Here is a 57,671-nt window from a genome sequence, read left to right on the forward strand (position 1 = left end):
GGAAGATGAGGATGCCGGGCGGGACCCACAGCCAGGGTTCGAGCAGCAGCACCTTGTACGACAGGGCGCCGGAGAGCATGTTCCCCCACGACGGCACGGGCTGGGGTACGCCGAGGCCGAGGAAGCTGAGGCCGGCCTCCCCCAGGATGGCGCTCGCCACCCCGAGGGTCGCCGCCACCAGGAGGGGTGCGGCGGCCCCCGGCAGCAGGTGGCGGACGATGATCCGGCCGTCGGACGCCCCCATGGCGGCGGCCGCCTGGGCGAACTCGCGGGTTCGGAGGCTCAGGAACTCCCCCCGCACGAGGCGGGCCACCCCCGTCCAGCTGAGCGCCCCGATCACGATCATCGTGTTGTAGATGCTCGGCCCCAGGACGGCGCTCATGGTGAGGGCCAGGGGGAAGAAGGGGAACACCAGCACCATGTCGGTGAGGCGCATGATGACGGTGTCCACCCAGCCGCCGTAGTACCCGGCGAGAGCGCCCAGGACCGTCCCGATGCCGACGGCGATGGTCACGGACACCAGGCCGACGCTCAGGGAGACCCGGCCACCCCACAGCAGCCGGCTCAGCACGTCCCGCCCCAGCTCGTCCGTGCCGAGGAGGTGGGCGGCCGAAGGCGGCTCCTCGATGTGGAGCACGTCCGTGGCGTCCCGGTCGTAGGGCGCCAGCACCGGGGCGAGGGCAGACGCCAGGGCGAGCGCCAGGAGGATCACCAACCCCGCCACCGCGCGGCGGTTCCGCAGGAGGCGGCGCAGGGCGATGGACCAGAGGCTCTCCCCGCGCCCGGCGACGGGTGCGTACGGGGGCGCAGTCAGCGGCTCGGGTGCGGCGCTCACCGGGCGACACCTCCTCTTCGTCGGGTCGGATCAGTCGTAGCGGATGCGGGGATCGACGAGCGCGTAGCCGATGTCCGTCAGGAGCGCCCCGAGCAGAGTGAGCACGGCGAAGATCAGGTTGACGGCCATGAGGACGGGGTAGTCGCGCCGCAGGAGCGCCTCGAAGCTCAGGCGCCCCATGCCGGGCCACGAGAAGATCGACTCCGTGATGATGGCGCCTCCGACCAGGGCCGGCAGTTCCAGGCCGAAGATCGTCACCACCGGGATGAGGGCGTTGCGCAGGGCGTGCCGGTAGACCACCACGCGCTCCCCCAGCCCCTTGGCCCGGGCGACCCGCACGTACTCCTGCCCGAGGACCTCGAGCAGGCTGGACCGCACGTACCGCATGAGGCCGGCCACGGAGACGAGGCCCAGCACCAACGCCGGCAGGACCAGGTGGTGGGCCACGTCCAGGAGGCCCTCCAGGCCCACCGGCTCCCGGCCCGGCGTCACCATCCCGCCCGACGGGAACCAGCCGAGCTGGAGGGCGAACACCCGGATCACCACGAGGCCGAAGAAGAAGCTCGGCACGGCCAGGCCGCCAAAGGCGAAGAGGGTGGCGAGGCGGTCCACGCGGGTGCCCCGCCGGGTTGCCGCCAGCACCCCGGCGGGGATGCCGAACGCGAACACGACGATCTCCGTGGCCAGGCCCAGCAGGAGGCTTGCCGGCAGGCGCTCTCCCACGACCTCCGCCACAGGGCGCTTGTACATGTACGAGTAGCCCAGGTTGCCCCGGAGCAGTTCGCCGAGCCAGCGGACGTACTGGACCGCCAGCGGCTCGCCCAGGCCGAGGCGCTGGCGGGCTGCCTCGAGCTGGGCGGGGTCGATGCGCGGGTCGACCATGGCGCTCATCGGGTCGCCGGGCGCCAGGTGGATCATCAGGAAGACCACCACCGTGATGCCGAGCAGGACCGGCACGGCCTGGAGGAGGCGGCGGATCACGTAGCGTGCCACTCAGGAGGCCCTCCCCTCCCGTCCCGGCGGGCAGCCCGGTCCCCGCCACCCCGCGCGCCCGGCGGTCGGGGCGGAGACCGGGCTGCCGGGCCGCTAGCGGGCCTGCTGGGCCTTCGGGATCCACAGCTCGTGGATGTTCCAGAAGGGCCCCCGGATGTCCGGCTTCAGGCCCTGCACGCGGGCCGAGACGGCGTGGATGTCGTTCGGCGAGTAGAGGAAGACGTACGGCAGCTCGTCGTTCACCAGGCGCGCCCACTGGGCGTAGATGGGCTTGCGGTCCTCGGGCCGCAGCCGGCGGACGCCCTCCCGGATGAGCGGGGCGTTCTGCGGGTGGTCCCAGCCGGTCACCTGGGCCCACTTGTTGTCCGGCGTGACCAGGAAGATCCCGGCCGGGTCCGGGTCCGGCGGCACGGCCCAGGCCATGAGCCAGAGGTCCATGTTGTGCTTGTCGAAGACCTCACTCGCCAGCGTGGAGAACTCGAGCATCTCGAGGTTGACCTTGATGCCGACCTGACGGAGGTTGTCCTGGATCAGAGCGGCGGACTGCTCCCGGACCCGGTCGCCGCTGGGGTAGCGGAGGCTGACCTCGAACCGGCGCCCGTCCTTGCTGACGAAACCCTCCGCGTCCTTGGGGCCAAAGCCGGCCTGGCGCAGGTACTCCTCCGCCCGCCTCGGATCGTAGGGGTACGGGTCGAGGGCGGCCGGGTCGTAGGCCCAGGAGGTCGGGAGGATCGGGCTGTTCACCACCGTGCCGTGGCCGCCGAGCAGCCGGTCCACGATCGCCTGCCGGTTGATGGCGTGGGCCAGCGCCTTGCGAACCCGCTTGTCCGACAGGAAGGGCCGCCGGACGTTGACCCCCATGAACTGGTAGGAGAAGCTGGGGAACTCGTACAGGCGGACGTGCGGCATCTTCTGCAGCACGGGGACGTCCGCCGCCCGGACCGGGGCGTAGTCCAGCTCGCCGGCCTGGAGCTGGCCCACGGCCACGTCCTGGTTCACGATGCGGTAGATGATCCGCTCGATGTGCGGCCGGCCCAGGTAGTAGCCGTCCCACCGCGCCAGCTCGACGAACTGGTCGGGCCGGTACTGCACGAACCGGTAGGGCCCCGTCCCGACGGGCGAGCGGGTGGCCGGATGGTCCGCGAGCCGGGCGATGTCCGCCCCCCGGAAGACGTGCTCGGGCACGATCGGGAAGGAAAGCCGCTCCAGGATCGGCGCGTACGGCTCGACCAGGGTGAAGCGCACCGTGTGGTCGTCCAGGACCTGGATGCCGCTCACGTCCGCGGCCCGGCCCTCCTTGTACTCCCGGGCGCCGGCGATCACCAGGTAGTCGGACGCCCGGACGCCGGGGTAGCGCGGGTCCAGGATCGCCTTGAAGGTGAAGGCCACGTCCCGGGCCGTGAAGGGCTGGCCGTCGTGCCACCGGACGTCCCGGCGCAGGTAGAAGGTCACCGACCGGTTGTCCGGCGACACCTCGAAGCGCTCGGCCAGGTCCGGCTCCAGCCCCAGCTTCTCGTCGAGCTTCAGCAGGCCGTTGAAGACGAACCCGATGACGCTGCCGTCGTAGGCGTCCTCGTAGAGGAGCGGGTTGAACACCCCGCGGGGGGCCGAGAACATGCTGAGGTACAGCGTTCCGCCGTCCTCGGGGACGGCCGGCGCCGTGGGCACGCCGGGAGCAGGCCTCGGGCGCCGGGGGCAACCCGCCAGGGTCAGGCCGAGTGCCAGGACCACAGCCGCGATGAGCCACCTCTGCCGCACGGGAAACCCTCCTGCCACGTACTGGCGATAGGGTTCCCGACCAGAGCCGCCGCCCATCGCACGGCAGGCCCCGCTTTGCCAGGTGGGGAACAGAATTCGACGCGTTATGTCATCTGCCTGCTGGCACCGGCCCGAAAATTTGTGCCGGCAGCGGAAGGCTATGCCACCGGATCCCCACCCGATCCCGCCCCGGCCGCGCGGGCATACTGAGAAAACTGGGGGCGGAGGCGGGCCGGTGACGAAGTGGGCGCTACGGGCATTCGGGCTCACCAAGCAGCATGCCGGACGGCCGGTCCTTCGGGGCGTCAATCTTTCGCTGGCGGCCGGCGAGGTGCTGGCGATCACGGGCGCGCCGGGGGCGGGCAAGTCGCTCCTCCTGAGCGTGCTCGCGACTGCGACCCGGGCAGACGCCGGTTCCTTCTACGTCGACGGATGGCCCGTCCTCGCCTGGCCCGGGCACCGGCCCCGGTTGCGGGAGGTCCGCCGCCGGATCGGCTACCTGCCGGAACGGACCGGGCACCTGCCGGGGCTGACCGGGTGGGAGAGCGGGCTGCTGTTCGCCCGCCTCTTCGGACTCGACCCCGGCGCGGCCCGCCGGCGGCTGGGGGACCTCTTCGAGCGCCTGGACCTCCTGGGCGTCGCCGGGCAGCCCGTGGCCACCTACTCCCTCTCGGAGCGGCGCCGCCTCGCGCTCGCCGAGGCCCTCCTGCACCAGCCCTCGCTCCTGCTTCTGGACCGCCCCGATGACGGCCACGCCGCGTCAGTACGGGCGCACATCGCCGACGTCCTGCAGGCCGAAGCCCGCCGCGGCCGCGCGATCCTGCTGGCGCTGCGGGACGGCGACGCGGCACCCGAACTGGCCCTGCTGGGTCGCCGGGCGGTGCTCGCGGGCGGTCTCCTGTCCTGAGACTTCGTGCGGTTCGTGGGGGGATGCGGATGCACCCGGTCGCACGGTGGCAGTGGCGTGAGCTGGCCTCCGAGTGGCGACCCCTGTCCCTCTTCGCCGGGGCGGCCGCGCTGGTCGCGGCGATCTGGCCGCCGGCGATGTCCCTGCGCGTCCTGCTCCTGCTGGCCATCGCCTGGGCGCTCGGCAGCTCGGCGCGCTACATCTCCGGCGTCCTGGAGAGCGGTACCCTGTCCCGCCTGTCCCTCAGCCCCCGGGGACCTCGCCCCGTCCTGCTGGCGACCCTCCTCGTCCGCGCCGGAGCCCTCGCCGCGCTCCTGCTGCCGGCCGTCGCCGTCCTCTGGGCCCTCGCCCGTTCGGGCGCGGCAGGGCCGGCCGTGCCGGCGGCCCTCGCCGCCCTGCGGACGGGCGAGGACGCACTGGCCCTCTGGGGCGCGGTGCTGACCGGCACGGCGGCCGGCGCGGTGGTGGCGCTCACCCTCCGCCGGCAGGCGCACCGCCGCACGGCGGCCGCGGCCGCCACCGCGCTGTTGTGGCTGCTCCTGGCGCCGCCCGGGCCGCCTCCTCTCGCCTTTCCGGGCGCGCCGGCAGGGCCCCAGACGGCCGTGAGCGCCCTCGTGGCCCACGCCCCGACGCTCTACTCGCGCCACGGCACGTGGGCGGTGGCCACGGCCCTCGGGGGGACCCTGTCCGTCGGACTTGCCGCCGCCCTGGCGCCCCGGCTGCTGGCTGACCGCCGGTAGCCGCCTCAGCCCGCCTCCAGGTCGACCCAGAAGTGCTGGTCCAGCCCCCAATCCCGTTCCAGTTCCTCGAGGGCCGCCGGGATCGACGGGAAGTACCGCTCCCAGGCGTCGGCCGTCCCCTGCTCGGTCACCTGCTGGACCCGCAGCCAGCACCCGAGGGAGTCCGGGTCCTCTTCGAGAAAGAAGAGGACGGAGACCGGATCGCCGGCGATCACCGCGGCCAGGCGCACGGCGCTCCACCCCTCCCCCGGTCGTGCGGGTGCCGCCCTACAGCGCCCCCCGGGCCAGGAGCGGCCAGTAGGCGCAGAGGGTCCGCAGCCCGCCGTCGAAGTTTTCCAGGTGGAAGTGCTCGTTCGGGGCGTGGAAGTTCTCCTCCGGCAGGCCGAAGCCCAGGAGCACCACGGGGAGCCCGAGCACGGTAGCGAACGTCTCCGCCACGGGGATCGATCCGCCCATCCGCACCAGCACCGGCTCCACTCCGTATGCCTCCCGCAGGGCCTGTCGCGCCGCCTGCACGGCCGGGTGGTCGTGCGGGGTGAGGACCGCGCGGGCGCCGCCCGGCTCCCGCCGCACCTCCAGGGTGACCCCGGGGGGCAGATGGGTCCGCAGGTGGGCCTCGAGCCGGTCCAGGATCTCCTCCGGCTCCTGGTCGGGCACCAGCCGGCAGGTGATCTTCGCGTGGGCCTCCGCCGGGAGCACGGTCTTGGTCCCCTCGCCGGTGAAGCCGCCCCACACCCCGTTCAGCTCCAACGTCGGCCGGGCCCACAGGCGCTCCAGCGTGGTGTACCCCGCCTCGCCGAAGAGGGCGGGGACACCGAGTTCGGCCACGAGGCGCGCGTCGTCGTGGGGGAGGGCAGCCCACTGGCGGCGCTCCTCCTCGGGGACCGGGCGCACGCGGTCGTAGAACCCTTCGACCCGGATGCGGCCGTCCGGACCGCGGAGGCCGGCCAGGAGCTCGACGAGCGCGTGGAGGGGGTTCTGCACCGCCCCGCCGTAGAGGCCCGAGTGCAGATCGCCCCGGGCGCCGCGCACGGTGATCTCGAGGGCGGCGAGGCCCCGGAGCCCCGTCGTGATCGCCGGCACCCCGCGGGCGAAGAACGTGGTGTCCGAGATGACCGCCACGTCGGCCCGGAGGCGGTCCCGGTGGGCCTCGACGAACGCCGGCAGGTGGCGGCTGCCGATCTCCTCCTCGCCCTCGACGAGAAACCGGAGGTTGAGGGGCAGCGCCCCGTCGACCCGCAGGAGGGTCTCCACCGCCTTGATATGCAGGAAGACCTGGCCCTTGTCGTCGCTGGCCCCGCGGGCGTAGAGCTTGCCGTCCCGCACGTCAGGCTCGAAGGGCGGCGTCACCCACAGGTGCTCGGGGTCGACGGGCTGCACGTCGTAGTGCCCGTACACCAGCGCCGTGGGCCGTCCCGGGGCGTGGAGCCAGTCGGCGTACACCACCGGGTGGCCGCCCGTGGGCAGGACCTCGACGTGCTCGAGGCCGGCCGCCTGCATGGCGTCCGCCACCCACCGGGCCGCCCGCTCCACGTCCGGGCGGTGCGCGGAGAGCGCGCTCACGCTGGGGATCCGGAGAAAGTCCTTCAGCTCGGCCAGGTGCCGGTCGCGGTGCTCCCTCAGGTACGTCTCGTACCGGGACACGCGGCTCCCCCCTGATCTCGTGTGTCTCCAGCCACGCATCCCTATTCGCCGGAGCCGGGTCGCCGTCCTGGTCCGCCGCGCTGCACCCCGGCGATCCCCCGCTGCAGTACAATAGCGGAAAGCGGCCCCCGGCCCCCGGGCGGTGTCGGGCAGTGCCGGGGGGCAGAACCGGCCCGGCAGGGGGGAGCCACGGTGGAGATCGTCATGCTCGAAGCGGCCGAACGGATCGCGCTGGCCACCGCGCTGGGACTGGTGGTCGGGCTCGAGCGCCTGCGGGCCGGCAAGGAGGCGGGCATCCGCACCTTCTCCCTCACCGCGATGGCCGGGTGCCTGTCGCAGCTCACGGGACAGCCGGTGTACGGGATCCTGGCCCTGGCGCTCACCGGGATCGTGATCGCCGTGACCAACGCTCACGCCCTCTCCCGGGGCCAGGGGCCGGAGCTGACGACGTCGGCGGCCCTCACGGTCACCTCCTTCGCCGGCATTCTCGTGGGGCAGGGGCAACTCTTCGCCGCGGTGATGAGCACCATCGTGGTGCTGCTCCTGCTCGCCTGGAAAGACGAGATGGTGGGGTTCAGCCGGCACCTCACGCGGGAAGAGGTGCACGCCGCCATCACGCTGCTCCTCCTGGGCCTGGTCATCCTGCCCCTCCTGCCCCCGAGGCCGGTCGACCCCTGGGGGATCCTCCACCCGCGCCAGGTCTGGATCATGGTCGTGCTGATCTCCGGCATCGGCTTCGGCAACTACGTGCTCCTGCGGCGGTACGGCACGCGGGGGATCGCGTACGTGGGCTTCCTCGGCGGTCTGGTGAACAGCACGGCCACCGTGGCAGAACTCACCGCCTCGGTCCGCCGGGAGGGCGGCCCCCCGCCGGATTACGCCTTCCCGGGGATCATGCTCGCCAAGACTGCCATGTACCTGCGGAACGGGATCATCCTGGGCCTCTTCGCCCCTGAGGCCCTTCCGGTGGGGCTCCTGCCGGTGGGGCTCATGCTGGCCGTCAGCGTGACCCTCGCCGTGCGCGGACTGCGGCGGACGGCCGCCGAACCCCCGGAGGTGCACCTGCAGTCGCCCTTCTCGCTGCGGGCGGCCCTGGAGTTCGGGCTTTACTTCCTGGCGCTGACGGTCCTCGCCGGCGCCGCGCAGCGCGTGCTGGGCAACACGGGGTTCTACGCGGTGAGCTTCCTGGGGGGGATGGTCAGCTCCTCCACCACCACGGCCACGGCGGCCGCCCTCGCCCGCCAGGGCGCCGTCCCCACGGCCGTCGCGGGGCTCGGGGTCATCCTCTCCAGCATCGGCAGCGCCGTGGCCCTCCTGCCCCCGGTGGCCCGCGCCGCCCGGGGCACGCCGCTCTTCCGGCGCGCGGCCGGGGCGACGGCCCTCACGTCGGCCGCCGCCGTCGCCGGCCTGGCGCTCAATCCCTGGTTCCTGCAGCTCCTGCGGCTGTGGCGCTGAGAGCCGGCCCGGCTACCCCGCCGGCTGGGCCCTCTCGGCCTCCAGTGCCAGGACCACGCCCGCGCAGCGCTCGCAGAGGTCGGGGTGGGCGCTCAGCCCCGCCTTCGGGCGGTAGAACCAGCAGCGCGGGCACTCCTCGCCCTCCGCGCGGGTGACGGCCACCCGAAGGCCGGACGGACCTTCGGCGAAGAACGCGCCGGAGGGCGCCTCCTGCCCGCCGGCATAGAGGCGGAGCTGCGAGACCTTGAGGAGCTCGGGCAGGTCGCCGACATACTTCTGCAGGACCTGCGCCAGCGAATCGCCCTCCACGTACAGGTGCACGGCCGCCTCCTCCGACCGGCCGATCGCCTTGGCCGCCCGGGCCTGCTCGAGGGCCCGGGCCACCGTCTCCCGGACCTCCAGGAGGCGGGCCCACTCGGCGCCGAGGTTCTCGTCCACGAAACCGGGGTCGACCTCCGGCATCTCCAGCAGCTGCACGGAGATCGGCGCACCGGCCGGCCGGGGCATGTGCCGGTAGACCTCCTCGGTGGTGAAGGCGAGGATCGGCACCAGGAGCCGGACAAGAGCGTCCGTGACCCGGTACATCGCGGTCTGGGCCGCCCGCCGCTCGGTTCCGTGGGGCAGGCCGGTGTACAGCCGGTCCTTGACGGCGTCGAGGTACACCGCCGAAAGGTCCACGGTGATGAACCGGTTCAGCTCGTGGTAGACCAGGTGGTACTCGTAGTCCCTGTACGCCTCCCGCGCCCGCCCGACGACCTCCTGCAACCGGTGCAGGATCCAGCGGTCGATCGGGCGCATCCCGTCGCGGGCGACGGCGTCCCGCTCCGGATCGAAGTCGTAGAGGTTGCCCAGGAGGAACCGGAAGGTGTTGCGGATCTTCCGGTACACCTCGGCTGTCTGCCGGAGGATGTTCGGCGAGCAGGCCATGTCGTTCCGGTAGTCGCTGGCGGCCACCCAGAGCCGGAACACGTCGGCCCCGTACTCGGCGACGACCTCCTGGGGGTTCACGACGTTGCCCAGCGACTTCGACATCTTGCGGCCCTCTTCGTCCACCACGAAGCCGTGGGTCAGCACGGTGCGGTACGGAGCCCGGCCCCGGTACACCACGGCCGTGAGGAGGGACGACTGGAACCAGCCCCGGTGCTGGTCGCTCCCCTCCAGGTACATGTCGGACGGCCAGCGCAGCTCCGGCCGCTCCTCGAGCACGGCGGCGTGGCTGGAGCCGGAGTCGAACCACACGTCCATGATGTGCGGCTCCTTCTCGAACTCGCTGCCGCCGCACCGGGGGCAGGTCGTGCCCGCCGGCAGGATCTCCGCCGCCTCCCGGGTCCACCAGGCCCCCGAGCCCTCCCGCCGGAACAGGTCGGCGACGGCGGCGAAGGCCGCGTCGGTCATGAGGGGCTCCCCGCACCCTTTGCAGGTCAGGATGGGGATGGGCACCCCCCAGGCCCGCTGGCGGGAGATGCACCAGTCGCTGCGGTCGGCCACCATGTTGCGGATGCGCTCGCGGCCCCAGGCGGGGACCCACTCCACCTCGTCGATCGCCCGGAGGGCCTCCTCCCGGAACCCCTCGACCGAGGCGAACCACTGCACGGTCGCCCGGTACAGGACCGGGTTCTTGCACCGCCAGCAGTGGGCGTAGGAGTGCTGGATGGTGCCCGCGTGCAGCAGGGCGCCGACCCGCTCCAGTTCGTCGATGATCGCCTGGTTCGCGTCGGCGTAGAACATGCCGGCGAACTTGCCGCCCGCCTCGGTGAAGCGGCCCTGGTCGTCGATCGGGTTCAGCGGCTCGAGCCCGTACTTCTGGCCGACCTCGAAGTCCTCGTGCCCGTGCCCGGGCGCCGTGTGGACGCAGCCCGTGCCGTCCTCCACCGTCACGTGCTCGCCCAGGATGAGGACGGAATCCCGTTCGATGAAGGGGTGCCGGCAAACGGCCCCTTCCAGCTCGGCGCCCTTGAACGTGGCCTTCGCCGGCCCGCCCCGCAGACCGCACGCCTGCAGCACCCGCTCGGCCAGGGCGGTGGCGAGGAGCATGTCGCCCTTGTCCGTGGGGTAGAGGCCGTATTCGTGCTCCGGGTGCAGGGCGATCGCCAGGTTGCCCGGCAGCGTCCACGGTGTCGTCGTCCAGATCGCCACGTAGGAGCCTTCCGGCAGCTTGCCCTTGCCGTCGGTCACCCGGAAGCGCACGTAGATCGACGGGGATACCTTGTCCCGGTATTCCACCTCGGCCTCGGCCAGGGCGGTCTCGCAGTCGGCGCACCAGTAGACGGGCTTCAGCCCCTTGTAGATGTGGCCCTTGCGCGCCATGGCGGCGAAGACCTCGACTTGCTTCGCCTCGTACTCCGGGGCCAGGGTCATGTACGGGTGGTCCCAGTCGCCCCGGACGCCCAGACGGCGGAACTGCTCCCGCTGGATGTCCCGGTACTTGAGCGCGTACTCGTGGCAGCGCCGCCGGAGTTCCACCGGGTCGATCTGCCGCCGGTCCACGCCGAGCTCCTGCAGCGCGCGCAGCTCGATCGGCAGGCCGTGCGTGTCCCAGCCCGGCACGTAGGGCGCGTCGTAGCCGAACGCCGTGGCCACCTTGTTCACCATGTCCTTCAGGACCTTGTTCAGCGCCGTGCCGAGGTGGATCTCGCCGTTGGCGTACGGGGGACCGTCGTGGAGGATGAACTGCGGCCGTCCCCGGCGCGCCTCCCGGACGCGCTCGTAGAGGCCGATCTCGTCCCACCAGCGCAGGATCTCCGGTTCCCGCTGCGGCAGGTTGGCCTTCATCGGGAAGTCCGTCCGCGGCATGTTGAGCGTGTACTTGTAATCCATCCCTGTCGCCTCCGCCACCTGTGAACCGAAGTGGAAAGCCCCCGCCCCCGAAAGGGGCGAGGGCTTTGCCTCGCGGTACCACCCTTCTTGACCCCCGGGGCGCCGCGGGCGGCGCGGAACCGGTGGGGTCACCTCTGCCAGACGCCGGGACCCGCGCGGGGACCGGCGCCCGCTCCCGGATAACGGCGGGATCCGGCTGCGCCTACCGGCTGCGCCCGGCCCGGCACGCGCGGCACCGGACGGCCCTGGGGCAGCGGCTCGAGGGCGATCTTCCCGGAAGCCCAGGCACCGGCTCGCACCCGCCGCCGGCTCTCTGGGGCCCTGCGGCTTCCGGTACTCTTCCTCTCATCGCCGGAGTGTGTAGTTGGTTCTCATTCTAGTCGGTGGGTGCCAGGGAGGTCAAGGAACGCCTCGCCCGCAGGCCCCGACCGGGAGGCACGGCCGGGGCCGAGCTTGGGGGCTGACCCGGGAAGTTCGGATCCCGCCTTGTAGAACGCCGTACCCCGTGGTGAGACGAACCGCAGAACTTGCGCGGCGAACCGGCGGCTCGCCTGTCAACTCTTGCTGTTCACCCCCGTCCACGGGCCCGGTGGACGGTCTCAGGCGCTTTTCCGGCGGATCTGATTCACCATAACGCCGATATTATGTCATCGCCGCGGCGCTTTCGAATCCCGGAGACGCAAAGACTGATAGTCAAGCCAGGCCGCAGCGTGTCAACCTTTGCGTTGCTCTTCCCTGACGTTTACAGAATGCCGACCTACGATCTACTTCGTTGCCGGTGCTGCCGAGAACGCGCGCCAGCCGGAAGGTGGCCCTGTAGCCGGAGCGAATTCCGTCGTCGGTTGTCCCTTGACGCCAATTCGCCGGAGGTTCGGGCGGCAGACCGCTACCCTCAGACGCGACACCGCCCCGTCGACCGCCGGAACGGCCTGCCCGGCGGCGGCCCACCGGCATGGCGGGCGAGATACGGGCAGGCCGCCGGTCGCCGGGTCCGGCGGGTCAGCACCCAGGAAATGCCAAGAGAGTCCACGAGAGCGGGAGGTCCGCGAATGCCCGACGAGAAGCTCGCCGCCATCCGCGCCCAGCTGCCTGCCCTGGCGCGAGGCGTCTACCTCAACAACGGCACCACCGGCCCCCTGCCCGTCCCCGCCGCCGAGGCGATGCAGGCCGCCCTCGCCCGGGAACTGGGGCAGGGCCGCGTCGACCCGATGTACTTCCCCGAGGTCTTCGCGACGGTGCGGGAGCTCCGCGCCGCCCTGGCCGACCTCCTGGGGGCCACGCCGGGAGAGATCGCGCTGACGGCGAACACCACCGAAGGCATGAACCTGGCCCTGCTGTCGCTCCGCTGGCGGCCGGGGGACGAGGTGATCACCGCCACGACCGAACACCCGGGCGGGCTCTTCCCCGTCCACGTGCTGCGCCGCCGCTACGGCGTGACGGTCCGCATGGCGGACCTGACCACGCCCGGGCCGGACCCGGTCGAGGCCGTGCGCCGGCTCATCACCCCGCGCACGCGCCTCATCGCCGTCTCCCACGTGGCCTGGGGGACGGGCGAACTCTATCCCATCGCCGACCTGGCCGAACTGGCGCACCGCCACGGCGCCCTCCTGGCCGTCGACGGTGCGCAGGGGGCCGGCGCGGTCCCCGTGGACCTCCGGTCCGCCGGAGTTGACTTCTATGCCTTCCCCGGGCAGAAGTGGCTCCTGGGACCCGAGGGCACCGGCGGCCTCTACGTCCGCGCAGACGTCCAGGCCGAACTGCTCCCCGTCTTCGCCGGGTACTTCACCGCCCAGGCGCACAACGCCCACGACTTCCTGCCCCACCCCGACGCCCGCCGGTTCGAGTGGGGCGGCCGGCACCCCGTGGCGCTGGCGGGCCTCCTGGCGGCGGTGCGGTGGCTGTCCCGCGAGGTGGGCCCCGGCTGGGCGGCCGCGCGCATCCAGGCGCTGGCGGCCCGGCTCCGGCAGCGGCTCGGCGAGGTGCCGGGGGTGCGGGTCGTCACCCCCGACCGGCACGCCGGACTGGTGACGGTCCAGGTCGAAGGGATGGAGCCGGAGGCGGCCGCACGGGAACTCCTGCGCCGCGGCTTCTGGATCCGCAGCGTCCCGACCCCGCCCGGCGTGCGGATCTCCTGCGGGTTCTACAACACGGAAGAGGAGATCGACCGGATCGCCGGCGCGCTGGCGGACCTGGCACGGAAGACGTGAAACCCGGCGCTCACGGCTCGCCGGCCGCCTTCGGTCGGCCCGCCACCCCGGGCGCGGGACCAGTGCCGGCGCCGGCCGGAGGCGGAGCCGCGTTCGGGGCGGCCGGGCCGGTGGATTCGAAGGCCTTCTCGGGCAGCATGCGGTCCAGCAGCTCCATCTGCCCCCGCAGCAGGTTCCGGAGCTGTGCGCGCAGCTCGGCCGCCTGGCGCTTGAGGTCGGCGTTCTCCTCGAGCAGCCGGCGGGCCTTGGTCTCGCCCGCCTCGATGAGGCGCTCCGCCTGCAGGCGCGCCTCCTGGATGATCAGGTCGGCTTCCTTGCGGGCGTTGGCCTTGACCTCTTCTGCCGCCTCCTGGGCGGTGACCAGGGTCCGGTTGATCGTGCTCTCGAGGCTGCGGTACTCCTGCAGCTGCTGCTCGCAGAGCTGGACCTGGTCCCTGAGCCGGGCGTTCTCCCGGAGCAGCTGCTCGAACTCCCGGATGATCTGGTCGAGGAAGTCGTCGACCTCTCCCCGGTGGTAGCCGAAGAGCGCCCGGGAGAACTGCTTGTTGTGGATGTCCATCGGGGTGAGACCCAAGCCACTCACCTCTTGCCGGGCACCTCACGGGATCGGAAGGCGAGCGACGATCGAGACGGCGAGGCGGACGCCGAGGTCCACGACGAAGATGGCGATGATCGGGGAGAAGTCGAGCCCGATGCCGCCGGTCGGGAGCAGGTTCCGGAACGGGGCGAGGAGCGGTTCGGTGAGCCGCCACACGGCCTCCTCGGCCCGGAAGAACCACTGCGTCTGCCGGTTCCAGCTGCGGGGCCGGAACCAGGACATGAGCACCCGGATGGTGATCAGGGCCACCACGGCCCCGCGGAAGTAGACCAGGGCCTGGATCAGAATGAACTTGAGCCCCACCTGCGCCCTCCTTGCTCTCGCCCGGCCGGCCGCTCCCCGGCCTGGGTGTGCGTGTCCCGGGCGTAGAGCCCGGCCAGGTACGCGGCCACCTCCTGGGCGTCGTACGCACCCCCGCCGAGCCCCTCAGGAGCCTTCCTCATGCTGGCGACGTCAACCCCCGGCGGGGCCAGGAAGAAGATGCCCGAGGCGACCTTCTGCGTCTCGCCGCCCAGGGCGTACACGGCTCCGTTGAGGAAGTTGAGGATCTGGCGGGCTTCCTCCTTGTCCAGCCCCTCCAGGTTGAGGATCACCGGCCGCCGGTTCTTGAGCTGGTCGGCGATGCTCTGGACCTCGTCGAACGAGTGGGGCTCCACGACCAGCACCCGGAAGGGCTGCCGGGCCCCGCCCGGCGGCAGGGCGACGACGTTGCCGCCCGCCTCCCGCTCCCGGCCCGGCGTGCGCCCCGCCGCGGGGTACGGGTCCTCGGCGGTCGCGGCCAGCGCCGCCCGCACGCGCCGGACCCGGGCGTAGCCGCCCGCCGCCTCCTCCAGAGCCGCCGCCTCTTCGGGATCGTATGCCTCCTCGTCCGGGCCGAACCCGAGAAAGCGCATCATCCGGTCCCACACGCCCTGCCCCATTCGCCGGTCCCCCTTGCCCCTTGCTGTGCCGCCTGGCGCGCGGCCCCCTGCCGGCCCTTCACCCCGGCCGGGGGCCGAAGATCGCCGTGCCGATCCGGACCAGGTTGGCCCCCTCCGCGATGGCCAGTTCGAAGTCGCCGGACATCCCCATGGACAGCCACCGCATCTCGACCCGCGGCAATTGCCAGCTCGCGACCTCCTCCGCCAGCCGGCGGAGCCGGGCGAACACGGGACGCACCACATCGGGCCCGGCCAGCGGGGCGATGGTCATGAGCCCCTGCACCTCCAGCGTCTCCAGCGCGCTCGCCTGCTCCACCAGGGCTCGCAGCCCTTCCGGGGCGACCCCGTGCTTGGTCGCCTCCCCCGACACGTTCACCTGGATCAGCACCGGGACGGTGCGGCCGGCGCGGCGCGCCTCCCGGTCGATGGCCAGGGCCAGCTCGGGGCGGTCGAGCGAGTGGATGAGGTCGGCGAACCCGAGCGCGGCCCGGACCTTGTTGGTCTGCAGGGTGCCGATCATGTGCCAGCGACACCCCCGACCGACCGCCTCGACCTTGGCGAGCGCCTCCTGCACCCGGTTCTCCCCGATGTCCGTGATGCCCGCGGCCAGCGCCTCCCGGATCTCCTCCGGCGTCCGGTTCTTCGTCACCGCGACGAGGCAGATCTCCTCGGGGGAGCGGCCGGCCGCCTCCGCGGCCCGGGCAATCCTTTCACGTATGAGCAGTACGTTCGAGGTGATGTTCGACACCAAAATCCAGCATCCCTTCCTAGAGAGGGCCTACAGTTCCATGAATTACTGCTGCCGGCCACCGCCCGGGGGTGACCCGGCGGAGGTGCGTGACACGCGCACCACCTCGCCCTCCCGGAGGCCACCTTCCACCACGACCTGGTCGAGGCCCTGACCCACGACCTTCACGGGCACGAAGTGCCCGGCGCCGCCGTCCTCCACCCAGACACCCAGCCGGCCACCCTCGTGGGTGAGCGCCGTGGCCGGGACCACCAGGCCGCTCCACCGCCGCAGGACCACCCGGATTTCCGTCCGGCGCACATGCAGGAGTCCGTCCGGCACGGGGGCCGCGGACTCGAGGACCAGGAGCCGGCGCTCGCCTGCCCCCGCGGACAGGGTCAGGACGGTGAAGGCCGCCCGCGCTCGGAGGTCGGGGAGTTCGACCGGAAGCGGCTCGCCCGGCGCCAGGGAGCGGACCGCCTCCGCGGGAGCGGCGGCCACCAGCCACACCCGCGACCCGTCCACGATCTTGAAGACCGGTTCGCCCGCCCGCGCGGTCCCCACCGGCGGTTCGAGCCGGCGTGCCGGCAGACCGTCGAGCCACGCCGGGTCCGGCGCACCCCGCCCCCCGGCGCCGAGCCAGGCGAGGGCGTCAGGGTCCAGTTCCTCCTCGAGCCCGTCGACCGCGAAGCTGACCGAACCGGGAACCTCGGCCGTGATCTCCTCGGCCGCGTTCGGGGGGCCGATCCGCACGACCGGCGTCCCCACCCGGACCACGCGGCCGGCGGGGACGAGCCGCTCGACAGGGCCATCCCGCGTGGCGACCTGGACCCGTTCCTCCCGGACGACCAGCGCCTGGGCGGCGAACCCGAGTTCGACCGCGTCCCGCCGGACGGGAACCGTCGCCGGCGCGGCAGCCGGCCGGAGCGGCAGGGCCGAGAGGGCGACGATCCCGAGCACGGCCGCGAGGGCCGCCAGCACCGGCAGCGCGCGCCGCCACGGCGCCGCCGGCCTCCGGGCACCGCCCTGCGGCCCGGCCCGGCCGCGGAGCATCACCAGGCGCGGGCGGGCGCCCGGCGCCTGCGGGGCCTGGGGTGCAGCCCCGCCCGGCGCTTGCGGCCGGATGACCGCGAGGTGGGGCGTGCCCGGCTTGCGCGGGCGCCGGTAACCGCGCGCACCGCCTGCGCGGCGGTCCCCACCGGCCCCGCGGCTGCCCTTTTGCCCCCCACGCGGGCCACGGCCGTTCACGACGCGCGCCCCTCTCCGTCGAGGACGACGATGGCTGCCTGGCGCCCAGCCTGCCCGCGCTGGGCGCGGTGCGAGAAGAAGTCGGCGACGTGGCAGGCGGTGCAGATGCCGGCGACCTGGACCTGCGCCGCCGGCACGCCGCACGCGACGACCTGGTCTCGGTTTGCCGCCCACAGGTCGAGCCGCCAGCGCCCCGGCGCCCTGCCGCGACGCAGCCACGAACCGGGTCCCGCACGCACGGCCCCGTCCTGCCCCTCCTCGAAGGCGGCCACGACGGGCTCGTCCACTTCGTAGCAGCATGGGCCGATCGACGGCCCCACCACGGCCCAGAGATCCCCGGGCCGGCTCCCGTACTCCGCCGCCAGGGCCCGCACCGCGTGGCCCGCGGCTCCCCGGGCGGTTCCTCGCCAGCCGGCGTGGACCAGGGCCGCGGCCCGCCGCCGGGGATCGAAGAGGAAGACCGGGACGCAGTCGGCCGTGGTCACGACGAGCGCGAGCCCCGGGGTCGCGGTCACGAGGGCATCGACCCCGGGCACCAGCCCGCTCCGGTCGCCCGCCCCGGCGCCGGGCCCCGTGTCGGGCAGGGGGCCGTCGACCCGGGCCACCCGCACCCCGTGCACCAGGCCGGCGACCACGGCCCGCTCCGGCGGCAGGCCCAGCAGGGCCAGCGCCCGACGGCGGTTCTCGGCCACCCGGCGGGGATCGTCGCCAACGCCGTAGCTCAGGTTGAGGGAGCCCCGCGGCCCCTCCGTCACCCCACCGTGCCGGGACGTGAAAGCGGTCCGGAGGCCGCCCAACTGCTCCAGGAAGGGGAAGCGCAGCGCCCGGACCGCGCCGGCGTTCAGCCACTGCGGAACGGTGCCCACCCCCGGCACGCTCTTTCTGGTTTCATCATAGCAAGCGTGCCGGGGGGTGCCAACGCGGCCCCGTCAGGCGCCGCCGGCGCCGCCGGTTCCGTCGGGCCCGTCGTCCCAGTCGACGAGGATGCAGTCCGGCCCGATCCGCACGATGCGGTGCCAGGGGATGACGATGTCCCGCTCGCCGCCGAGAAGTCCCCAGAGCCGGCTGTGCCCGGGGACGACCAGGGCCGTGATCCGCCCGGTCTTCTCGTCGATCTCCACGTCCACCAGTTCCCCGAGCCGCCGGCCCGTGCGGATGTTGATGACGTCCTTGCGCAGCTCCGACGCCTTGGCCACGGGCGCTCCCTCCCCGGCCCCCCGGGTCCCGGCCGTGCAGGGGCCCCTACAGCATATGCCCGCCTGAGGCCGGCCTGGACGGGAGGCCACGGAGCGCCCGGCCACGGCGCTAGCGGAAGACCGCCTGCCCCTGTGCGACCCGGGTGGGCGGCCAGCGCCGCTCCGAGAACCGCTCGAGCCAGCGCAGGAGCGCCAGGCGCGGGCGGACGGGCAACTCGTCCAGGGTGCGCTCGTCAAGGAGGACCGGCGGCCCGCCCGCTGCGGCGACCGGTCGCTCGCCCTCCGGGTCGTCCCGGCGGGCCGGGGCGAGCGCGGGGACCGCCGGGCCGGAGCCGTTCGCCGCGGGCGGTGGCCCGGCCGGCGCGCCGGGATGCTCCTCCACCCGCCCGGTCCACTCCGGGTAGCACAGCATCGGGAACATGACGCACCACCAGTTGCGGCCCTCCCCGCGCCCGATCACCAGCCGCACGGCAGGGTAGCGCCCGGCCGGCAGGTCCAGGCCGGGGTAGCGGGTGGAGGGGAAGTCGAAGTGGCCGACCTCGAGCCGTACCCTCTCGGCCGGCCGCCCGGCGGCCGCCAGTTCGCGACGGGCCGCCGCGAGGACCGCGCCCCGGCCCGCCTCGACCGCCTGGGCCGCCTCGGCCGGGGTGGCCGCCCGGGCCACGAGGGCCCGGAGCACCGGCAGGACGGCGTCCCGGACCCGGAGCTTGACGACCTGGTCTGCCGGCGCGTCGCTGTTGGCGACGACGTGGAACCGGAGGAGCGAGTCGGGCGTCAGAGGCCGGATGGCGGCCGCCGGGGCCGGGGCAGCAGCGCCTTCCTGGGGGCCCGGCCGGACGGCGTCCCCCCGCCCTGCCCCGAGGAGTCCGGCTCCCGCCGCCAGGAGCGCGAGCCCTGCTCCGAGCCTGTGCACCGCTTTCGTCCGCACCGCCCCCTCGTGCGCGCTCCTGCGGCGCTGTCAGACGTACTTGCGCATGTGACTGAGCGCCGCCTTCTCGAGGCGGGAGACCTGGGCCTGGGAGATGCCGATCTCCTCGGCGACCTCCATCTGGGTCTTCCCCTCGAAGAACCGCAGAGTGAGGATCAGCCGTTCCCGGTCGCTCAGCCGGCGCAGGGCCTCCCGGATCGCGATGCCCTCGAGCCAGTTGCCGTCGTGGTCCCTGTCGTCGCTCACCTGGTCCATGACGTAGATGGGGTCGCCCCCGTCATGGTACAGGGGCTCGAACAGGGACACGGGCTCCTGGATCGCGTCCAGGGCGAAGACGATCTCCTCCACGGGCATCTTGAGCTCGTCGGCGACCTCCTGGACGGTCGGCTCCCGGCCCAGGCGGGCCACCAGGGCATCCCGCACCTGCAAGGCCTTGTACGCGATGTCTCGCAGCGACCGGCTGACCCGGATCGGGGTGTTGTCCCGGAGGTAGCGGCGGATCTCGCCGATGATCATCGGCACCGCGTACGTGCTGAAGCGGACGTTCTGCGACAGGTCGAAGTTGTCGATCGCCTTCATGAGGCCGATGCAGCCCACCTGGAAGAGGTCGTCCACGTACTCGCCGCGGTTGTTGAACCGCTGGATGACGCTCAGCACCAGGCGGAGGTTCCCCCCGATCAGCTCCTCGCGGGCCGTCGGGTCCCCGGCCTGCATCCGCTGGAACAGTTCCCGCATCTGGGCGTTGGTGAGAACGGGCAGCTTGGACGTGTTGACTCCGCAAAGCTCAACTTTGTTTACCATCATCGGCCCGTTACTCTCCCCGTCAGGGTCGCAGAACTCCGAACGTCGCCGCGCCCGTTTTCCGGAACTCGTTGGGTCGGCTGCCAGGGATTTTTCCTTGTCCGAACTTGAGTATCCCCGCCACCCCGTGACCCTATTCCGGATGAATGGCATCGAATGCCAGACATCCCGACTCCAACCAGCACAGCGCCGACCGTCGCGGCGGCGGCCACCGGCCAACTTGGTAAAGCAACTTATTCCGAATAGGAAATTGGCCTGGCCCCGACTGGGGCTCCGGGTTTCGGGTATGATGAGAGGACAGAGGCCCCGGCGTGGCCGGGGCTGCTTTTCGCTCTTGTGCCGGCGGCGTGCCGGCGTCCCGCGCGCGATTCGCCGCCCGGCCGGTCGGGGAGCCCCCCGGCGGCCGAACCGGGGCGTGCATTTGCAACTGGAGAAAATTAAACAAATCAGGTGGTGGAGCGCCGTGCAGGTAACCCGCAGTCCCGAGCCGGTGCCCCGCAGGGCCGTCGTCCTGGGGGCGGTCGGCGCCCTCGCCGCGCTGGCGGGGTCGGTCTTCGCCGGTGCAGCGCCGGTCACCGTTGCCGCCCTGGGTCTCGCCGCCGGCGCGCTCGGTGCCGTGGCGATGGCCGCACGAAGACCGCCGCAGGGTTCGTCCGGCCGGGTCCACGTGCTCGGGCGGGGGTCGGCTGCCGAGCGCGCCGAGGCCGCCGAGGCCCACCGGCCCACGGTGACGTTCGCGGACGTGGCCGGCCTCGACGAGGTACTGGGTGACCTGCGGGAGCTCGTCGACTTCATCCGCAACCGCGACCGGTACCTGGCCCTCGACGCCCGGCTGCCCCGGGGCGTGCTCCTGTACGGTCCGCCGGGGACGGGCAAGACGCTCATCGCCCGCGCGCTCGCAGGCGAGGCCGGAGCCACGTTCCGCTACGCGAGCGGCTCGAGCTTCGTGGAGAAGTACGTGGGCGTCGGCGCGCAGCGCATCCGCGAGCTCTTTCAGGACGCCCGCAAGCACGCGCCCGCGGTCGTCTTCGTCGACGAGATCGACACCATCGGCCGGCGGCGCGGGAGCGCCGAGACGGCGGAGTGGGACTCTGCCCTGAACCAGCTCCTCACCGAGCTGGACGGGTTCAACAGCACGGACAACGTGCTGTTCGTCGCCGCGACCAACCGCCGGGAGCTCCTGGACGAGGCCCTCCTGCGGCCGGGGCGGCTCGACCGTCAGATCTACATCGGCCTTCCCGACCTGGCCGCCCGGCTCGAGATCCTGCGCACCCACACCCGGCGCAAGCCGCTGGCCCCCGACGTCGACCTGGAGGCGCTGGCCCGCCGCACTTCGGGCCTCTCCGGCGCCCACCTGGCGGCGATCGTCAACGAGGCCGCCCTGTGCGCCGTCCGGGCCGGCCGGCCGGCGGTGACCGCCCAGGACCTGGCGACCGCCTTCGACCGGGTGCTGGCCGGGCAGAGCGGCCGCACGTCGGTGCTGAGCGACGAGGAGCGCCGGCTGGTGGCCTACCACGAGGCGGGACATGCCGTCGCCGGCTGGGTTCTCGGCCAGGGCGCCATCGAGCGGATCAGCCTGCTGCCCCGCTCCCGGGCGCTGGGGTACGTGCTGCAGGTGCCGGAGGAGCGGGCGCTCGTCACCCGCAGCCAGCTCGAGGCGCGCATCGCGGTGCTGCTCGCCGGGCGGGCGGCGGAGGCCCTCCTCACCGGCGACTTCACCACCGGGGCGGCGGACGATCTCCAGAAGGTCACCGAGCTTGCCGAGCGGATGGTCTGCCAGTACGGGATGGGGGAGCGCCGGCCGCACCAGGTCATCCGCGAGGAAGCGCTCGTCCTGTCCGGTCCGGCGGCGGACGAGGTGGATGCGATCGTCCGGCGGGGGTGGGTCCGGGCCCAGGAGATCGTCGGCAGCCACCGCCAGGCCCTGGCCGCGCTGGCCACGGCCCTGCTGGAGCGGGAGGTCCTCGACCGCGCCGACGTCGAGGCGATCCTGGGCGGCGCCGGCCAGGCGGCCTGAAGCCCGCACGACGATCCGGCAGGGGTGGCGGGGCCCGGAGGCGATCCTCCGGGCCCCGGCCTTCACTCCATCCGCGCGATCTCCCGCCGCAGCCGCTTGAAGATGCGTTTCTCGAGGCGCGAGATGTACGACTGCGAGATCCCGAGGAGGTCGGCCACCTCCTTCTGCGTCCGCTCCCGGCCGTCCTTGAGCCCGAAGCGCAGTTCCATGATCCGCTTCTCGCGGCCGGTGAGCTTGGCCATCGCCTTCCGGAGGAGGGTGCGCTCCACCTCCTCCTCGAGCCCGCGGTAGATGATGTCGTTCTCGGTCCCCATCACGTCGGACAGCAGCAGTTCGTTGCCCTCCCAGTCCTTGTTCAGGGGCTCGTCGAAGGAGACCTCCGCCCGGGTGCGGCTCGACCGGCGAAGGAACATGAGGATCTCGTTCTCGATGCACTTCGACGCATAGGTGGCGAGCTTGATCCGCTTGGAGGGATCGAAGGTCTTCACGGCCTTGATCAGGCCGATGGTCCCGATGGATACGAGGTCCTCCACCCAGATCCCGGTGTTGTCGAACTTTCGCGCGATGTACACGACCAGCCGGAGGTTCCGCTCGATCAGGGTGTTCTTGACCGATTCGTCCCCTGCCTGCAACCTGTCGAGGAGGGACGCCTCCTCCTGCACCGTGAGCGGCGGCGGCAGCGTCTCGCTGGAGCCGATGTAGTCGAGCGTTTCCGGCGGCACGAGCTCGAGCCACTCGAGAAGTCGTGCCAGCCGGGCCCGGGCCCGCCACAACCCCAGGCGCCACCCGCCCTCAAGCGGCAGTGCCAGGCCGGTCACGATCGCACCCCCCAGCATCCTCCAGTGGCAGTTCCCAGCCCCGACCCCGTACCGCCCGCGGCCTCGTCCTCCAGCAGCGCGCCGGGCACCAGTGCCTGGAACCGGCCCGCGGGGTCCAGCGGTTCCGGCGTCAGCGCCACCAGGGCGGCCCGGCTCCACCCTTGCACCTCGAGGCGGTCGGGACGGATGGCGATCAGTAGCCCCGACGGGGTGCCGAGGCTCCGGAACGGAACCAGCCGCACCCGCCTCGCCCAGGCAGCCGGAAGGGCAGCTGCAGCCCCGGCGGGGTCGTCCAGCGGGTGGACCCGCAAGGCCGGCGGCAGGAGCGGTGCCAGCGCCCGGCGTTCCGCCACCACCACGGGAACGCCGCCGGCGGGGTCGTGCAGCCGGTTCCCGGTATCCACGAGCGCCCGCACGGTCACCTGCTCCCCTCCGACCGCGACCCGCAGGGCGACGAGGTCGGGCCGGGCCCGCCGCCAGACCCTGGCCGAGTCCAGGACCAGGCGGCCACCGGCCAGCACCAGCGCTGCCCCCGCCAGGATCAGGGGCGAAGGGGCGAGCGGCACGGAGAAGGCGACGTAGCCCTGCGCCGCCCTGTACACCGCCACGCCCCGCGGTACCCCGGAACCGAGGAGGACGGCTGCCCCGGCGATCGCGGCGCCCGCGGCGTAGAAGTAGAGGAGCAGGCGGCCCAGCGAGCGGACGGGGACCGTCCCGCCATACCCCAGGGTCAGGAGCAGGAGGCTGCCCGCCATCCGGGCTCCCCACCCGCGCAGGGCGGCACCTCCCGGGAAGGCGGCCACGACGTCGGCCAGTGCGCCCGCCGCGGCGGCGGCCAGAAGACGCAAGGGGCGCACCCGGACGCCGGCCATGACGCCTGCCGCCCACAGCCAGAGGCCGTCGACGACCAGGGACAGCCCGAACACGACGTCGACGTCGACGACCCGGACGAGCGGCACGCCCCCTTCCCCCTCCCGGGGTAATCCATTCTACGCCCCGTCCCCACCGCCCATGCCTCATTTTACAGGCGGGCGGACGCGGAGCCTGTCGAACCCGCGGACGCGAAAGGGCCGGGCCCCGCGGCCCGGCCCCAGGGTCCGATTCGCGGCGCGCACCCCCCGCCCGTCACGACTTGGACCGGCGCAGGAAGGCGGGGATCTCGAGGTCGTCGGTGAAGGGCTTGAGATCGAGCTCCCGGGCCCCCTGCGGCGCGCCGTTGCGCAGCCGCCGGTCCTGGTCGAACCCGGTGGCGATCACGGTGACCCGGACCTGATCGTGCAGCGACTCGTCGATCACCGCCCCGAAGATGATGTTCGCCTCCGGATCGGCCGCCTGGCTGATGATCTCGGCGGCCTCGTGGACCTCGTACAGGCTCAGGTCGCTCCCGCCGGTGATGTTCAGGAGGACGCCCTTGGCCCCTTCGATCGACGTCTCCAGAAGCGGGCTGGAGATGGCCGCCCGGGCCGCTTCGCTCGACCGGTTCTCCCCGGACGAGACCCCGATGCCCATGAGCGCCGACCCCTGGTCGGACATGATGGTGCGCACGTCGGCGAAGTCCAGGTTGATGAGGCCGGGGGTCGCGATGAGGTCGGAGATGCCCTGCACGCCCTGGCGCAGCACGTCGTCGGCGATCCGGAAGGCCTCGGTGAGCGAGGTCTTCTTGTCGACCACCTGGAGGAGCCGGTCGTTGGGAATCGTGATGAGCGTGTCCACCTTGGCCTTGAGGGCAGCGATGCCCTTCTCGGCCACCACCTGGCGCCGCTTGCCCTCGAAGGTGAACGGCCGGGTGACGACACCGACGGTGAGCGCACCGAGCTCCTTGGCGATCTCCGCGACGATGGGCGCTGCGCCGGTGCCGGTCCCGCCGCCCATGCCCGCGGTGATGAACACCATGTCCGCGCCCTTCAGGGCCTCGGCGAGCTGATCGCGGCTCTCCTCGGCGGCCTTCTCGCCGATCTCCGGGTTGGCCCCGGCGCCCAGCCCCTTCGTCAGCTTGGCACCGATCTGGATCTTCGACGGCGCCTGGCTCTGGCTGAGCGCCTGCGCGTCGGTGTTCAGGGCGATGAACTCCACGCCCTTGAGGCCCGACGCGATCATGCGGTTGACGGCGTTGCTGCCCCCGCCGCCGACCCCGACCACCTTGATGCAGGCAAACTGCGCCTGGTCCGGCTCGTATTCCATCACGGTCAAGTTCCTCCCTCGGTCGGGCAGATGGGCCGGGAAGAGACGTCAGAAAAGCGCCTGCCACCAGTTGCGCAAGCGCTCCAGGAGCCCCGGCGAGGGCTCCCGCTCCTGCGCCGGAGCCGCCTCCCGCACGGGGCTGCGCGCCGCCAGCCGGACCAGACCGACCGCCGTGGCGAAGGCAGGCCCGGCCACGATGTCGTTCATGCCGGCGAGGCCGGAAGGCTGCCCGACCCGCACGGGCAGGTCGAGGACCTGGGCCATCCACTCGACCAGGCCCGGCAGCTGGGCGGTCCCCCCTGTCAGGACCACGCCGCCCGGGAGCATGCCCGGGTACCCGGAACGCTTGATCTCGCGGCTCACGAGCAGCACGAGCTCCTGCACGCGGGCCTCGATGATCGCCGCCACGTCCCGCTGCGTGACCCGCCGCGTGCCGCGCCCGGAGGGATTCGGCAGCTCGAACTCCCGGTCCGCGGCCTGCGGCACGGTGGCACAGCCCTGCTCCACCTTCACCTGCTCGGCGACGGGTAGCGGCACCCGCAGCCCCACCGCGATGTCGCTGGTGATGTGCTCGCCCCCCACGGGCAGGACCGAGCAGTACCAGGGGCTCCCCTTGTCGTAGAGGGTGATGTCGGTGGTCCCGCCGCCGATGTCGAGCAGGACCACCCCCAGTTCCTTCTCCGCCGGCGTGAGCACCGCCTCACCCGCGGCGAGGCCGGAGAGCCAGAGGTCCTCGACCTCCAGGCCGCTCCGGGCGACGGCGCGCATGAGGTTCTGCAACGAGGCCGAGGCCGCCGTGACCATGTGGGCCTCGACCTCCAGACGCCCTCCTACCATGCCGACGGGGTCCTTGACCCCGTCGTACCCGTCCACCTCGTACTCCCGGGGGACGATGTGGAGCACTTCCCGGTCCGGCGTGAGGTTGATGACCCGGGCCGCCTCGAGCACCCGGCGGACGTCGTCCGCCGTGATCTCGTGGTCCGGGCGGCTCACCGCCACCACGCCCCGGCTGTTGAGGGACCCGATGTGGCTGCCCGAGGCGCTGATCACCGCCCCGGTGATCTCCACGCCGCTCATCCGCTCCGCCTGTTCCACGGCCTGGAGGATCGCCCGGCTGGTCCCCTCGATGTCGACGACGACCCCCTTGCGCAAGCCGCTGTTGGGAGCGATGCCGAGCCCGATGATCACAGGCTCCGGCGTCTGAGACACCTCAGCGACCACCGCGGCGACCTTGGTGCTACCGATGTCGAGACCGACCACCGCGTCCCGCAGTCGCTGCCTTCTGGCCAAATCCGTGGCCTCCCTGGATGCGGGGCCTTCCACCATCGTCTGGGATCCACGAAGGGAATTCCACGCCGCCTGTCCATTTCCTCCCGTGGCCTAGCATTTTCTACTATCCCTGGGACCGGCAAGCGCAGCCGCTGCCTTCTTCCGGACAGCCCCGGGCTCCGCGTTCACTGCCCGAGGGGCGCCCCCCGGTCCCTGGACGGCGCGAGGATCCCCCAGCGCTCGAAGAGGCGGCGCCGGATGATGCCGAGGTTCTGGAAGACCCGGATGCCCATGGCAGCCACCGCGGCGAAGTACAGGTCGGAGACGCCGAGGCGGTCGCCGACGTAGATGAAGCCGGCGGCCATGACCATGTTGAAGAAGAAGCCGCTCAGGAAGACGGCCTGGTCGTACTTGCCCTCCAGACCGGCCCGCAGGCCGCCGAAGGCCGAGTCGATGCTGGCCAGGACGGCGATCGACAGGTAGCGGGCGTAGCTGACGCTGGGGACGACCGGCACGAGGAAGCCGGCCACGAGGCCGGCCGCCAGCCCCAGCACCATCACGAGCAGCCTGAGCACGTGTGCTCACGACCTCCCAGGGCGCGCGCTATTCGCTCACCGGCCGCGCGTGGTCGAACTGGAGGCTACCCCGGTAGGCGGGGATCCGCACCTGGGGCCTCTTCTCCACGCTCACCTGAATGCTGTACAGTTCCAGCACGTCCAGGACCCCGCCCTTGAGGCGCAGCCCGCGCTCGAGGGTGTCCGGGTCGCCGATGGCCAGGATCTCCACCGGCGTGCTGGTACGCACGCCGTTCACCATCACCGTGGGGCCCACGCAACGGATCTCCGACCGGGCGGTGAGCCGCTGTCCGTTCACGGCGATCGCCTCGGCCCCGCTGGCGAGAAGCTCGTTGACGACCCGGAGGATGTCCTCGTCATGGATGATGAAGGCGTTCGGGTTCTCGCCGGGCCGCCACGGGCGGGCCGAGTCGTCCAGGACCACCCGCACGCCGGGGCCCTCCAGGGGCACGAGGCCGGCGGCCACCCGCAGCCGCTCCAGTTCGCCCGCCAGGTCCTTGTAATGGGCCTCCCGGTTCGCCAGGTTCTGCACCTGCGTGCGAAGGTCGGCGACCTCCTTGGTGAGCGCGTCCCGCTCCCGCTCGACGCCGCGGAGCTGCTGGGTCAGATCCTCGACGCGCTCGACGGTGACGTCGGCGGCCGCCACCTTCTGCTGGACCCGCCACTGCATCGAAAGCATGAAGCCGAGCACGACGAGCACCAGGGCGATGGCCCACTGCCCCCCTCTGGGCACCCACGTTCCCTCCTTTCGCAGCGGACCTAGGTACCGGCGGCCCCGTCTGCCCCGCCGGCCTCCCCGGCGTCGGGGGCCGGGACCGCGGCGCCAGGCGACAGCGTGGGCCGCGCCGGGTTGCGCAGGTCGACGTTGTGGCCGGTGAGGCGGGCCTCCTCGAGGAGCGTCCGGCCCCCGTCCGGTCCGGTGGCCAGAAGCGCCAGGACCTTCTCCCGCAGCGAGGTGGGCGGCCCCAGGATGGCGACCACAGGCCCCCGGAAGATCAGCGAGAGGTCGCCCTGCGGACTCACCGCCAGCTCGGAGAGGTCGGCCAGAGCGGCCTCCGGCAGGAGCTCCGCCGCCTCCAGCGCCCCGGCCAGGTGCGGGTGCCGGACCTGCTCACCCCGCAGGCCACGGGGGAGCGGGATGCCGGTGATGACCGGGAGGCGGTACTCGTCCAGACGCGCCAGGCGGAGGATCACCCCGTCGGCGTCGAGGACGGCGTACAGGTTGTAGTACGGCAGCAGAGCGACCGGGGTCCGCTCGGTGACCTCCACCCGCAGGATCCCGCCGGGCAGCCAGCTCACCCGGGCGTCGCGGACCCAGGGCTCGCCCTCGATCAGCCGGCGGCGGATGCGCTCGGCCGGGTGGCGCCAGCGCAGTGCGCCGGGCTCGAGCCCGGCCGCCACGAGCACGTCCTCGGGGCGCAGGTGCGCCGCCCCCACCAGGTCGACCCGCTGCAGGCGGTAGGGCGGAGCCTGTGCCAGCGCGTACCCGGTGAGAAGGACCAGGAGCGCCAGGGCGCTCACGGCCAGCGGCAGGCTCCCCGAGGCGCCGGCCCGCGGCCCGCCCTGCATCCGGGAATCCCCTCCCCGCCGAGCTTCATCCTGATTCTAGCACACCGTGGACGGGGGCGGCGCCGCCGCCCCCTACTCCACGATCCGCTCCACGTCGGCCCCCAGGTCCCGCAGCTTCGCCTCGAGCCGCTCGTACCCCCGGTCGATGTGCTCGGTGCCGTAGACCCGGGTCTCGCCGTCGGCGACCAGCCCGGCCAGCACCAGGGCCATCCCCTCCCGGAGGGCCGGGGCGGACACGGCCGCACCGGACAGGCGGTCGACCCCCTGCACCACTGCCGTGTGGCCCACCACCTTGATCTGCGCGCCCATGCGCCGGAGTTCCTCCGCCTGCTTGAACCGGTTCTCGAAGATGGTCTCGGTGATCACGCTGGTGCCGTCCGCCACGGTGGCGAGGGCCATGAACTGGGGCTGCATGTCGGTCGGAATGCCGGGGTACGGCAGCGTCTTCACGTCGACCGCCTTGAGCCGCTTCGGGCCGCGCACCCGGATGGCGCCGTCCCCCTCGTCGACGATCTCCGCACCCATCTCGGTCAGCTTGGCGGACACCGCCTCCACGTGCTCGGCGATGACCCCCTCCAGCCGGACGTCCCCGCCCGTGATGGCGGCCGCGGCCATGAGGCTGCCCGCCTCGATCCGGTCGGGAATCACCGTGTGCTCGCAGCCGTGCAGGCGCCCGACCCCCTCGACGCGGATGACGTCGAGGCCGGCCCCACGGACCCGGGCGCCCATCGCGTTCAGGAGGTTCTGCAGGTCCGTGATCTCGGGCTCCCGGGCCGCTCCCCGGATGATGGTGGTGCCCCGGGCCAGAACGGCCGCCATCATGAGGTTCTCGGTGGCGCCCACGCTCGGGAAGTCGAGGTAGATCTCCCGGCCGAGCAGGTGCGCGGCCTCGGCCTCGATGTAGCCGTGCCGCTCCTCCACCCGGGCGCCCATGTGGGCGAGGCCGCGCAGGTGGTAGTCGATGGGGCGGGGGCCGATCGCGCACCCCCCGGGGTATGCCATCCGCACCCGCCCGAGGCGGCCGAGGAGAGGGCCCATGAGGAAGATGGACGACCGCATTTCCCGCGTGAGGTCCTCACGCACTTCCCAGCTGTCGAGGTCGGCGGCCGAAACCGACAGGACGAGGCCGGACGCATCCTCCTCCTGCCGGACCTTCACACCCAGGCGCCGCAGGATCTCGATCATCACCTGCACGTCCCGGATGGCGGGCACCCCGCGGATGACGCAGGTTTCGCGGGTCAGCACGGTCGCGGCCAGGATCGGGAGGATCGCGTTCTTGGCCCCGCCTGGCCGGGTCGTACCGACCAGGCGCCGGCCGCCGACGACACGCAAGCACTCCTTGCCAGACTGCACGGAGATGACCTCCTAAGTACTCCGCCGGAGCCGGGAAGGCCACAGGACCCTAGAGGGGTCCAAGCCCCCAGAGCCGGACCTCCGGCTCCAGGCAGACCCCGAACCGGTCCCGGACCTGGTCCCGGACCCTGCGCGCGAGCACGAGCACGTCGCTTGCCGTCGCGTGGCCGAGGTTCACGATGAAGTTGGCGTGTCGGGGAGAAACCTGGGCGTCGCCCTGCCGCCAGCCCTTGCAGCCCGCCTGCTCGATCAGGCGGCCGGCGTGATCGCCCGGCGGATTCTTGAATATGCTTCCGGCGTTCGGCACCCCCGTTGGCTGGGTGGCCCGCCGGTGCTCCAGGTACCGCCGCACCCGCTCCATGAGAGCGGCCGGATCGGCCGGCTCGAGCCGCATCTCCACCTCGGTGACGATGGCGCCGGTGTCGATGAGGCAGGACGTCCGGTAGCCGAAGCCGAGGGCCGCCGGCTCCAGGACCTCCTCCCGGCCGTCGCGCCACATCACCCGGGCAGCGGTGACCACCTGGCTGAGGTCGCCGCCGTGGGCGCCGGCGTTGATCACGAGGCCGGCTCCGACCGTCCCGGGGATGGCACAGGCGAACTCCAGTCCGCCGAGTCCCCGGCGGGCACACTCGAGCGCCAGGCGAGGGAGGCTGTGGCCCCCGCCGGCCACCACGCGGTCGCCGTACAGGCGCCGGCGGGCGAGGTCCCCCCCCAGGACCACCACCACGCCGGGCACGCCCTCGTCCGCGACCAGGAGGTTCGAGCCGTTGCCCAGAACCCGGAGCGGCAAGGACTCCTCCCGGGCGACGGACAGGAGGGCGGAGAGCTCCGCGGGGCTCTCGACGGTGACGAAGAATTCGGCCGGACCGCCGATCCGGAACGTCGTGTGGCGCTGAAGCGGCTCCCCCTCCCGGAGGCGGCCCGGGTTGCGTAATAGCCTACGAATGCGTTCCGCGATGCGTGCCATGCGCTCGTTCGCCCTCCCGCAGGCGGACCGCAGGTTAGCCTATTCGGGCGCCGGTCCGGAGGTCCGCACGCCCCGACCCGCGACCTCCAGGACCCGCCGCGCGATCCGCTCCCCGGCATCCGGCATCGCCGCCGCGCGGAGGGCGCGCGCCATGCGGTCCCGGCGGGCGGGATCGTCCAGCAGTTCCGTCAGCGCCCGGTACAGGCGCTCCGGGGCGAGCTCCGCCTCGCGGAACATCAGCACCCCGCCCCGCCGGGCCAGGGCCCGGGCGTTGTGCTCCTGGTGGCCGTGAGTGGCGTGCGGGAACGGGATCACGACCGCCGGCAGGCCGCGCGCGGCGATCTCGGCCATCGTGGTCGCGCCCGCGCGGGTGACCGCCACGTCGGCTGCCGCCAGGGCCAGCGGCATCTCGTGGAGGTACGGCAGGAGCCGCAGCCGCGGCTCATCCTCCGGGGCCAGGCCCACCGAGCGGTAGAGGGCGTCGACCTCGTCCAACTGCCGGGCGCCGGTGACGTGGATGAGGTGGAATCGGGGGCGCTCCAGGAGCCGGGCAGCGACGGGCACCAGCGCCTGGTGGATCCCCCGGCCGCCCTGGCTTCCGCCGAAGGCCAGGACGACCTCCGCCCCCGCCGGCAGGCCGAGCGCCTCCCGGGCGGGCTCGCGCTGCGCTTCGAGGACGGCGCGGCGGACCGGGTTCCCGAACGCGACCAGGCGCGCGCCCGGGGGAAAGTGGCGGCGGGCCTCCGGGTAGGGGATGAAGACGACGCCGGCGATCCGGCTGAAGAGGCGCACCGTGACTCCGGGGAAGGCGTTGCCCTCCCAGAGCGCGATGGGCACCCGCAGCATCCAGGCGGCCGCGAGCACGGGCCCGGAGACGAACCCGCCCGTGGCCAGCACGGCGTGGGGCCGGAAGCGGCGCACGTGGCCCAGGGCCTGGAGGGTCCCCAGGCCTGTCCGCCACAGGCCCCGGAGACGGCCCCGGAGGCCGATGCCCACGAGGGCCCCCGCGGACACGCCGGCGAACGGGAGCCCGGCCCGGCGAACGAGGTCCGCCTCCAGCCCCCTCTCCGATCCGACGTAGAGGAACTCCGCCTCCGGCTCGAGCCGGCGGATCTCGTCGGCGATGGTGAGCGCCGGGTAGATGTGCCCGCCTGTCCCACCGCCGGTCAGGAGAATGCGTACGGACGACAATGTTGCCTCCGCTAGCGGACGGTGTATCGCGAAACCCCGAGCAGGATCCCCACCCCGGCGAGCGTCACCACCAGGGCGGATCCCCCGTAGCTGAGGAGGGGCAGGGGGATCCCGGTCGCGGGGATCGACGCGGTCACGACGGCCACGTTGATGATCGCCTGAAGGGTGATCATGCTCGTGACGCCCGTGGCCAGCAGGCAGGAGAACCGGTCCGGGGCCGAGGCGGCGATCCGGAGGCCCCGCCAGGCGAACAGCAGGAACAGCAGGATGACCAGGAGGCTGCCGAGAAACCCCAGCTCCTCGCCGATGATCGCGAAGATGTAGTCCGTGTGGGGTTCCGGCAGGTACCAGTACTTCTGCCGGCTGCGACCGAGGCCGACCCCGAAGAGGTGCCCGGAGCCCAGGGCGTACAGGCCCTGCAGCACCTGCCAGCTCTCCTTCAGGGGGTCGCGCGCGGGGTTGAGCCAGTTGAGGATGCGCGCCCGGCGGTAGTCGGCGCTGAAGGCGTAGTACGTGGCGGCCGCCGCCCCGGCGGCGAGGAGGCTTCCCAGGTGGAGGGGGCGAGCGCCGGCCGCGAAGAGCATGACGTAGACGGTCGCCGCGATCGAGATGGCCGTGCCCAGGTCGGGCTCGAGCATGATGAGGACGAACACGACCCCCAGGATCGCCCCGGGGAGCAAGAGCTCGCGCAGGCTCTGCAGCCGCCCGACGCGCGCCAGGTAGTCGGCCATGAAGACCACGATGGCGAACTTCATGAACTCGGAGGGCTGGAAGGCCAGCGGCCCGACGCCGATCCAGCGCCGCACGTCGCCGCGACCCATGCCCACGCCCGGGATGAGCACCACCACCAGCAGGGCGATGCCCACCAGCAGGACGATCCGGGACCAGCGGGCCCAGTGCCAGTAGTCGACCCGGGCCACCAGCCACATGACCGCCAGGCCGCCGATGGCGAAGAGGCTCTGTCGCTTCAGGTAGTTGAACGGGTCGCCCAGGTCGGCGGCGGCGCGGGCCACGCTGGCGCTGAAGACCATCACGATGCCGAGGAGGAGAAGCGCCCCCACCGCGAGGACGAGGCCGGCGTCCACATCCCGGCGCTGCCTTTCGATGATCAAGCGGCCACCGCCTCCCGCCCCGTCACAGCATGGCTCCCAGCCCGATCCAGGCGAGGGCCACCCCCACCACCGAGGCGAGCCAGAGCCGCCGGACCACCGCCGGCTCGGGCCAGCCCACGAGCTCGAAGTGGTGGTGCAGGGGGCTCATCCGGAGGATACGCTTGCCGGTGAGGCGGAATGAGGCGACCTGCAGGATCACGGAGAGGGTCTCCACGACGTACAGGACGCCGGCCACCGGCAGGAGGAGCTCCGTCCGGGTCAGGACTGCCAGGGCAGCCAGGGCGCCGCCCAGGAACAGGGAGCCGACGTCCCCCATGAACACCCTGGCCGGGTGGCGGTTGTAATAGAGGAAGGCCAGGCTCCCGGCGGCCACGGCGGCCGAGAGGATGGCCAGGCCCCCCTGGCCGCGGAGCAGGGCCACGACGGTGTAGAACCCGAAGACGGCCACGGCGCTCCCGGCGAGCAGGCCGTCGGCCCCGTCGGTCAGGTTCACCGCGTTGCCGGTGCCCACCACCACCAGCACGATCAGGAGGTAGTACCAGTTCCCCAGGGGAAGGGTGGTCCCCGTGAAGGGCACCCGCACGTCCGTGCCGAGGCCCAGGAGGTCCGCGGCCGCCCAGGCAAGGCCGGCGGCCAGCAGCACCTGGCCCACGAGCTTCTCCCGGGCCTTCAGGCCCAGGGGCCGGCGCAGGACCACCTTCAGGTAGTCGTCGGCCAGGCCGATGAGCCCGTGCCCCACCGCCACGGCCAGCGCGATCAGGACAGGGGCCAGGTGGCGCGGCTCCCGGGGCGCCAGGGCAAGGGTGAACAGGACGGCGGGGATCGCGAAGATGAGTCCGCCCATGACCGGGGTCCCGGCCTTCGCCAGGTGGGTCCGGGGCCCCTCCGCCCGCACGACCTGCCCCGCCTTGCGCCGCCGGAGAAGCGGGATGAGGACCTGTCCCGTGAGGAGCGCCAGGAGATAGGTGCCGGCGAGCGCCACCAGGAGGCGGGTGGAGAGGGTCATGCCGCCGACCCCCCCGGCCCGGGCCCCCCGAACAGGAGCCGCAGGCGCTCCACGAACTCCTCCATGCGCATCCCCCTCGAGCCCTTCACCAGCACGGTGTCGCCCGGTTGCACCAGGCCGGCCAGGGCCGCCAGGGCCGCCTGCCGGTCAACGAAGTGGTGCACCTCGGCGAGCCCTGCCTCCCGGGCCCCTTCGGCATATCCCCGGGCGAGCTCGCCCACCGCCACGAGCACGTCGGCGGCGGCCGCCGCCGCCTGCCCCACCTCCCGGTGAGCCGCGGCGGCCAGGGCGCCGAGCTCGAACATGTCGCCCAGGATGGCCGTCCGGCGGCCCTGCCCGGACCGGGCGAGCACCGCCAGGGCGGCCTTCACCGACGCCGGGGATGCGTTGTACGTGTCGTCGAGGATCCGGACGCCACCGGTCTCGACGAGCCGCATGCGGAACTCGCCCGGGTCGACGGTGGAAAGGCCCTCCGCCGCCTCTTCCAGGCTGAGGCCCATCACGAGGCCGGCCGCCAGCGCCGCCAGGGCGTCGAGGGCCACGTGCTCGCCGGGCACGGGGAGGTAGACCTGGGCCTGCCCGGCGTGGGAGCGCACCCGGAGCCGCTGCGCGCCCAACCCGCCGGGCGGGGGCGGCGCGGGTTCCGCCCCCTCCAGGGCGACGAACTCCGTGCCCCGGGCGACCTTGCCGTAGTACACCACCCGTCGCGGGTGGGCCGCGGCCATCGCCGCCACCCGGGGGTCGTCCCCGTTCAGGATGGCCACCCCGTCCGCGGGGAGGGCCTGGACCAGCTCGGCCTTCGCCCGGGCGATGTTCTCGATGGTCCCCAGCAGCTCGAGGTGCACCGGCGCCACGCAGGTGACCACGCCCACCTCCGGGCGGGCAATGCTGGCCAGGTAGGCGATCTGGCCGGGGCCCCGCATGGCCATCTCCAGCACGGCCGCCCCGTGCTCGGGGCCCAGCCCGTTCAGGATCGCCAGCGGCAGCCCCACCTCCGAGTTGAGGTTGCCCGGGTTGCGGAGAGTCCGGTAGCGGCGGGAGAGGACGGCCCACACGAGATCCTTCGTCGTGGTCTTGCCCACGCTGCCCGTCACGGCCGCCACGCGGACCGGGAACTGCTGGCGGTGCCGGGCCGCCGCGGACCCGAGCGCGAGGAGCGGGTCCGGCACGCGGATGAGGGCCATCCCCGGCGGCACCCCAGGCACGTCCCGCGCCACCAGGGCGCAGGCGGCGCCGGCCGCCGCGGCGGCGGGAACGTGGAGATGGCCGTCGGTGCGCGCCCCCGGCAGGGCCACGAAGCAGTCGCCCGGCTGCACCTGGCGGCTGTCATGCCGGAAGCCGGCTACCGGCGCGCCGGGGTCGCCCCGCAGCACCTCGCCTCCGACCCACCCGGCGATCTGCCCCACCGTCCACCGGGGGCTCGCCGGGGCGGGCCCGGGTGCCGCCGGGTCGCCGCCCACGGGCCCTCTCGGGGGGATCACGCCGAACGCCCGGCCAGGCGCGCCTGGATCGCCCGGCGGGCTACCTCCCGGTCGTCGAAGGGGATCCGCCGGTCGCCGACGATCTGGTACGTCTCGTGTCCCTTCCCCGCGATGACGACCACGTCGCCGGGCCGGGCGATCTCCACCGCCCGGGCGATGGCCTCGGTGCGGTCGACCCGCACCTCGTGCCGGTCGCCCGCCGGGGCCACCTCCAGGAAGCCCTGCTCGACCTGGCGGACGATGGACTCCGGATCCTCCGTGCGCGGATTGTCGGAGGTGATCACGGCGTAGTCGGCCAGCCGCGCGGCGATGCGCCCCATGGGGGCCCGCTTGGTGGGGTCGCGGTCCCCGCCCGCCCCGAACACCACGATGACGCGGCCGCGCGCGAACGCGCGCACGGCCCGGAGGACGTTCTCGAGCCCATCCGGCGTGTGGGCGTAGTCCACGAACACGCCGAAGGGCTGGCCGGCACGCACCGCCTCCATGCGGCCGTCGACGCCGCCGGTCGCCTCGAGGGCCCCCTGGATCACGTCGAGCGGGATGCCCTCGACCACGGCGGTGGCCGCGGCGGCGAGGGAGTTGTACACGTTGAAGAGCCCCGTGAACTGCAGGTGCAGGCGGGCGCTCCCGCCCGGCGTCACGAGGGTGTAGGCGGCGCCCTCCGGCTCGATCCGGATGTCCTCGGCCCGGACGTCCGCCCGCTCGCGCACGCCGTAGGTCAGCACCGGCACCCGGCACAGGGAGCGGTAATACGCCGAGGCCGGGTCGTCGGCACCCAGGACGGCCGCCTTCGGGCCGGGCTTGACGCCCTCGCCCAGGCGGCGGAACAGGATCCCCTTGGCCTCCCGGTAGGCGTCCATGTCGCCGTGGAAGTCCAGGTGGTCCTGGGTGAGGTTGGTGAAGACGCCGATGTCGAACTCGAGCTCGTCCGTGCGGTGCAGCGCCAGGGCGTGGGAGGAGACCTCCATCACCGCATGGTGCGCCCCGGCGTCCACCATCCGGGCCAGAAGCGCCTGCAGTTCCGGCGCCTCGGGCGTGGTGTGCACCACCGGCAGCGCCTCGTCCACCACCCAGTTCCGCACGGTGCCGATCAGGCCGGTCGGGTGGCCGGCCGCCTTCAGGATGGCCCGGATCAGGTGCGTGGTGGTGGTCTTGCCGTTCGTCCCCGTCACGCCGATGACCCGCAGGCGGCGGGAGGGGTGCCCGTGGAACCGGGCGGCGATCGCCGCCAGCGCCCGCCGGCTCGACGGCACCTCGAGCACGGCCACCCCCGCGGGCGCCGGGACCGCCCGCTCGACCACCACGAGCGCGGCGCCGCGGGCCGCCGCCTCGCCCACGAAGTCGTGACCGTCGGCCCGCAGACCGCGGATGGCGACGAAGGCCGCCCCCGGCGTCACCTGCCGCGAGTCGGCGGTCACGCCCGTGACCTCCCGTGCGGGGTCGCCCTGCACGAGCCTGCCGAGATCCGCAACGTCCCCTACTTTCACGCGCGCCCCTCCATGTTCCGGTTCCGCGCCGGAGGCACCCGGACGCCCCAACCTATTTTACAGTTCTGCCCTCCGCGCGGTAGGCGCATAACGCGCCCGTCAAAAGGAAAACGGGGCGAGGTGCAAACCCGTTACGTCGACGGACGGGACGCCGGGCCCGGCCCGGGTGCCGAGACCCGCGCGGGACCCGCAGGGGGTTCGAGCCAGATCCGGATTCTCGCCCGGCGGGGCACCGCGCTCCCCGCCGCCGGCTCCTGGCGCACCACGGTGCCGCTGCCCTCGGCGGTCACGTAGAGCTCCATGCCTGCCAGGAGGTCGGCCGCCTCCCGCAGGGTGCGGCCGCGGAGGTCCGGCACCCGGACCTCCCCGTCCCCGGGCGGCGGCAGCTCCGGCTCGGCGCGGGCCCGGAGGACGGTCCCCCGCGTCACGAGGGCGCCGGCCGGAGGGAACTGCCCGGTGACCAGGGCTCCGGAACCTTCCAGCAGGATGCCGAACCCGGCTTCGCCGGCCACCTTGCGGGCTTCTTCCGGTGACAGGTTGACGAGGTTGGGGACGGGGACGGGTGGAGAGGCCTCGGGGCCGCCCGGCGCGCGCTGGGGCGGGATGCTCAGGTAGCGCAGGATGTCGCCGATGATCTGGCTGAACACCGGCGCCGCCACCTGGCCGCCGTAGGTGAGACCCTCCGGCTCGTCGATCATCACGAGCACGGAGACCTGGGGGTCCGGTACCGGCGCGAAGCCGGCGAACGAGGCGATGTAGCGGTCGAGCTTGCGCCCGCCCTCGAACTTCTCGGCCGTGCCGGTCTTCCCGGCCACGTTGTAGCCGGGCACGGCGGCCTGCCGGCCGGTGCCGTTCGTGACGACCTCCACCATGAGGCGCTGCACTTCCCGCGCGGTCTCCGGGGAGAGGATCTGGCGGCTGGCGGGCTGGAAGACCTCCGCAACCTGCCCGTCGGGGGTGCGGAACTCCTTCAGGAGGTGCGGCTGCACCCAGCGGCCGTCATTCGCGATGGCGTTGAGGGCCGCCAGCATCTGGATCGGCGTCACGGTGAGCGTCTGCCCGAAGGCCATGATCGCCAGGTCGAGGTCCGTGGCCCGGGCGAAGGGCGGACGCTGGCCCACGGTCTCCCCCGGCAGGTCGATCCCCGTGCGGCGGGTGAGGTTGAAGGCCTCGAGCCACTTGTAGAACTTCTCCCTGCCGAGCTTTAGGCCGATCGTGGCGAACCCCACGTTGGACGAGGTCCGCATCACGTCGGCCAGGGTGCCGGCGCCGAACCCCCGGAAGTTCCAGTTGCTGATCGTCTCCCCCATCACCGTGATCCGCCCGCTGTCGTAAAAGGGCGTGGAAAGGGTGATCACCCCCTCCTCCAGGGCGGCGGCCGCGGTGACAGGCTTGAAGATCGAGCCCGGGGAGACCGCGTCGGTGACGAGCCACATCCGCCGGGTGGCGGGGTCGGAGGCGGCGAAGTGGTTCGGGTCGTACGCCGGGCGGCTGGCCATGGCCAGGATCCCACCCGTCTTCACGTCCATCACGATGAGGGCCGCCCGCTTGGCGTGGGTCACGTCCACGGTGCGGTCGGCGGCCTCTTCCAGAATGACCTGCAGGGCCTTGTCCAGGGTGAGCACCATGGTGAGACCGGGCTGCGGCGGGTCGATGGATGTCTGCCCGCCCGCGATCTCGAAGCCCCTGGCGTCCACCTCGGTGCGAACCTGTCCGTTCTTGCCCCGCAGGTACTTGTCATAGTAGAGCTCGAGGCCCTCGAGCCCCTGCATGTCGATCCCCGCGAAACCGAGCACGTGCGCGGCGAGCGTCCCCTCGGGGTAGAGCCGTCGGGCCTCCGGCTCGAGGCCGACACCCGTGAGCTCGCCGCGCTCGATCATGCCCCGCACCGCCGCCGCCTCGGCTTCCGTGGGCCGGCGCTTGATGTACTCGTAGAAGGTGTTCTTGCGCAGCCGGGCGAGGATGTCCTCCGGTTTCATGCCGAGGATCGGCGCCAGGCGGGCCGCCACCGCCTCCGGGTTCTTCACCTCACGGGGACGGGCGTAGATGGCCTCGGCCGTCACCGTCTCCGCAAGGGGCCGGCCGAGCCGGTCGACGATCGGGCCGCGGGGCGCCCGGATCCGCATCTCCCAGGCGCGGATCTCCTCGCCCATGCGGGCCAGCTCCTCGCCCCGCACGAACTGCCAGTACGCCAGGCGTCCCGTGAGCGCCGCCATGGCGCCGCTGTAGAGGCACAGGAGGAAGACGATGCGGCGGCGCGCCCGGGCCCCTGGTCCAGGCACCCCAACCCCTCCTCCGCCCTACTGGCCCGAGACGGCTGCACCCGGAGCGCGGGCGACGCGGATGCTGCCGACGATCGCCTTGATCCGGCTCCACAGCCCCCCGGGGGCCGGCGCGGGATCCGGGGCCCGGGCCACCGCCGGGGAGCCGGCGCGCAGGACGCCGGGGTTCACGGCAACGACGCGGAGCTCCTGAGGCTTGACGAGCCCGAGGCGGCGGGCTTCCCGCTCGATCCGCTCCATGCTGCTCAGTTCGCTCACGACCGCGCGCAGGTTCCGGTTCTCCTGCTCCAGGCGGTCCGCCTCCGCGCGGAGGCCGCTGATCCGGGCGGATAGGCGCTGCGACTCGGCCTGGTAGCGTACGTACCAGACCCCCGCCCCCACCGCCGCGCACCACACGAGGGCCGCGGCAACCCACACGGCCACGCCGGGCATGGGCCGGGCCCGGCTCGCGTCCCGGACGTGCGGAGAGGCGCGCTCCGGGAGCTGGGGCGCCCGCACGGCCTCCGGCCCTCGCCCCGCCCAAGGGGCGCCGGACAGCCGCTCGATGCTCAGTTCTCTGGCTACCTGCATGGTATGACCCCCCCGCGCGGTTCAGACGGGCACACCCTCCGGGCCGAGCTTCTCGGCCACTCGGAGGCGGGCGCTGCGCGCCCTGGCGTTGCGACGGATCTCTTCCGGGCCCGGCAGGCGGGGTTGCCTTCCCACCGGCCGCAGCACCGGCTTCTTGCCGCAGATGCAGACCGGCGTCCCGGGCGGGCACTCGCAACCCCGGGCCAGCCGGGCGATGAACTGCTTCACGATGCGGTCCTCCAGGGAGTGAAAGGCGATCGCCACCAGGCGGCCGCCGGGCCGGAGGACCCTCACGGCGGCCTCGAGCGCAGACTCGAGCTCGCCGAGTTCGTCGTTGACGGCGATGCGGAGCGCCTGAAAGGTGCGGCGGGCCGGGTGTTGCGGCTCCCGCCGGGCAGGGGCCGGGATGGCCTCGCGGACCAGTTCGGCCAGCTGGAGGGTCGTCCGGATGGGGCGCCGCTCCCGCTCCGCCACGATCCGGCGGGCGATGCGGGCGGCGAACCGCTCCTCGCCGTACTCCCGGAGGATCCGGGCGAGTTCCTCCTCCGGGAGCCGGGCGACCAGGTCGGCCGCCGTGACGGGGGCGTCCGGGTCCATCCGCATGTCGAGTGGAGCCTCGTGGCGGTAGCTGAAGCCGCGGCCGGGATCGTCCACCTGCGGGCTCGACACCCCCAGGTCGAAGAGCACGCCGTCCACGCCATCCAGACCTGCCTCCGCCACGACCTCGGCCAGGCGGGAGAACCGGGTGCGTACGAGCCGGACCCGATCGGCGTACGGCTGCAGGCGCTCACCGGCGGCCCGGAGGGCGGCGGGGTCGCGGTCGAGGGCTAGAAGCCGTCCGTCGGGACCCAGGCGGCGGGCGATGGCCTCGCTGTGCCCCCCGCCGCCCACGGTGCAGTCGACGTAGCGGCCTCCGGGGCGCACCGCCAGCGCCTCCAGGACCTCGGCCAGGAGGACGGGCTCGTGCTCGAACCCCATGCCACCTCCACTCCCCCGCCGGCGGCCTCAGAAGTCGATGATCTTCTCGGCCAGCTCCTCGTACGACTGGTCCGCCTTCGCCTGGTAGGCTTCCCACTCGCTGCGCGACCAGATCTCGACCCGGCTGGACACCCCGATGATCACCACGTCACGTTCCAGGCGGGCGTAGGAGCGGAGGTTCTCGGGGATGAGCACCCGCCCCTGGGCGTCGACCTCGAGCTCGGCGGCTCCGGAGAAGAAGAACCGCACGAAGGCCCGGGCGTCGGCCCGGGTGAAGGGGAGTTCCCGCAGCCGGGCCTCCAGGGACTGCCACTCTGCCATCGGGAAGACGAAGAGGCAGTTGTCCAGGCCCCGGGTGGCCACGAACCGCTCGCCCAGCTCCTCCCGGAAGCGCGCCGGGATGATCAGGCGTCCCTTCGCGTCGATCGTGTGCTGGTACTCGCCCATGAACATCCCGGCTCACCTCCCGGTCCGGAGAGGCCGAAAAACCCGGGAAGGTCGCCTCCGGCCGGAGCCGGCCCCCCAAGGTGACCGTTCGGGCTGCGTGGGGTTCCCCCACTATCCCCCACTTTCCCCCACTCTGATGCCATCATTCTCCCTCAACCGGCCGACTCCTGCAAGGGCTCTGGCGGTAGAGCAAAAAATTTGCAGCGCCGGATATCTCCGGCGCTGCCTGTTCGGCCCCCTCCGTATTCACCGGCTTGCCCCGGACTGCCGGCCACCTACGGTCCCATCTCGCCAGCCGCGGCCGGGGGCACCTCGGCCGTGACGATCCAGACCCAGTCGTCCACCTGCTCCGCCCGGCAGCGGCAGCCCAGGCGCTCGAAGGTGCCGGTCAGGACCTCGACCGAGGTGTAGTACTCGCTGTCCAGCTCTTCCACGAGGTCCAGCCGTCCCCGGGCCAGGAGCAGTTCCCGGAACTCCTCCCGGGCCCGCCAGCTGGCGAAGGCGATGTCCCCGATCACCACCCGGCCCCCCGGACGCACCACCCGGAGGAGTTCCCGGGCCGCGAGGGCCTTGGTCGGGTCGTCGAGGTGGTGCAGCGCGTAGGTGGAGACTGCCGCGGCCGCCACACCGTCCGGCAGCGGGATGTGCAGGAAGTGGCCGTCGAGAACCGGCACCCCCCGGAGCTTGCGGCGCGCCTCCCGCCGCATGCCCGCCGAAGGGTCCACCGCCACCACCCGGTAGCCGACCCGCTGAAGCTCCAGGCTCAGGTTCCCCGTGCCGGCGCCCACGTCGACGACCAGCGCCCGGGGCCGCGCCCGTACCGCTCGCACCACCCGGGCCAGCACCTCGCGGTAGTTCTCGAACCCGTCCGCCCCGCCGAACACCGTCTGGTCGTACGTCGGCGCCCACCCGTCGAACAGGGCCATGAAGTCGGCGTGAGTGTATCGCATCGGCGGCCTCCTCCCGGTGCGACCAGGGATGGGGGATGTAATTCCGTAAATCCGATCAGAATCACTGGCTTAGGTCGCATTGTAGTCTCCCCCGGTCACGCTGTCAATGGGCTCCGGGCCGTGCGGGCTCCGGACCCTGCGTGCTCCTGGCCCTGCGGCCGGCCGCGCTCCGGGCCCTACGGCCGGCCGGGCCTTCGGCTGCACCGCTGCGAGGCCGCCGCGGCACACTCCGGCCACTCGCGCAGCGGGGTGTGCGGGTCGCGCAGTCCCGCACACCCCGGTAGAGGTTCTGTAGGAACGGCGGCATCCCCCGGCCTAACCGAACCGGTCCGGGGAGAAGGGCGTGAGGTCGATCTCCGGCCTGCGCCCCGCGCACAGGGCAGCCACCAGTCGACCGGTGAGGGGCCCCAGGAGGATCCCGTTGCGGAAGTGGCCGGTCGCCAGCACGAGCCCGGGACGGCCCTCCGGCCGGCCGATCACGGGGAGACCGTCCGGGGTGCCGGGGCGCAGCCCCACACGCCAGCCGATCACAGCGGCGGCTTCCAGGGCGGGCACGATGCGGCGCACCACGCCGGCGAGGTGGGCCAGGCCCGCGGCGGTCGGCTCGGCACGCCACTCGCCGGGCTCCACGGTGGCCCCGACCAGGACCCGCCCGTCCCGCCGGGGCACGAGGTACGAGTGGTCGCTGTACACGGGGGTCCCCCGGCTGCGCCAGTCACCGCCGGCCCGGTCCGGCTCCGGATCGAGCACGAGGATCTGGCCCCGCACCGGCAACACCGGCACGTGCAGGTCCAGGAGCGCCGCCAGAGAGCCGCTCCAGGCGCCCGCCGCCAGCACGACCTCCCCGGCGGCCCGGTCCCCGGCATCGGTCCGGACCCCGGTGACCCGGGCGCCGTCCCGGAGGAACCCCGTCACCTGCACGCCGTTCAGCACCTCCACCCCGCGCCGGCGGCAGGCCGCCGCCAGGGCGAATGCGGCGTGCTCGGGCACCAGGAAGGCGTCCCGCTCCGCATAGAGGCCACCCAGGCAACGCTGGACGCCGGGTACGTAGGCCTCGACCTGCGCGGGCTCCCACCACGCCGCAGCGGCCCCGGCCTCGTTCTGCCACCGCACGGCGTCCCGGAGCCGCGCCGCTTCCCCGTCGGGGTCGCCGGCAGGCTCCGGCCCGGCCGGCGCCAGGGCCAGGATGCCGCCGCGCACGAGGCCGATGTCGACGCCTGTCTCCGCGAGGAGGTCGGCGGCCAGGCTCCCGTACAGGTCACGCGCTCTCAGGGCCATGTCGAACAGGGGCCCGGGGCCCGACGGCTCGAGCTGCGCAGCGAGCATCCCGGCGCTCGCCCCGGTGGCGCCGGCGCCTGGGCGCTGCCGTTCCACCAGCGTGACCCGGGCCCCTTCGCCGGCGAGGTAGTACGCGGCGCTGAGCCCCACGATCCCGCCCCCGACCACCACCACGTCAGCGGCCATTCACTCCACCTCCTCCGGGCGGCGCACCGGCGCCGGGTGGGCCGGACCCGCCGCCGCGCCCGCCCCGGCGAGGGGCACGCCGGCGGTCGGGCTGGAGGGGGACGCTCCCTCCAGACGGGGTATCCGCCCCGCCAGGAAGCCCTGCCGGCCAGCGATCACGGCCCAGCGCATGGCCTCGGCCATGAGGGCGGGCACGCGGGCCTTGGCGATGGCGGTGTTGATGAGAACCGCGGCCGCCCCCAGCTCCATCGCGTGGGCCGCGTCCGTGGGGCTGCCGATGCCGGCGTCGACGACCACCGGCACCTTCACCCGCTCGATCACCCGCCGGAGGGAGGTCCAGTCCACGAGCCCCTGCCCGGAGCCGATGAGCGAGGCCAGCGGCATGACGGCCGCCGCACCCGCCTCCTCGAGCCGGAGGCACGTGACGAGGTCGGCGGTGGTGTACGGGAGGACCACGAAACCTTCGTTGACGAGGATGCGGGTCGCCTCCAGGGTGCCGCTGAGATCCGGCAGCAGGGTCTCCCGATCGCCGATGACCTCCAGCTTGATCCAGTTCGTGCCGGTGGCCTCACGGGCGAGGCGCGCCATCTTGACGGCGTCCTCCACCGTGTAGGCGCCGGCCGTGTTGGGCAGGAGGTGGTAACGGCTCAGATCCAGGTGGGCCAGGATGTCCCCGCCGCGCGGGTCGGAGAAGTCCATGTAGCGGATGGCGACCGTCACCATCTCGGTACCGCTCCGCTCCAGCGCGGCCTGCATGGTGGCGGCGTCCGGATACTTGCCGGTGCCCACGAAGAGGCGCGAGCGAAACGTGCGCCCGGCGATCACCAGCGGGTCGCCGGCAGGGTCGTAGGGGTCCCGGCCTTCCCAAGGGCCCTGCCCCCCGCCGATCGCACGCACGATCTCCACGTGCTCTCCCTCCCGCACCACGACGCTCGCCCAGCGGTCCCGGGTGACGACCTCGTCCCCGACCGCCACGGCGACCCGGCCGCTCTCGTGCCCCAGGCGTGCCAGGAGCTCCTCCACCGTGAGCGGGCCGGGGACCTCGATCTCCTTCCGGTTGACGACGATCCGCATGCGCTCTCCCCCTCCTCCTCCTGTCGGAACTGCCCACGATCGAAGCGCCGGCCCGGGGCCGGACCGGCCGCGCCCGCCCCGGGGCTCGGTCACGGCCGCCTGCCAGGGGGCGGGAAGGGCACCCGGGGCCGTGCCGGAGACCCCTCGAGGGCCTCCCGCAGGGCGACCGCTGCCGCCCGCGGGTCGGCGGCGCCGAGCACGCCGGAGATCACCGCCACCCCGGCCACGCCGGTGGCTGCCACCTCCCGGGCGTTCTCCGCCGTGATCCCGCCGATGGCCAGGACGGGCACGGAGACCGACTCCACGACCCGGGCGAGTTCGTCGAGCCCCCGGGGAAGGCCACCGGGATGCGACCGGGTCGGGAAGACGCTGCCGAAGGTCACGTAGTCGGCCCCCACCTGAGCCGCCTGCACCGCTTCCTCCAGCGAGTGGACGGACACGCCGACAAGGGTCCCGGGGGGGACCAGGCGGCGGGCGACCTCGGGCGGCAGGCTGCGCCGTGCCAGGTGCACCCCGGCGGCCCCCACCGCCACGGCGACGTCGACCCGGTCGTTGACGAGGAGGCCGGCCCCGGCCTCATCGGCGAGCTCCTGCACCCGCCGCGCCAGGTCGTAGAGGTCGGCCGCCGGAGCCGCCTTGTCCCGCACCTGGACCCAGTCCACGCCCCCGGCGAGCGCTTCCCGGACGGCGCCCAGAAGGTCGGCCGCCGCCCCCCGGTCCGTGATGAGGTGAAACGCGAAACGCCCCGCCACGCCTCACTCCTCCCTGGTGCACGGTCGGGGTGTGCGGGCGGGGAACAGGAAAGCCGCCGCTGCCACGGCGGGCAGGCGGCGGCAGACCAGTCCTCTGCACGCGAACGCGCTTCCCTACGCTGGCATTACCCAGGTCAGGTTCGCAGGGTACGGGGCCCGTGGCCCCGTTCTCAGCACGAAGCACCCCTAGCGCGCACTCTCTTTGCACAAGAGTTTAGCGTGAATCGGCGCGGCCGGCAATCGAACACAGGAACGTCTCCGGCCCTCACGCCTGGCCCCCCACTGGCACGACGTCATGGCGGCGATCGGCGTCTCCGGAGCGGCCTCAGAACGGCGTGTCCCGGCCGGCCAGTCCGGCGGGATGCCTTACCTGGCCCGTCCTGCACGTCTCGGACGGGAACCGTCGGTCCGTGGAGGGCAAGTCGTTCACTGCTCCGGAACCTTGTTGCGCCTCACGGGACGACGTGCACTTCAGGAACCGCAGCGGTTCTCGTTGCGGTGCCTGAAGTGCACTGCTCCCCCGTCACGACGTTCGAATGCGGAGGCAGCAGCGCATTCTTGACGTGTCTAGTTTACGTAAAGCTTGTGTTCTGTCGACAGAAATCGGCCGGTGGCGCGTTCACAGGGGCCCTGTGTGCACTTCAGGAACCACTACGCTCTTTCTAGCGGTTCCTGTACTGCACATCGACGCAATTTCTATCCAGATCCAGCAATAAATGGTACATACAGGCGGCGGGGGAGGATGACGGCCATGGAATTCGGCCTGTGGTGGACTGTCCCGGTGCCCGTGGCCCTCGTTCGGCAGGGTGAACAAGCAGTTCGAAGAAACCAACCGCCGCCTGGCCACGCTCGAACGCCTGGCAGAGAGCCTGGGCGCCGAGTTGGGCATCACCTGCAAGGAACACCGGCTCGTGTACGAGGCGGTGGCCCACAGAGACGAACGGCTGCGCGCCCACCTCGACGAGATGCAAAGGGTCCTGTCCGCCCGGGCGGACCGGTTCGACACGCGCCTCGGGCGCCTCGGACTGGGGCTGGCGTCCGTCGCCGCGGGGGCCGGCGAGGTGCCCCCGGGCGGGGCCATCGGATCCTGAGGGCGGCCTGGCAGGTCCGGGGCGGATCGGCAGGGGCAGGGCCATGCGCCGGTAGGGGTTTACGTCGAAGGGGGGCCGACATCCGGCCTGCACCGGATGATCCCCTCGTCCGTCACCACGGCGTCGACCCGCTGGTCGCCGGGGCCTGCGGGAACGGCGTCGACCACCTGGAAGGCATAGGCGTACCCGACCCGGGGGACGCCGGGCGGCAGGCAGGGGAGGAAGCGGTCGTAGAAGCCGCCGCCCTGGCCCAGGCGAGCGCCGGTGCGGTCGAACGCGACCCCGGGCACCACGGCGAGGTCGACCTCACCGGGTGTCACCCAGGGCGCGTCGGGGCGGGGCTCGAGCAGGCCCATCGGTCCCGGGACGAGGTCCGCCGGCCCGCTGTAGAGGTGCAACGCCAGCCCGCGGCCCCCCGACCCGTACACCGGCGCCGGCCCGGGAGGCACCGCCCCCTGCCAGCGCACGACCCGGGGCAGGACCACGCGCTTGCCGTCCCCCAGCGCCCGGGCGATCACGTCCCGGGTTTCCGCCTCGCCCCGCACGGCGACGTAGAGGAGGACCGTGCGGGCACGGGCGAACTCGGGCATCGCCAGGAGGTGCGCCTGGATGGCCGCATCGCGCCGGCGCCGCTCGTCCGCGGCGAGGGCCCCGCGCCGCTCCCGCAGGGCCCTCCGCAAGGCTGCCTTCTCCTCCCGCATCGCCCGGGTCAGTCCGCGATCTCGGAGAACCGGACCAGCGACACGATGGTGTCGAGGTCGATCGGCGTGTTCTGATAGATCTGGCGCAGGAAGTCGACCACGTCCTGGGGGGTCCGCATCTCGGGGTTCTCGCTCTGGATCTCCTCGAGGGTGAGGTCGCGGATCGGCTTGACCGTCACCCGGTCGATGACCGCGGTGAAGACCTTCTTCCGTTTCTTATACCGGTCCCCGTAGGTCACGAGGACCACGTCGCCCTCCTGGTACTTGTCCCGCTTGTCGCCCACGCGGATGGTGCAGGTCTTGTCGCGGCTCACCAGGAACCCGTGGTATACGGACGAGTAGAAGTTCAGAGCCTTCACCGGGTTCCCCCTCCTTTCGCTCCGGCCGACGTGCCGCGGCACCGTTCTCTTCGCCCGCCTGACCGCACGGTCCTGCGCCGGGTCACTTGAGCTGCAGGAACTGCTCCAGCCACTCGGTGTGGAAGCGGCCCTCGCGGAACTCCGGCGAGGCCAGGATGCGCTGGTGCAGGGGGATGCTGGTCCGGATCCCCTCGATGCGGAACTCGCCCAGCGCCCGCTCCATCCGGGCGATCGCCTCGGACCGGTCTTCACCCCAGACGATGAGCTTGCCCACCAGCGAGTCGTAGTGCGGCATCACCTTGAAGCCCGGGTACAGCATCCCGTCGACCCGCGTCCACGGCCCGCCCGGGGGCTCGTAGGCCGTGACGGTCCCGGTGGACGGGAGCAGCCGGTTGTCGGGGTCCTCGGCGGTGATCCGGCACTCGATGGCCGCGCCGCGCAGCTGCACGTCCTCCTGGGATAGCCGGAGCCGCTGGCCGGCCGCGACGCGGATCTGCTCCTTGACGAGGTCGACCGAGGTGATCATCTCGGTGACCGGATGCTCGACCTGGATCCGGGTGTTCATCTCGATGAAGTAGAACTGCCCGGTACTTTCGTCGTAAAGGAACTCGACCGTGCCGGCGTTCGAGTACCCCACCGCCCGCGCCGCGGCCACCCCCGCCTGGCGGATCCGCTCCCGCACTTCGGGCGAGAGGGTGGGCGCCGGCGCCTCCTCGAGGATCTTCTGCCGCCGCCGCTGCAGCGAGCACTCGCGCTCGCCCAGGTGGATGATGTTGCCGTGGGCGTCGCCGAGCACCTGGACCTCGATGTGCCGCGCGACCTCGACGTACTTCTCGATGTAGACGTCGGTGGTACCGAAGGCCGCACCGGCCTCGCTGGCGGCCCGCTCCATCGCCTGCGCCAGTTCTTCGGCGCTGCGGGCGATGCGGATCCCCCGCCCCCCGCCGCCCCCCGCCGCCTTGACGAGCACCGGGAAGCCGATCTGGCGGGCGACGGCCAGGGCGTCGTCCACCGACCTCACCGTCCCCTCCGACCCCGGCACCACCGGCACGCCCGCCTTGCGCATGAGCTCACGGGCCTGGTTCTTGTCCCCCATCTGCCGGATGGCGTCGGGCCGCGGGCCGATGAACGTGAGGCCCCACTTCTCGCAGGCCTCCGCGAAGAACGCGTTCTCCGCGAGGAACCCGTAGCCGGGGTGCACGGCGTCCGCGCCGGTGGCCTGGGCGGCGGTGATGATGGCCGGCACGCTCAGGTAGCTCTCCCGGGAGGGAGCGGGGCCGATGTACTGCGCCTCGTCGGCAAGCTTCACGTGCAGCGCGTCGCGGTCGGCCTCCGAATAGACGGCCACCGTGCGAATCCCCAGCTCGCGGCAGGCCCGGATCACCCGCACGGCGATCTCGCCACGGTTGGCCACGAGGACCTTCTGGAACACGTCTCATCCTCCTGCGCCGGCGCGGATCTCCCCGCGGCCTACCAGCCACGCCGCAGGGGCTGAAGCCTCGACAGGTGCTGCTGCATGCGGCCGGCCACCGCCCAGTTGCCTGCGCCGGCCGCCGGTCCGGCCACGGGTCGGACCGAACGAATGGCCACGCGGCCCGGCTCGGTGTCCAGCACCGCCGCCACGGCGGCCGTGATGGCCACGAGCACGGGCAGGGGGACACCGGCCACCGTCTCCTCGTGCATGCGACCCCTCCAGCGCGGATCCCTGCCGCTCCCCGTGTCTACGCGTCTAATTAAAGCACGGGCAGGCCCCCCCAGGGAAGGGCCTGCTTACGATTTGCTGTTAACACTAGATGATAGAGAACTCCGGCATCACCCGGCGGCGTGCAAGGTGGCCGTCCCCGGCTCACCGACCCGCAGCAGCGAGCGCACCTGGTCCCACCACCAGCGCAGGTCGTGCTCGCGCACACGCCGCCGGAGCGCCTCCATGCGCCGCCCCTTCTCGGCCGGGTCCATCGCGAGGGCACGGAAGATCCCGGCCGCCAGGTCGTTCACCTCGTAGGGGTTGGCCAGCACCGCTTCCGGGAGCTGGGCCGCCGCCCCGGCGAAGGGGCTCAGCACCAGCACCCCGGCCCCGTCGACCCGGGACGCGACGTACTCCTTGGCGACCAGGTTCAGCCCGTCCCGGAGCGGGGTGACCAGGGCCGCGTCGGCCGCCAGGTAGTGCGCCACGAGTTCCTCCCGGGAGAAGGGCCGTACCACGTAGCGCACCGGAACCTGCCAGCCGTCGCCGTGGAGGCCGTTCAGCCGCCCGACCGCCTCCTCCACGCGCCGCCGCACCTCCTGGTACTCGGGCACCTCCGAGCGGCTCGGCACCCCGACCTGGATGAAGGTGACCTTGCCGCGGTACTCCGGGTGCGCGTCGAGGAACGCGCCGAACGCCGCCAGGCGCTCGGGGATCCCCTTCGTGTAGTCCAGCCGGTCCACCCCCAGCAGGATGTGGGGGGTACCGAGGGCGGCGCGGATGGCCTCGGCCCGCCGCCGGACGGCAGGCCGGCGGGCCGTCCCGTCGAAGGCGTCCCAGTCGACCCCGATCGGCAGCACCTGCACGCGAATGACCCGGCCCTGGTACAGGACGGCGCCCTGTTCCTCGTCCACCTCGGCCCCCGGGAGGGCCCGCACCGTCCTCAGGAAGTTGCGGGCATAGTCGGCGGTGTGGAAGCCGATGGCGTCGCTGCCCAGGAGTCCGGCCAGAATGTCCCGGGCCCAGGGCAGGACGAGGAACGCCTCGGGTGGCGGGAACGGGATGTGCCAGAAGAAGGCGATCGGGACATCGGGCCGCGCTTCGCGCACGAAGGCCGGCACGAGGGTCAGGTGGTAGTCGTGCACCCAGACGAGCCGGCCGGGGGCCGCGTTCTCGAGCGCCGCCCGGGCGAAGCGGCGATTCACGGCGCGGTACGCTTCCCAGTGCTCCGCCCGGACCACCGCGCGGCCGACGAAGAGGTGGGACAGCGGCCAGAGGCACGAGTTGGCGAAGCCGTGGTAGTAGCCCCGGTACTCCGCCGCCGTGAGGAGCACCTCGTGGATCCGGTAACGCGGCGCCTCCCGCGGAACGGCCAGGTTCACAGGCAGTTCGCCGGGCGCTGCCGTCCGACCACCCCAGCCGATCCACACGCCGCCTTCGGCCAGGAGCACGGGCTCGACCGCGGTCACGAGTCCGCCGACGGCCCGGCGCAGTTCCGCTCCGCCCGGCGCCGGCCGAATGGTGTACGGGAGGCGGTTGGCCACCACCACGACTCCTGACGGCGCCGGACCCGTGCTGTGTTCCACCGAGCGACCCCCCCCTTCACAGCGGCGACGGGTGCGCAGGCATCCCGGATGTTCCACCTGCCTGCTGCTCATTCTACCACATCCAGCAACAGCCAACAACCCATGCAAACTCCGTAAGGTTGTTGGCTTGGCGCGGGATGCCGGAAAGTCCGTGAGGGCCGAGGACGGCGAAGGGCCCGTCCACTGGACAGGCCCTGACCGGAAACCATGGCAGCGACGGTTAACCACGAGCTTCTCCCCGCCGCCCGTCGCCCTCGGTGTCCGGGCGGAGCAACGAAAGGAGTGCGCCGGCGGCCGCCAGGCCCACCGCCACCAGGACGGTGGCGCGGAAGGCGGCCAGGAACGCCCCGCCCGGGTCCGCCCCTGCGGCCAAGAGCCGCCCCCGGAGGAAGGCGAAGAGGCTTCCTGCCAGCGCCACGCCTGTCACCATGCCAACGTTGCGGGCTGCTGCCAGCAGGCCGGAGGCGACGCCCTGCCGGTCGCGAGGCGCCGCGCCGAGGATCGCGCTGTTGTTCGGCGCCGTGAAGAGGCCGGAGCCGAGTCCGACGAGCCCCAGACGGGCCATGAGATCGCCGGGAGAGGTCTGGATTCCGGCCCGGGCCATGAGCCACAGGCCGGCCCCCAGCGCCGCCATCCCCGCGGTGGCCGGCAGGCGGGAGCCGACCCGGTCCGAAAGCCAGCCGCTGGCGGCCGCCACGGCCACCATCGCCACGGGCTGGGCGGTCATGACGGCCCCCGCCTGCTGCGGGCTGAGGCCGCGCAGCCCCTGCAGGTAGAACGGGAGCAGGAAGGTCAACATGAAGACCACCGTGTACTGGAGATACGCCGCGGCCACCCCGCCGGCGAACGCGGGCCGGCCCAGGAGCCACAGCGGCATCATGGGGTCGGCTGCCCGGCGCTCCTGCACCACGAAGAGCGCGAGCAGAAGACCTCCGCCGGCGAGCAGGACGGTGACCGCGGGGCTGCGCCAGCCCCACGTCTCCCCGCGGCTGAGCGCCAGCAAGATGGCCGTGAGGCCGGCCGCCAGGAGCCCCGCCCCGGGCAGGTCGAACCGCTGGCGGACCCTCCGGCCGCCGTCCTTCAGCACGGCCAGGGCGAGCAGGCCGCCCGCCGCCGATACCGGCACGCCCACCAGGAACACCCAGTGCCAGCCGAACCGCCCGGCGATCCAGCCGCCCAGGCTCGGCCCGACGGTGAGCCCGGCGTAGGTCAGGGTCGCCTGCAGGCCGAGCGCCCGACCCCGCTCGGCCGCGGGGAAGCTGGTCGCGATGAGGGCGGGGGCGATCGCCATGAGCATCGACGCCCCCACTCCCTGCAGGGCGCGCGCGGCGACCAGCGCGCCGAGGTCCGGGGCAAGGCCGGAGAGGAGAGAGCCAGCCCCGAACACGGCGTACCCGGCGCTGTAAACGCCCTTGTACCCCCACATGTCGCCGAGGCGGCCGAACGCCAGCAGGAGGGAGGAGATCGCGAGCAGGTAGGCGGTCACGACCCAGCTCACGTCCCCGATGGTCGCCCCGTAGTGACGCTGGATCAGGGGGATGGCGATGTTGACCACGCTGCCGTCGAGGGCGGACATGAAGGTGCCGACCCCGACGACGCCGAGGACGAACCACTTCTCGCCCGCGCCGGCCGGCCGCCGGGCCGCCGGATCACCGGGCGCCGGTGTCTCCCGCACGCTGCCGCGCCTCCTCCCGCGTCCCCGTGGGGGCGGGACCGGGCCGGCCGCCCGCGGCGCAGCGGTCAGCCGATCACCACGAGGGCATCGCCCAGCCCGACGGTGACACCCTTCTCCACCAGGATCTCCCGGACGGTGCCGTCGCGCGGCGCTGTGATGTCGTTCTCCATCTTCATCGCCTCGAGCACGGCGACCACGTCGCCGGCCCGGACGGCCTGGCCCACCTGGCAGCGCACCGCCACGATGGTCCCGGGCAGGGGCGCGCGCACGACCTCTCCGCCGGCGGTGGGTTCCCGGGAGGGGGCCCGCCGGGGCTCGGCCGGAGCGGCTTGCGCCGCGGGCGACGGGGCCGGCACCGGGTGGACGGGCGGCGGAGCGGGGGGCGGGGCGGGTGGCGCCGGCGGTGCGGCCTGGGGAGCAGGGGACTGGGGGAGAGCCGCCGGCCAGGCCGGCGCGGCGGCGGGCACCGCCGCAGGGTTCGCCGCGGCGCCGACCTCCTCCACCTCAACCAGGTACGTGACCCCGCCGATCGTGACGCGGAACTTGCGGGTCATGCTGGGCGATCCCTCGCTTGATCGTTCGAACTGACGACAGGGCCCGGTGCGCCGCCCACTCCGGCGTCAGACGGGGAAGTTCCCGTGCTTGCGGGCGGGCCGCGACTCCCGCTTGGTTCCCAGCGCCGCCAGCGCCCGGGCGAGCACAGGGCGGGTGGCCTGCGGCTCGATCACCGCCTCCACGTAGCCCCGGGCGGCGGCCATGTAGGGGGTGTTGAAGCGCTCCCGGTAGGCGGCGGTCCACTCCCGCAGGGCCCGGGCCGGATCCCCCTCGTCCGGGGACGGCTTGAAGAGGATGCGCGCCGCGCCGTCGGCGCCCATCACGGCGATCTCCGCCGTGGGCCAGGCCACCGTGAAGTCGGCCCCCAGCGACTGCGAGCACATCGCCAGGTAGGCACCGCCGTACGCCTTGCGCAGGACCACGGTGAGCTTGGGGACGGTCGCCTCGGAGTACGCGTACAGGAGCTTCGCCCCGTGCCGGATGATCCCGCCGTGCTCCTGCGCCGTCCCCGGCAGGTAGCCGGGGGTGTCGACGAAGGTGATGAGCGGGATGTTGAACGCGTCACAGAACCGGATGAACCGGGCCGCCTTGTCGGAGGCATTAATGTCGATGGTCCCGGCCAGCACCCGGGGCTGGTTGGCCACGATGCCCACCGTGCGCCCGCCCAGCCGGCCGAAGCCGACCACCATGTTCATCGCCCACTGGGGCTGGACCTCGAAGAAGTCGCCGCCGTCCAGGACGGGCCGGATCACGTCGCGGACGTCGTAGGGCTTGTTCGGGTCGACCGGCACCACGTCGGCCAGAGCCGACTCCTCCCGGTCGACCGGGTCGCCGGTGTCCAGGGCCGGCGGGTCCTCCATGTTGTTGGAGGGCAGGAAGCTGAGGAGGCGGCGCACCAGGGCCAGCGTGGACGGCTCGTCCGCCGCCGAGAAGTGCGCCACCCCCGACCGGGTCATGTGTGCGGCGGCCCCGCCAAGGGCCTCGAAGGTCACGTCCTCGCCGGTGACGGACTTGATCACCTCCGGCCCCGTGATGAACATGTACGAACCGCCCTCGACCATGAAGACGAAGTCCGTGAGGCCGGGGGAGTACACGGCGCCGCCGGCGCACGGCCCCATGATGACGGACAGCTGCGGGATCACCCCGGAGGCCAGGGTGTTGCGGTAGAAGATCTTCCCGTACCCGTTCAGGGCGTCGACGCCCTCCTGGATGCGGGCGCCGCCCGAATCGTTGATGCCGACGAAGGGTGCGCCGGCCTTGAGGGCCATCTCGAGCACCTTCACGATCTTGTCCGCGTGCTTCTCGCCCAGGCTCCCGCCCTGCACGGTGAAGTCCTGCGAGTAGGCGAACACCGTGCGGCCGTCCACCAGCCCCCAGCCGGTGACCACGCCGTCGGCCGGGATCTCCTTGCGGTCGAGGCCGAACTCGGTGCCGCGGTGCTTGACGAAGAGGTCGATCTCCGTGAACGTGCCCGGGTCGAACAAGAGCTCCAGCCGCTCACGGGCGGTGAGCTTGCCCTGTTCCCGGCGTTTCTGGATGGCCTTCTCCCCGCCCCCCTGCCGGAGGCGCTCCGTTTCCTCCCGCAGGCGGCGGATCTTTTCCTGCATGCTCAACGACGATCCTCCCGCGGCTTCTCTACCAGCTCCACGAGCACCCCGTAGGCGGAGCGGGGGTGGGCGAACACCACCCGGGTCCCACCCGCCCCCGGGCGCGGCTCGTCCGACAGGAACTCCAATCCGGCGGCCCGGCCCCGGGCCATGGCCTCCTCGATGTCATCCACCGCGAAGGCCACGTGGTGGATGCCCTCCCCGCGCTTCTCGATCGAGCGGGCCACCGGCCCGGCCGGGTCGGTCGACTGCAGCAGCTCGATGTGCGTCTCCCCGGCCGCGAAGAAGGCGGTGCGCACCTTCTCCGTGGGCACCTCCTCGATCCGCTCCAGGTGGAGGCCGAGGGCATCCCGCCACACCCGGATCGCCGCCTCCAGGTCCCGGACGGCGATGCCCAGGTGATCCACTTTCTCGATCATAGCAGACCTCTCCCGTTGGCACCAGCTACTAGGAACTGACCGCAGCCGACCGGGACGCGTACCACCGGCGCACGAACTCGATGGCGACCGAGGTCGGGGTGCCGGGGGTGAAGATCTCGGCGATGCCGGCGGCCTTCAGCCGGGGGATGTCGTCGTGGGGGATCACGCCCCCGCCGATCACCAGGACGTCGCCGAGCCCTCGCGCCCGGAGGGCCTCCACCACGCGTGGGAACAGGGTGTTGTGCGCCCCGGAGAGGCTGGAGAGGGCGACGACGTCGACGTCCTCCTGCAGGGCCGCCTCGGCGATCTGCTCCGGGCTCTGGCGCAAGCCGGAGTAGACCACCTCGAAGCCGGCGTCGCGGAACGCCCGCGCGATCACCTTGGCGCCCCGGTCGTGGCCGTCGAGGCCTGGCTTGGCGACCAACACGCGGATGCGGGGGGTCGTGGCGTCCATGGGTGCTGGCCCCTTTCGGTGCGAGTCGTCTCAGATCGTCTCCGGCGGCCGGTACTCGCCGAAGACCGACCGCAGCGTGTCGCAGATCTCGCCCAGGGTACAGTAGGCCTTCACGGCCTCGAAGATGGGGGGCATGAGGTTGTCGTCGCCCTCGGCCGCGCGGCGCAGGGCCTCCAGGCGGGTGTGGACCACCGCCGCGTCGCGGCTCCGGCGCACCCGCTCGAGCTTCTCCTTCTGCCGTTCAGCCACGGCGGGGTCGACCTTCAGGAGATCCTCCGGCGGAGGCTCGTTGATCTGGAAGCGGTTGACCCCGACCACCACCCGCTGCCCGGACTCCACCTCGCGCTGGTAGCGGTAGGCCGCCTCCTGGATCTCGCGCTGCACGAACCCGGCCTCGATCGCGGCCACGGCGCCGCCCATCGCGTCGATCCGGTCGATGTAGGCCCGGGCCTGGCGCTCGATCTCGTTCGTGAGGTGTTCCACGTAATAGGAACCGGCCAGCGGGTCGATCGTCTCCGTGACCCCGCTCTCGTAGGCCAGGATCTGCTGGGTCCGCAGGGCGATCCGCACCGACTTCTCCGTGGGCAGGGCGAGCGCCTCGTCGAAGGAGTTCGTGTGCAGGGACTGCGTCCCGCCCAGGATCGCCGCGAGCGCCTGCACCGTCACCCGCACGATGTTGTTCTCGGGCTGCTGGGCGGTGAGCGTCGAGCCGCCCGTCTGCGTGTGGAAGCGCAGCATCCAGGAGCGGGGGTCCTTCGCCCCGAACCGCTCCCGCATGATGCGGGCCCAGAGGCGGCGGGCGGCACGGAACTTGGCGATCTCCTCGAAGAAGTCGTTGTGCGCGTTGAAGAAGAAGGAGAGCCGGGGGGCGAAGGTGTCCACGTCCAGCCCCCTCTCCAGCGCCGCCTGCACGTAGGCGATCCCGTTGGCGAGGGTGAAGGCGACCTCCTGCACCGCCGTGGACCCGGCCTCCCGGATGTGGTAGCCGGAGATGGAGATGGTGTTCCAGTTGGGGATGTTCTCGGCACACCAGGCGAAGATGTCCGTGATGAGCCGCATGGAGGGCCGCGGGGGGAAGATGTAGGTCCCCCGGGCGGCGTACTCCTTCAGGATGTCGTTCTGCACCGTGCCGCCGATCCTGTCCAGCGGCACCCCCTGCTTCTCCGCCACGGCGGCGTACATCGCCAGCAGCACGGAGGCCGGGGCGTTGATGGTCATCGAGGTCGTGACCCGGTCGAGCGGGATGCCGTCCAGGAGGATCTCCATGTCGAGGAGCGAGTCGATCGCCACCCCGACCTTGCCGACCTCCCCCTCGGCCCAGGGGCTGTCCGAGTCATAGCCGATCTGGGTCGGCAGGTCGAAGGCGACCGAGAGGCCGGTCTGCCCCTGCTCGAGGAGGTAGTGGAACCGGCGGTTGGTCTCCTCCGCCGACCCGAAGCCGGCGTACTGGCGCATGGTCCAGTGCCGCCCGCGGTACATGGTCGGCTGCACGCCGCGGGTGAAGGGGTACTCGCCAGGAAAGCCCAGGTCCCGCAGGTAGTCCACCGGCACGTCGGCGGGCGTGTACAGCCGCTCCACGGGAAGACCGGACTGGGTGGCGAACTGTTCCTGACGTTCGGGGGAGCGCCGGAGGGCCTTGCCGACCGTCTCCCGCTCCCAGCGCTCCTTCTGCCGGCGGATGTCGTCGTGTTCGCCGGCCATCGCCTCTCCCTCCCCTACCGCCTGTCCTTGCGCTGCTGCCCGGCGGACCCCGCCGGCTCCGGGCTCAGCACCACGCCCAGGAACTGGTAGACCGCCTCCTCGACGCCGGGCGGCGGCGCCTTGCCTTCCCAGAGGTTCCAGCGCCGGTTGACGAACTCGGCCGCGCCGATGAGACACCACGCCAGGGTCTCCGGGTCGAGCGCCCGGACCTGGCCGCGCGCCTGGGCCTCGGCCAGCACGCGGCTGTACCCCCGGGCGATCGACTCGTGGTACTCCCGCGCCAGGGCCGGGTCCACGATCTCCGCCTGGGCCAGGAGCCGGTACAGGCTCCGGTGGCGGCCCGACCACCGGAAGAACGCCGTGAAGGCCCGCTTCTCCGCCTCCACCCGGTCGCCGGCGCCCGCCGCGGCCGCGGCGGTCTCCCGGCGCAGTTCCCGGCTGAGGCTGCGTACCACTTCCCGGAAGATGGCGAGCTTTCCGGGAAAGTAGAAGTAAAAGGTGCCGAGCCCCACGCCGGCGCGC

Annotated in this window: 54 protein-coding genes, 2 pseudogenes and 1 riboswitch (2 of these 57 cut by a window edge); of the genes and pseudogenes, 6 read left to right on the forward strand and 50 right to left on the reverse strand. The window is 72.8% G+C overall.

Going from position 1 to position 57,671, the window contains the following annotated elements:
* The 3 genes from opp4C to caldi_RS08925 all read right to left on the reverse strand — a co-directional run.
* Window positions 1–835, reverse strand: partial view of an oligopeptide ABC transporter permease gene (opp4C, locus tag caldi_RS08915; protein WP_406568075.1) — the 5' portion only. 71 nt of this gene lie to the left of the window's left edge; only the first 835 of its 906 coding nucleotides appear in the window; it begins with the start codon at window positions 833–835; its stop codon lies beyond the left edge, outside the window.
* A 30-nt stretch (window positions 836–865) separates the two neighbouring features.
* Entirely contained in the window at window positions 866–1,828 is a 963-nt protein-coding gene (locus caldi_RS08920) for an ABC transporter permease (protein ID WP_264841429.1), read from the reverse strand.
* Window positions 1,829–1,921: 93 nt separating this feature from the next.
* Window positions 1,922–3,586, reverse strand: a complete 1,665-nt coding sequence (locus caldi_RS08925; RefSeq protein ID WP_264841430.1) for a peptide-binding protein — start codon at window positions 3,584–3,586, stop codon at window positions 1,922–1,924.
* A gap of 235 nt (window positions 3,587–3,821) precedes the next feature.
* On the opposite strand from caldi_RS08925, the gene caldi_RS08930 reads away from it, so the two are divergent.
* Together caldi_RS08930 and caldi_RS08935 are read left to right on the forward strand one after the other, a co-directional pair.
* Window positions 3,822–4,493, forward strand: coding sequence for an ATP-binding cassette domain-containing protein (locus tag caldi_RS08930; RefSeq protein ID WP_264841431.1), 672 nt, complete (start codon window positions 3,822–3,824; stop codon window positions 4,491–4,493).
* Between the two features lie 29 nt (window positions 4,494–4,522).
* Complete coding sequence (locus caldi_RS08935; protein WP_264841432.1) at window positions 4,523–5,233, forward strand: hypothetical protein; 711 nt, start codon at window positions 4,523–4,525, stop codon at window positions 5,231–5,233.
* A 5-nt stretch (window positions 5,234–5,238) separates the two neighbouring features.
* On the opposite strand, the gene caldi_RS08940 is transcribed toward caldi_RS08935, so the two are convergent.
* Both caldi_RS08940 and caldi_RS08945 read right to left on the reverse strand, forming a co-directional pair.
* Window positions 5,239–5,463, reverse strand: a complete 225-nt coding sequence (locus tag caldi_RS08940) for a hypothetical protein (RefSeq protein ID WP_264841433.1) — start codon at window positions 5,461–5,463, stop codon at window positions 5,239–5,241.
* 37 nt (window positions 5,464–5,500) lie between these two features.
* Window positions 5,501–6,877 carry a dipeptidase gene (locus tag caldi_RS08945; RefSeq protein ID WP_264841434.1) on the reverse strand — a complete coding sequence of 459 codons (1,377 nt, stop codon included), beginning with the start codon at window positions 6,875–6,877 and terminating at the stop codon, window positions 5,501–5,503.
* Window positions 6,878–7,069: 192 nt separating this feature from the next.
* On the opposite strand from caldi_RS08945, the gene caldi_RS08950 reads away from it, so the two are divergent.
* Window positions 7,070–8,332: an MgtC/SapB family protein gene (locus caldi_RS08950; protein WP_264841435.1), complete on the forward strand. Its 1,263-nt coding sequence runs from the start codon at window positions 7,070–7,072 to the stop codon at window positions 8,330–8,332.
* A 12-nt stretch (window positions 8,333–8,344) separates the two neighbouring features.
* Here the strand turns inward: caldi_RS08950 and ileS are convergent, their stop codons facing one another.
* A complete protein-coding gene (ileS, locus tag caldi_RS08955) occupies window positions 8,345–11,149 on the reverse strand; it encodes an isoleucine--tRNA ligase (protein WP_264841436.1) in 2,805 nt (934 codons plus the stop codon).
* Between the two features lie 1,049 nt (window positions 11,150–12,198).
* On the opposite strand from ileS, the gene caldi_RS08960 reads away from it, so the two are divergent.
* The gene (locus caldi_RS08960; RefSeq protein WP_264841437.1) at window positions 12,199–13,356 is read left to right on the forward strand and encodes an aminotransferase class V-fold PLP-dependent enzyme; all 1,158 of its coding nucleotides are present in this window, start codon (window positions 12,199–12,201) and stop codon (window positions 13,354–13,356) included.
* A 10-nt stretch (window positions 13,357–13,366) separates the two neighbouring features.
* Here caldi_RS08960 and caldi_RS08965 read toward each other — a convergent pair whose 3' ends face one another.
* From caldi_RS08965 to sigG, 9 genes are all read right to left on the reverse strand, one after another.
* Window positions 13,367–13,930, reverse strand: a complete 564-nt coding sequence (locus caldi_RS08965) for a DivIVA domain-containing protein (RefSeq protein WP_264841438.1) — start codon at window positions 13,928–13,930, stop codon at window positions 13,367–13,369.
* Between the two features lie 24 nt (window positions 13,931–13,954).
* On the reverse strand, window positions 13,955–14,257 hold the full coding sequence (locus caldi_RS08970) for a YggT family protein (RefSeq protein ID WP_264841439.1): 303 nt from the start codon (window positions 14,255–14,257) through the stop codon (window positions 13,955–13,957).
* Entirely contained in the window at window positions 14,236–14,874 is a 639-nt protein-coding gene (locus caldi_RS08975; RefSeq protein WP_264841440.1) for a cell division protein SepF, read from the reverse strand. The genes caldi_RS08970 and caldi_RS08975 overlap by 22 nt, the downstream gene beginning before the upstream one ends.
* A 58-nt stretch (window positions 14,875–14,932) precedes the next feature.
* Window positions 14,933–15,622: a YggS family pyridoxal phosphate-dependent enzyme gene (locus caldi_RS08980; protein WP_264841441.1), complete on the reverse strand. Its 690-nt coding sequence runs from the start codon at window positions 15,620–15,622 to the stop codon at window positions 14,933–14,935.
* Window positions 15,623–15,667: 45 nt separating this feature from the next.
* On the reverse strand, window positions 15,668–16,849 hold the full coding sequence (locus tag caldi_RS08985; RefSeq protein ID WP_264841442.1) for an HlyD family efflux transporter periplasmic adaptor subunit: 1,182 nt from the start codon (window positions 16,847–16,849) through the stop codon (window positions 15,668–15,670).
* Window positions 16,846–17,715 carry a polyphenol oxidase family protein gene (locus caldi_RS08990; RefSeq protein ID WP_264841443.1) on the reverse strand — a complete coding sequence of 290 codons (870 nt, stop codon included), beginning with the start codon at window positions 17,713–17,715 and terminating at the stop codon, window positions 16,846–16,848. The genes caldi_RS08985 and caldi_RS08990 overlap by 4 nt, the downstream gene beginning before the upstream one ends.
* Window positions 17,716–17,778: 63 nt before the next feature.
* Window positions 17,779–18,045 carry a YlmC/YmxH family sporulation protein gene (locus tag caldi_RS08995; RefSeq protein ID WP_264841444.1) on the reverse strand — a complete coding sequence of 89 codons (267 nt, stop codon included), beginning with the start codon at window positions 18,043–18,045 and terminating at the stop codon, window positions 17,779–17,781.
* A 109-nt stretch (window positions 18,046–18,154) separates the two neighbouring features.
* Complete coding sequence (locus caldi_RS09000) at window positions 18,155–18,973, reverse strand: stage II sporulation protein R (protein ID WP_264841445.1); 819 nt, start codon at window positions 18,971–18,973, stop codon at window positions 18,155–18,157.
* 30 nt (window positions 18,974–19,003) lie between these two features.
* Window positions 19,004–19,777, reverse strand: coding sequence for an RNA polymerase sporulation sigma factor SigG (sigG, locus tag caldi_RS09005; RefSeq protein ID WP_264841446.1), 774 nt, complete (start codon window positions 19,775–19,777; stop codon window positions 19,004–19,006).
* 460 nt (window positions 19,778–20,237) lie between these two features.
* Here sigG and caldi_RS09010 point away from each other — a divergent pair, with 460 nt between their 5' ends.
* Entirely contained in the window at window positions 20,238–21,791 is a 1,554-nt protein-coding gene (locus tag caldi_RS09010; RefSeq protein WP_264841447.1) for an ATP-dependent metallopeptidase FtsH/Yme1/Tma family protein, read from the forward strand.
* 62 nt (window positions 21,792–21,853) lie between these two features.
* Here the strand turns inward: caldi_RS09010 and sigE are convergent, their stop codons facing one another.
* The 23 genes and pseudogenes from sigE to thiE form a co-directional block, all read right to left on the reverse strand.
* A complete protein-coding gene (sigE, locus tag caldi_RS09015) occupies window positions 21,854–22,543 on the reverse strand; it encodes an RNA polymerase sporulation sigma factor SigE (RefSeq protein ID WP_264844769.1) in 690 nt (229 codons plus the stop codon).
* 62 nt (window positions 22,544–22,605) lie between these two features.
* Window positions 22,606–23,568, reverse strand: coding sequence for a sigma-E processing peptidase SpoIIGA (locus caldi_RS09020; RefSeq protein WP_264841448.1), 963 nt, complete (start codon window positions 23,566–23,568; stop codon window positions 22,606–22,608).
* Window positions 23,569–23,734: 166 nt separating this feature from the next.
* Window positions 23,735–24,790, reverse strand: coding sequence for a cell division protein FtsZ (ftsZ, locus tag caldi_RS09025; RefSeq protein ID WP_406568076.1), 1,056 nt, complete (start codon window positions 24,788–24,790; stop codon window positions 23,735–23,737).
* 48 nt (window positions 24,791–24,838) lie between these two features.
* Entirely contained in the window at window positions 24,839–26,080 is a 1,242-nt protein-coding gene (gene ftsA / locus caldi_RS09030) for a cell division protein FtsA (protein WP_264841450.1), read from the reverse strand.
* Window positions 26,081–26,244: 164 nt separating this feature from the next.
* Window positions 26,245–26,634, reverse strand: a complete 390-nt coding sequence (locus caldi_RS09035; RefSeq protein ID WP_319951741.1) for a small basic family protein — start codon at window positions 26,632–26,634, stop codon at window positions 26,245–26,247.
* 28 nt (window positions 26,635–26,662) lie between these two features.
* Complete coding sequence (locus caldi_RS09040) at window positions 26,663–27,367, reverse strand: DUF881 domain-containing protein (protein WP_264841451.1); 705 nt, start codon at window positions 27,365–27,367, stop codon at window positions 26,663–26,665.
* A gap of 26 nt (window positions 27,368–27,393) precedes the next feature.
* Entirely contained in the window at window positions 27,394–28,203 is an 810-nt protein-coding gene (locus caldi_RS09045) for a cell division protein FtsQ/DivIB (protein ID WP_264841452.1), read from the reverse strand.
* A gap of 72 nt (window positions 28,204–28,275) precedes the next feature.
* Complete coding sequence (gene murA / locus caldi_RS09050) at window positions 28,276–29,556, reverse strand: UDP-N-acetylglucosamine 1-carboxyvinyltransferase (protein WP_264841453.1); 1,281 nt, start codon at window positions 29,554–29,556, stop codon at window positions 28,276–28,278.
* 49 nt (window positions 29,557–29,605) lie between these two features.
* On the reverse strand, window positions 29,606–30,523 hold the full coding sequence (murB, locus tag caldi_RS09055) for a UDP-N-acetylmuramate dehydrogenase (RefSeq protein WP_264841454.1): 918 nt from the start codon (window positions 30,521–30,523) through the stop codon (window positions 29,606–29,608).
* Between the two features lie 39 nt (window positions 30,524–30,562).
* On the reverse strand, window positions 30,563–31,714 hold the full coding sequence (gene murG / locus caldi_RS09060) for an undecaprenyldiphospho-muramoylpentapeptide beta-N-acetylglucosaminyltransferase (protein ID WP_264841455.1): 1,152 nt from the start codon (window positions 31,712–31,714) through the stop codon (window positions 30,563–30,565).
* Between the two features lie 11 nt (window positions 31,715–31,725).
* The gene (gene ftsW, locus caldi_RS09065; RefSeq protein WP_264841456.1) at window positions 31,726–32,826 is read right to left on the reverse strand and encodes a putative lipid II flippase FtsW; all 1,101 of its coding nucleotides are present in this window, start codon (window positions 32,824–32,826) and stop codon (window positions 31,726–31,728) included.
* Window positions 32,827–32,848: 22 nt separating this feature from the next.
* Window positions 32,849–33,832 carry a phospho-N-acetylmuramoyl-pentapeptide-transferase gene (gene mraY, locus caldi_RS09070; protein ID WP_264841457.1) on the reverse strand — a complete coding sequence of 328 codons (984 nt, stop codon included), beginning with the start codon at window positions 33,830–33,832 and terminating at the stop codon, window positions 32,849–32,851.
* Window positions 33,829–35,313, reverse strand: a complete 1,485-nt coding sequence (locus caldi_RS09075) for a UDP-N-acetylmuramoyl-tripeptide--D-alanyl-D-alanine ligase (RefSeq protein ID WP_264841458.1) — start codon at window positions 35,311–35,313, stop codon at window positions 33,829–33,831. Before caldi_RS09075 ends, mraY begins: the two co-directional genes overlap by 4 nt.
* Window positions 35,310–36,800, reverse strand: a complete 1,491-nt coding sequence (locus caldi_RS09080; protein WP_264841459.1) for a UDP-N-acetylmuramoyl-L-alanyl-D-glutamate--2,6-diaminopimelate ligase — start codon at window positions 36,798–36,800, stop codon at window positions 35,310–35,312. Before caldi_RS09080 ends, caldi_RS09075 begins: the two co-directional genes overlap by 4 nt.
* A gap of 131 nt (window positions 36,801–36,931) precedes the next feature.
* Window positions 36,932–39,082: a penicillin-binding transpeptidase domain-containing protein gene (locus caldi_RS09085; protein WP_264841460.1), complete on the reverse strand. Its 2,151-nt coding sequence runs from the start codon at window positions 39,080–39,082 to the stop codon at window positions 36,932–36,934.
* A gap of 18 nt (window positions 39,083–39,100) precedes the next feature.
* Complete coding sequence (locus tag caldi_RS09090; protein WP_264841461.1) at window positions 39,101–39,652, reverse strand: septum formation initiator family protein; 552 nt, start codon at window positions 39,650–39,652, stop codon at window positions 39,101–39,103.
* Window positions 39,653–39,673: 21 nt separating this feature from the next.
* Window positions 39,674–40,630 (reverse strand): 16S rRNA (cytosine(1402)-N(4))-methyltransferase RsmH, encoded by a 957-nt coding sequence (gene rsmH / locus caldi_RS09095; RefSeq protein WP_264841462.1) that lies wholly within the window; start codon window positions 40,628–40,630, stop codon window positions 39,674–39,676.
* A 27-nt stretch (window positions 40,631–40,657) separates the two neighbouring features.
* Complete coding sequence (gene mraZ, locus caldi_RS09100; RefSeq protein ID WP_264841463.1) at window positions 40,658–41,083, reverse strand: division/cell wall cluster transcriptional repressor MraZ; 426 nt, start codon at window positions 41,081–41,083, stop codon at window positions 40,658–40,660.
* Window positions 41,084–41,352: 269 nt separating this feature from the next.
* A complete protein-coding gene (locus caldi_RS09105; RefSeq protein WP_264841464.1) occupies window positions 41,353–42,027 on the reverse strand; it encodes a class I SAM-dependent methyltransferase in 675 nt (224 codons plus the stop codon).
* 315 nt (window positions 42,028–42,342) lie between these two features.
* Window positions 42,343–43,491, reverse strand: a complete 1,149-nt coding sequence (gene thiO / locus caldi_RS09110) for a glycine oxidase ThiO (RefSeq protein WP_264841465.1) — start codon at window positions 43,489–43,491, stop codon at window positions 42,343–42,345.
* Between the two features lie 78 nt (window positions 43,492–43,569).
* Window positions 43,570–44,379: pseudogene (locus caldi_RS09115) on the reverse strand (HisA/HisF-related TIM barrel protein); the annotation flags it as partial.
* Window positions 44,380–44,565 (reverse strand): annotated as a pseudogene (gene thiS / locus caldi_RS09120) (sulfur carrier protein ThiS); the annotation flags it as partial.
* A gap of 89 nt (window positions 44,566–44,654) precedes the next feature.
* Window positions 44,655–45,317: a thiamine phosphate synthase gene (gene thiE / locus caldi_RS09125; RefSeq protein WP_264841466.1), complete on the reverse strand. Its 663-nt coding sequence runs from the start codon at window positions 45,315–45,317 to the stop codon at window positions 44,655–44,657.
* A 94-nt stretch (window positions 45,318–45,411) separates the two neighbouring features.
* Window positions 45,412–45,515: riboswitch (TPP riboswitch) on the reverse strand.
* Between the two features lie 608 nt (window positions 45,516–46,123).
* On the opposite strand from thiE, the gene caldi_RS09130 reads away from it, so the two are divergent.
* A complete protein-coding gene (locus caldi_RS09130; protein ID WP_264841467.1) occupies window positions 46,124–46,408 on the forward strand; it encodes a hypothetical protein in 285 nt (94 codons plus the stop codon).
* A 59-nt stretch (window positions 46,409–46,467) separates the two neighbouring features.
* Here caldi_RS09130 and caldi_RS09135 read toward each other — a convergent pair whose 3' ends face one another.
* From caldi_RS09135 to caldi_RS09190, 12 genes are all read right to left on the reverse strand, one after another.
* Window positions 46,468–47,088 carry a 5-formyltetrahydrofolate cyclo-ligase gene (locus caldi_RS09135; protein ID WP_264841468.1) on the reverse strand — a complete coding sequence of 207 codons (621 nt, stop codon included), beginning with the start codon at window positions 47,086–47,088 and terminating at the stop codon, window positions 46,468–46,470.
* Between the two features lie 29 nt (window positions 47,089–47,117).
* Window positions 47,118–47,468, reverse strand: a complete 351-nt coding sequence (locus caldi_RS09140; RefSeq protein ID WP_264841469.1) for an ASCH domain-containing protein — start codon at window positions 47,466–47,468, stop codon at window positions 47,118–47,120.
* Between the two features lie 82 nt (window positions 47,469–47,550).
* On the reverse strand, window positions 47,551–48,900 hold the full coding sequence (gene accC / locus caldi_RS09145) for an acetyl-CoA carboxylase biotin carboxylase subunit (protein ID WP_264841470.1): 1,350 nt from the start codon (window positions 48,898–48,900) through the stop codon (window positions 47,551–47,553).
* A 38-nt stretch (window positions 48,901–48,938) separates the two neighbouring features.
* On the reverse strand, window positions 48,939–49,151 hold the full coding sequence (locus caldi_RS09150; RefSeq protein WP_264841471.1) for a hypothetical protein: 213 nt from the start codon (window positions 49,149–49,151) through the stop codon (window positions 48,939–48,941).
* 129 nt (window positions 49,152–49,280) lie between these two features.
* Window positions 49,281–50,738: an alpha,alpha-trehalose-phosphate synthase (UDP-forming) gene (locus caldi_RS09155; protein ID WP_264841472.1), complete on the reverse strand. Its 1,458-nt coding sequence runs from the start codon at window positions 50,736–50,738 to the stop codon at window positions 49,281–49,283.
* 220 nt (window positions 50,739–50,958) lie between these two features.
* Window positions 50,959–52,413 (reverse strand): MFS transporter, encoded by a 1,455-nt coding sequence (locus caldi_RS09160; protein ID WP_264841473.1) that lies wholly within the window; start codon window positions 52,411–52,413, stop codon window positions 50,959–50,961.
* Between the two features lie 65 nt (window positions 52,414–52,478).
* Window positions 52,479–52,967 carry a biotin/lipoyl-containing protein gene (locus caldi_RS09165; protein WP_264841474.1) on the reverse strand — a complete coding sequence of 163 codons (489 nt, stop codon included), beginning with the start codon at window positions 52,965–52,967 and terminating at the stop codon, window positions 52,479–52,481.
* 66 nt (window positions 52,968–53,033) lie between these two features.
* Window positions 53,034–54,581, reverse strand: a complete 1,548-nt coding sequence (locus caldi_RS09170; RefSeq protein ID WP_406568077.1) for an acyl-CoA carboxylase subunit beta — start codon at window positions 54,579–54,581, stop codon at window positions 53,034–53,036.
* Entirely contained in the window at window positions 54,578–54,994 is a 417-nt protein-coding gene (gene mce, locus caldi_RS09175; protein WP_264841475.1) for a methylmalonyl-CoA epimerase, read from the reverse strand. The genes caldi_RS09170 and mce overlap by 4 nt, the downstream gene beginning before the upstream one ends.
* 28 nt (window positions 54,995–55,022) lie before the next feature.
* Window positions 55,023–55,448, reverse strand: coding sequence for a cobalamin B12-binding domain-containing protein (locus caldi_RS09180; protein ID WP_264841476.1), 426 nt, complete (start codon window positions 55,446–55,448; stop codon window positions 55,023–55,025).
* Between the two features lie 30 nt (window positions 55,449–55,478).
* A complete protein-coding gene (locus tag caldi_RS09185; protein ID WP_264841477.1) occupies window positions 55,479–57,149 on the reverse strand; it encodes an acyl-CoA mutase large subunit family protein in 1,671 nt (556 codons plus the stop codon).
* Window positions 57,150–57,163: 14 nt separating this feature from the next.
* Window positions 57,164–57,671 carry the 3' portion of a TetR/AcrR family transcriptional regulator gene (locus caldi_RS09190; RefSeq protein WP_264841478.1) on the reverse strand. It continues 128 nt past the right edge of the window, so 508 of the gene's 636 nt are visible here — the last part of the coding sequence; the start codon falls outside the window, past its right edge — the gene reads right to left on this strand; it ends in the stop codon at window positions 57,164–57,166.

Origin of the sequence: Caldinitratiruptor microaerophilus, from assembly GCF_025999835.1 — a bacterium.
Taxonomy (GTDB): Bacteria; Bacillota; Sulfobacillia; order Symbiobacteriales; family ZC4RG38; genus Caldinitratiruptor; species Caldinitratiruptor microaerophilus.

What these genes read in the sequence shown, in the direction of transcription:
- caldi_RS08935 (WP_264841432.1), top strand. Translation starts at nt 4,523, where the DNA reads ATGCACCCGGTCGCACGGTGGCAGTGGCGTGAGCTGGCCTCCGAGTGG.
- ileS (WP_264841436.1), bottom strand. Translation starts at nt 11,149, where the DNA reads ATGGATTACAAGTACACGCTCAACATGCCGCGGACGGACTTCCCGATG.
- caldi_RS08960 (WP_264841437.1), top strand. Translation starts at nt 12,199, where the DNA reads ATGCCCGACGAGAAGCTCGCCGCCATCCGCGCCCAGCTGCCTGCCCTG.
- caldi_RS08975 (WP_264841440.1), bottom strand. Translation starts at nt 14,874, where the DNA reads ATGGGGCAGGGCGTGTGGGACCGGATGATGCGCTTTCTCGGGTTCGGC.
- sigG (WP_264841446.1), bottom strand. Translation starts at nt 19,777, where the DNA reads ATGATGGTAAACAAAGTTGAGCTTTGCGGAGTCAACACGTCCAAGCTG.
- ftsZ (WP_406568076.1), bottom strand. Translation starts at nt 24,790, where the DNA reads ATGGAATACGAGCCGGACCAGGCGCAGTTTGCCTGCATCAAGGTGGTC.
- caldi_RS09045 (WP_264841452.1), bottom strand. Translation starts at nt 28,203, where the DNA reads ATGCAGGGCGGGCCGCGGGCCGGCGCCTCGGGGAGCCTGCCGCTGGCC.
- murB (WP_264841454.1), bottom strand. Translation starts at nt 30,523, where the DNA reads ATGGCACGCATCGCGGAACGCATTCGTAGGCTATTACGCAACCCGGGC.
- mraY (WP_264841457.1), bottom strand. Translation starts at nt 33,832, where the DNA reads ATGACCCTCTCCACCCGCCTCCTGGTGGCGCTCGCCGGCACCTATCTC.
- caldi_RS09090 (WP_264841461.1), bottom strand. Translation starts at nt 39,652, where the DNA reads ATGCAGGTAGCCAGAGAACTGAGCATCGAGCGGCTGTCCGGCGCCCCT.
- rsmH (WP_264841462.1), bottom strand. Translation starts at nt 40,630, where the DNA reads ATGGGGTTCGAGCACGAGCCCGTCCTCCTGGCCGAGGTCCTGGAGGCG.
- mraZ (WP_264841463.1), bottom strand. Translation starts at nt 41,083, where the DNA reads ATGTTCATGGGCGAGTACCAGCACACGATCGACGCGAAGGGACGCCTG.
- caldi_RS09105 (WP_264841464.1), bottom strand. Translation starts at nt 42,027, where the DNA reads ATGCGATACACTCACGCCGACTTCATGGCCCTGTTCGACGGGTGGGCG.
- thiO (WP_264841465.1), bottom strand. Translation starts at nt 43,491, where the DNA reads ATGGCCGCTGACGTGGTGGTGGTCGGGGGCGGGATCGTGGGGCTCAGC.
- caldi_RS09150 (WP_264841471.1), bottom strand. Translation starts at nt 49,151, where the DNA reads ATGCACGAGGAGACGGTGGCCGGTGTCCCCCTGCCCGTGCTCGTGGCC.
- caldi_RS09165 (WP_264841474.1), bottom strand. Translation starts at nt 52,967, where the DNA reads ATGACCCGCAAGTTCCGCGTCACGATCGGCGGGGTCACGTACCTGGTT.
- mce (WP_264841475.1), bottom strand. Translation starts at nt 54,994, where the DNA reads ATGATCGAGAAAGTGGATCACCTGGGCATCGCCGTCCGGGACCTGGAG.
- caldi_RS09180 (WP_264841476.1), bottom strand. Translation starts at nt 55,448, where the DNA reads ATGGACGCCACGACCCCCCGCATCCGCGTGTTGGTCGCCAAGCCAGGC.
- caldi_RS09185 (WP_264841477.1), bottom strand. Translation starts at nt 57,149, where the DNA reads ATGGCCGGCGAACACGACGACATCCGCCGGCAGAAGGAGCGCTGGGAG.